We start from the raw sequence: 54,735 nt of genomic DNA on the forward strand, positions 1-54,735 counted from the left end.
CTGTTTTCGGGCAGATCGTTGGCGGACATGGGCGCGAACTCCGGTCGGGAAGGTGACGGAGTGATTGAACGTGGGATTTAGGAAAAGCGCACCTGTCAGATCTGACAGGTGCGGGCCGTTTTCCGACCAACGGTAGCAGGGTGAGCGCCGCTCATACCGGCTAGACTCAGTACGTCACAACCCTCTTGCGTTGAACGGAGAACTGCGATGATCGGAACACCACCAGGCCGACGCTCGCTATGGCTCCTGCCGACCCTGATCGCCATCAGCCTGACGCTGACCTCTGGCTGTTCAAACCGCAAACACTATCCACCCTCGGGCGTCGGCGACAGTTGCTACGCAAAAGCGCTGCCGACGGTCGGGGAGGGTGGTCTCGCCTGGGGTTCCAGCTTGAACGTGGCCCGGCAAAAATCCATGGCCAACTGCATGCGGTATGCCGGACGCTCCGGAGGTACGCCGGGTACGTGTCAGGTGGTGTTGGCCAAGTGCAAATGACTGGGGACGAGCAATGTGGTTTTCCAGAGCGGCTTGAGTTGGTTGGGGAGGCGCCGATACAGGGTTACGGCAGAAACGGGTCAGTCAGGCCCGGGTGCATGAGCCATCAGGAAGAGCCCCATTGAATCTGCAGCATGAAATAGAGCGAATTTTTTCAGGCAAGGCCTTTGCGCGACCGCTGTTTTATTCCGTTGCGCAGGGATTGCGTTTCGGACTCGCTGAATCGGGCGGGATGATTGAAAGGTTTCTAATGGCCCTGCGCAAGGCAGAGGCCGTCTGTGGTGATGTGTTCACCGGTCACTCCGAACTCGTTGTTTGTTTGCGAACTCACTCCGGGAGCAACCGGTTCGCCCATCGGCCTTCGTTGCAAACGCTACGAACACTGGGCATTGACATACCTGCAACGCGCTCGCTTTGGGATGAGCCGATTGATTCAGAGGATTGGTTCGACGAAAACCAGCCCGAGTATTGGCTCAACATCGCTTTCACGGTGCCTGCGGCCCAACTGCAGACTTTTCTCTGGTGTGCATTGGCCAGAGATTTTGGCGCGATTGAGCCCACACTGCACTGCGCCGTGTACCTCTTCAATCTGACAGATCGCGTCATGGTTTTCCCTTACGACGATCGAGGGATGGATGTTGTCGGGCCCAACAAGGCGCTGCTAAGTGATCTTTATCACCGGCACAATGCCTGGCTGCTGGATTACGACCGGGCTGCAATGGATAGCGCATTTGCGGGCGCTGCTGTCGTTTCGAGTAATCAAATGTCATGACCGATAAGACCATGCAAGCCTGTCTTCGCTGTAAATCCGCCGAACAGGTGAGGCCTAAAGCCATTCTGATCGGTGCAGCCAGCCCCGCAAAACGCTTCAACGGTGAGGAGAAAGCAGGCTATCAACGCCTCGATCAACTCGCCGTCGATGAGTGCAAGCCCGAGCGCCTGAAAGCCCCGCCCCTTGAGCAACTGGTCGAGGGTTTTTACTGCGACCTGTGCGGGCACGGCTTTGTCGCCTGTGAGTGGCTAAAAGCCGAAGGCAATAGACGCTCGCGGTAACAAGCCGGGTGACGGCGAGCGAGCGTCACCCGTCTTGTCACCGAATCAAGCAATACCCAACGCCTTGAGAATCACCAGTGATTTCTCGGCAAACACGTGAGCACGCGCAGTGAACTCAGCGATGTTTTCTTCGGCGGTCATCAGCGGCTTGCCATCCTTGACGAGGACTTCGCCTTGTTCGCCGACGATCGCCCACGCCAGTTGCGCCCATTCTGCCGGGTGCGTTTGACCTTGCTTGATCGAAATGAGGAAGAGTTGCTCGAAGCGGCTGACGGTGACGCCGCCGCCGGTGACCGGGCTGGCCAGCACCTGGATCTTGTCGCTCAACAACGAGCGCGAACAGAGCAGCAAGTTGAGATCGTTGCATCGCGCCCGCACCTGGTTTTCCGCCGCCACGCTTTGGCACGGTGCCACGGCACTCATACCGATCAACACGTTGAGGGCCTGCAATACGTCGTCATAAGGCAGCGCAGATGCCGCAGCAGCCAACTGGCGCAAGGTTTTCGGTGCGTAGTCGTTGGCTGCCAGCGCTAGCAGTACCGGGCCGTAGATTTCGCTCTGCAGCGAGGCTTCGCCCGCAGGGCCGCGGACATGTTGAGGGACGCTTTCTGCGGCTTGCAGCAAGATGAAACGAGTGTTGAACAAGCCTTGGCGCTGTTCGGCAGCGGACAGCCGGGTAGCGCCGCGTACGTAGAGATCACGACGGAAACTCTGATTGACGAAATAGTCGCGCGCCTGCTCACGCATGATCGGATGCTCGATCCCTTCCAGGAAGTCCATGCCATCGGCCCTGAGGTTGAGCGGGTCGACCGAGTCCAGCGGCACGGCGGTGGTGACATAGTCGAGTTTGGCCGGGGCCATGGCATCGACGACGTCGGTGAAATACATGCAGTCCCAGCTGCGATTGAAATACTCATGGGCGATGTACTGACGATTCTGCCCTTTGATGCTCTGCAGTTTTGCGTCGAGGTTCGGCACGCTGCTGGCGTAGTTGGGGTTGGCGGCCAGCAGTGCTTCGGAAAATTGCAGGGCAGCATCAATCCGTTGATCGGGGCCTGCAGAAGCAGACTTGGAAAAGCGGTCGTGCAGGCTGAACAGATTGCGCAGCGGCGCCGCAGGCGACCAGCCGGGGAAGCAGTTGTAGCTGACGTACAGCATCCCGCCAGGTTTGAGATGGCGACGGGCAAACTCGACGATCAGTTTCTGGTTGTCGCGACTGACCCAGGTCCAGATGCCATGCAGGCTGATGCTGTCGAATTGCGGCAGATCATCGCGGGCCAGCAGTTGCTCGAAACTGTCGTCATACAGTCGCGCGTCGCTGTTCCAGTCGCTGGCGAGGGTGCTGGCGTGGGCGGCCTGTGAGGGTGTGAAATCGGTGCCGACCCAGGAACCCGGGTTGGCTGCGGCATGGATATTGATCGAAACGCCTTGGCCAAAGCCCAACTCGCAGTGATAGGCCTGCGTGGATTCCAGAGTGGCAAAGCCGCGCAACAACAAGCAGTAGCGCTGGAAGACAGGATTGATTTCCCGGCTGTAGCTGTAGGTGTAGCCTTCGTCGGTGAAATACCCTTCGTTCCATGCGTCGCTCATGCTTTCGTATCCTTTTGTTTCGAGGCTGAAAAAGTTGCTCTTATAAGGGGTAGCGGTGACGTGCCACAAGGACAATATGCCGGTGAGTATGTCTTTTCGTTTCAGGTTTTCTGCCGCACACGTCTGAAGATCTTGAAAGTGTTCGATCACAGCCCGCCAAACTCAGGTCCAATTGCCCGTTTTGCCACTCGAGCGTGCAGCAAGCTTGATACCGCGCCGCCTGCGCCCCTCACCCTAGCCCTCTCCCGAGGGAGAGGGGACTGATCGGGTTGGTATAGCGAAGTGCACCAAGCTGCAACATCGCGTCGACCGCGGTTTCGCAAGCGATGAAGATCAGCTCCCTTTCCCCCTCGGCCCCTTGGGAGAGAGGGGACTGATCGAGTTGACCTTGCGAGCTACGCCGACCTGAACAGTCGAGTCGAGCCTGACTTTTGAAACCAATAGAGATCGGCTCCCTTTCCCCTCGCCCCCTTGGGGGAGAGGGCTGGGGTGAGGGGGCAGCGATCTACCTGACACTCCACAAGGCTGACAAAACACCAAAAAACCAAAAGAAATCCGACCTAAGCTAATGCAAAAAAGATATTTGTCCGGCGTTTTATATATCGTTTAGTTTTGATTCATCAACGAATCAGAGCATCAAACCGATAGACCCCCGATTGCCATGACGGCGCACGCTGAATCGATCAAAGGCTCTTCTGGTTTGGTTCACACGGGAGTGAATCATGCCGCATACCCTCGACATCACCGCATTACCGACGCTCGACCTTTCACAGTTCGAAGGCACAGCACAACAGCGTTATGAGTTTCTGGAAAACCTGCGCCACGCCGCTCGCGACGTCGGTTTTTTTTACCTGACCGGCCATGGCATCGACGGCGCTTTGCTCAAGCAAGTGCAGGACCTCGCCCGGCAATTCTTCGCCTTGCCCGACAGTGAAAAAACCGCCGTCGGCATGATCAACTCTGCGCATTTTCGTGGTTACAACCGCGCCGCTTCCGAAATCACCCGGGGCAAGCCAGATCAGCGCGAACAGTTCGATATCGGCGCCGAACGCGAAGCCTTGCCGTTGCAACCCGACAGCCCGTTCTGGGCGCGCCTTCAAGGCCCGAATCAATGGCCAGAGTCACTGCCCGAACTGAAACCGTTGCTGCTCGATTGGCAGCAAGCCATGACGCGCATGTCCCTGCGTCTGTTGCAAGCCTTCGCCCAGGCCCTGTCGCTGCGCTCGGATGCGTTTGATCAGCTGTACGGCGACAAACCCAATGAACACATCAAACTGATGCGCTATCCCGGTCAGCCGGTCGATGCGAGCAATCAGGGCGTCGGCGCGCACAAGGATTCGGGTTTCCTCAGCTTCCTGTTGCAAGACGAACAGGCGGGTCTGCAAGTGGAGATCGAAGAAGGGCGCTGGATCGATGCGCTGCCTCGCGAAAATACGTTGGTGGTGAACATCGGCGAACTGCTGGAACTGGCCACAAACGGCTATCTGCGTGCCACGGTGCACCGGGTGGTTTCGCCGCCGCCGGGCAGCGAGCGCCTGTCCATCGCCTTCTTCCTCGGCGCGCAACTTGACGCCACGGTGCCGCTGTATCACTTGCCGACCGCGTTGCTGCGCGAGGCACGCGGGCCGGCCAGTGACCCGCTCAATCCTCTATTTCGCGATGTCGGCTGGAACTACCTCAAGGGGCGTTTGCGCTCGCATCCCGATGTCGCGCAGCGCTTTTATGCCGATGCGCTATTGCCGCAAGCGCCGGTTCGCAAAACCGCCTGAATCATCATTCGCTCAAGGACACAAAACATGTTGAAAAAAGCAGGTTTGACCCTGGCCGTCCTCGGCGCACTGGTGACCTCGTTCGGCGCTCAGGCGCTGGAACCATTGCGTGTCGCCGCCGACCCGGTGCCCCACGCGCAGATTCTGGCCTACGTGCAAAAAATCGATCCGCAGCTGAACCTGAAAGTCATCGAAATCCCCAACGGCGTGAACTCCAACGAGCTGCTGGTGCATGGCGATGTCGATGCCAATTACTTCCAGCATCTGCCATACCTGAAATCCCAGGAGCAAGCCCTCGGCGAGAAACTAGCGGTGGCGGCCACGGTGCATATCGAGCCCTTGGGCATTTACTCGCACCGGCACAAAAGCTTCGCCGACGTGCCGGCAAAAGGCACCGTCGCCGTGCCCAACAACGTCACCAATCTGAGCCGCGCGCTGTACCTGTTGCAGGACAACGGCCTGATCAGACTCAAGCCCGGATTCAACGACCCTGCAACCGCTCAAGCGACGCCCAAGGACATCGCCGAAAACCCCAAACAGCTGAAGATCCTTGAGATCGAATCGCCACAGATTCCGCGTTCGCTGGATGATGTCGATCTGGCGGTGATCAACGGCAACTACGCGCTCGACGCCGGTCTGGTGCCGGCCAAGGATGCGCTGGGCCTGGAGAAGGCTGAGCACAACCCTTACGCCAACATTCTGGTGACCACGCCGAAATTGCAGAACGATCCACGCATCGCGCAACTGGCCAAGGATCTGACCTCGCAGCAAGTGGCCAAGTACATCACCGATAACTTCGCCGGTTCGGTGATCCCGGTGGCGGGCGGCAAACCATGATCGTCGTCGAGCAGTTGAGCAAGACTTACCTGTCGGCGTCGGCACCTGCGCTGGATCAGTTGTCGCTGAGCATTCCCGACGGTGCGGTCTACGGTATTCTCGGGCGCAGCGGCGCGGGTAAATCGACGCTGCTGCGCTGCCTCAATCTGCTCGAACGCCCGGATAACGGGCGCATTCTGCTGGACGGTGTCGATCTGACGACGCTGTCCGACCGCGACCTACGCCAGCAACGCCAGCGCATCGGCATGATTTTCCAAGGCTTCAATCTGCTGCACTCGCGTAATGTCTTCGACAACATCGCTGTGCCGCTGGAGATCGCCAAGGTCGCCAAACCGCAACGTCATGAACGAGTTCGTGAATTGCTCGATCTGGTCGGTTTGAGCGACAAGGCCGAGGCGTTTCCATCGCAATTGTCTGGCGGCCAAAAACAGCGCGTCGGCATCGCCCGCGCGCTGGCGGCGCGGCCGGCCTATCTGCTGTCGGACGAAGCCACCAGCGCCCTCGATCCGGAAACCACCGCATCGATTCTTGAACTGTTGCGCGACATCAACCGGCAACTGGGCCTGACCATCGTGTTGATCACCCACGAGCTGGACGTGGTCAAGTCGATCTGCGATCACGCCGCGTTCATGGCCAACGGGCGTCTGGTCGAGTCCGGACCAGTGCCGCGACTGCTCGCCGACCCACACTCGCATCTCGGCAGCTCGTTGCGTCCGACCTGCGGACTGCCGCTGGGCCATGACGCGCCCGCGCTGAGCTTTCTCAAGCAATACGGCGTACGGGCGGCGCACTCATGAACCGCTCGATCAATTGGGATGAAATCCTGCAACTGGTGCTGAACGCCACTGGCGAAACCCTGTACATGGTCCTCCTCGCCGGGTTGTTCACACTGCTGATCGGGCTGCCGTTGGGGGTGTTGCTGTTCATCAGTCGGCGCACCGGTCTGCTGCCAATGCCGCGCTTCAATGCGGCGTTGAGTGGCCTGGTCAATCTCGGGCGCTCACTGCCGTTCGTGGTGATGCTGATTGCTTTGATTCCGCTGACCCGGCTGGTGGTCGGCACGACGCTGGGCAGCACCGCCGCTGTGGTACCGATCACCATTGGCGCCTTTCCGTTCTTCGCCCGCATCGTCGAAAACGCCCTGGACGAAGTCGACAAAGGCCGCATCGAAGCGATCCTCGCCATGGGCGGCGATATTCGTCATGTGATTTGCAAAGTGCTGTTGCCCGAAGCGCTGCCGGCGTTGCTGGCGGGGATCACCCTGACGCTGGTGATGCTCATCGGTTTTTCCTCGATGGCGGGGGTGATTGGTGGCGGCGGGCTCGGCGATCTGGCGATCCGCTACGGCTATCAACGGTTCAACAATGAAGTGATGGTCGCCACCGTGGTGGTGCTGGTCATTCTCGTTCAAGGCGTGCAAAGCCTGGGCGATCGACTGGTGCGTGCGCTGGCACATCGACGTTAAGGACATTTATGAGTGCGCCTGTTTCTGTGGCGTCCACGCCGCTGATTCGTGTACGTGAAGTAAGCAAGCTATTCGGATCAAACCGCGCGCTGGACCGGGTCAGCCTGGAGATTCATCCCGCCGAAGTGGTGGCGTTGCTCGGGGCCAATGGCGCGGGCAAATCGACGTTGGTGAAGATTCTTGCCGGCAGTCAGACCGCTGACGGCGGCGAGATTCTGGTGGAGGGGCAGCCGCGGCATTTCAACTCGCCGCTGTCGGCGCGAAGGGTCGGGATTGTCGCCGTGCATCAGCAGATCAACGAAGGCATTGCGCCGGGTTTGAGCGTGGCCGAGAACCTGCTGCTCGATGAACTGTGCCGGCCCGACGCGGACTTCTGGCTTAATCGCAAACGTCTGCTCGAGCGTGCGGCGAGCATTGCCGCCGGGCTCGGATTGACGTTGCCGCTGGAGCAACCGATCGAACATCTGGGCCAGGCCGAACGGCAATTGGTGGTGTTGGCCCGGGCGTTGGCCTTGCAGCCGCGTTTGCTGATTCTCGATGAGCCGACGGCGGCGCTGTCCGATGCGGAAGCGCAGCGCTTGTTCGGTTTGATCGACACCTTGCGCAGCCGTGGCGTGGCGATTCTGTACATCTCGCATCGGTTGTCGGATCTGCAACGGGTGGCGGATCGCGCCATCGTCCTGCGCGACGGGCGACTGGCCGGGGAATTCACCGCGCAGCAATTGCCCGAAGCAGTGCAAGCCATGCTCGGGCAGGCGCTGGCCGCCCATGTCTATACCCCGCGAGCGGCGGGGCGCGTGGTGCTTGAAGTGAACGCGATGAAAGTCCTGCCGCGCTCGCAAGCCTTCGACCTGACCCTGCACGAAAACGAAGTGGTGGTGCTGACCGGGTTACTCGGCGCCGGCAAAAGCGAGATCGCCGAGGTGCTGTTCGGGCTGCGTAAAGCGTTGGCCGGCAGCGCACAACTCGACGGGGTTGGCTGGCTGCCGGGCTCACCCCGTGAGGCGATTCGCAGTGGGGTTTTCTTCGCCGCCGAGGATCGCGCCAGTCAATCGCTGGTACCGGATTTTTCCCTGCGTCGCACGCTGACCTTGCCGTTTCTCGAACGCTTCACTCGAGGCGGCTTTATCCGCAATCGCGCTGAAGCGGCGGCAGTCGAGGCGCAAGTGGCGGCGCTGGGGATCAAGACCGCCGGTATCGATGTGCCGATGAGCGCGTTGTCTGGCGGCAATCAGCAGAAAGTCGTGCTCGGCCGCTGGCTGCTCGGGGACGGGCGGGTGCTGATCCTCGATGAGCCGTTTCAAGGTGTCGACGTGCGTGCGCGCCGCGAGATCGGCCAACTGCTACGCGACAGCGCCAAGGGCCGCGCGACACTGGTGATTTGCGCCGATGTCGATGAGGCCCTGGAAATCGCCGACCGGATTTTGCTGGTGCGCGATCACGCGGTGGTCGCCGAATACCCGCGTGCCGGTCTCGAGCGCGCCACGCTGGTCGCCGCGCTGGCCGGCAGCGATGATGATTTTTCTTCCCTTCAAGCCACGCCAAGGAGCAGAGCGAGTGCCTGATTCGAGTTCACTGATATCGAGCGTACCGGCACCTGCCGAGCGCCTGCTGCAAGCATTGATTCGCTATGGCCTGTTGTGGCTGCTGGCGCTGATCGTGGTGTTTTTCAGTTTTGCCGAGCCGGCGTTTCTGCGCGTCGGCAACCTGTTCAGCATTTTGCAATCGGTGTCGATTGTGGCGCTGCTCGCGCTGGGCGTGACCCTGACCATGGCTGTCGGCGGCCTCGATCTGTCCATCGGCGCGGTGGCGGCGATGAGCCTGATGATCGCCAGTTACGTGATGGTCGTGCTCGGCTGGGGCGCAGTGCCGGCGGTGCTGATCAGTCTTGCGGGCGGCGCGCTGGTCGGGCTGCTCAACGGCTGGCTGATCGTCAAGCTGCGGGTGCCGGACATTCTGGCGACGCTGGGCAGCATGTTTCTGGTGATCGGTGTGCAACTGATTCCAACTGGCGGACGTTCGATTGCGGTGGGCATGACCTTGCCCAATGGCGTTGAAACCGAAGGCACTTTCAGTGCGGCGTTTCTGGCGCTGGGCCGTGGGCGACTGTGGGACGTGGTGCCGGTTCCGGTGCTGATCACAGCGCTGGTGGCGCTGGCGGTCTGGTTGTTTCTGGAGCGCACGCGCATTGGCCGTTTGTTCTATGCCATTGGTGGCAACGAGCAGGCCGCGCGCCTGGCCGGGGCGCCGGTGCAGCGCTTCAAACTGCTGGCCTACGTGCTCTCGGCATTGCTGGCCTCGCTGGGTGGATTGCTGCTCGCGGCGCGGCTGGGGCGCGGTGATGTCAGCTCGGGCAACGGTCTGGTGCTCGACGCGCTCGGCGCGGCGCTGATCGGTTTTGCCGTCCTTGGGGCGAAGAAGCCCAACGCCTTCGGCACCCTGGTCGGCGCGCTGCTGGTGGCTTCGTTGCTCAACGGTCTGACCATGCTCAACGCGCCGTATTACGCGCAGGATTTCGTCAAGGGACTGGTGCTGGTACTGGCCCTGATGTTCACGTTCGGCCTCGCGCATCGGGCGCGTTGAGCCGCTTTCAGTCAAGGAAGTTGTATGCACGGTTCAATCAAACAATTCGCCCGTCACTGCCTCGCTGGTGCCGTGTTCTCGGCACTGGCGTTTAGCGCGCAGGCCAAGGCCTTGCCCGGCGCACCGGCACCGTTCGACAAGGGCCAGGTGCAGATCGCGTTGGTCGGTTATCTGTTTTCCGGGGATTTCCCCGAGGCTTATCTGCGCGGTGTGGAGCAACAGACCGAAGCGCTTGGCGCCAATCTGCGCGTATTCGATGCACGGCAGCAGGCGGCGAGTCAGGGCGAGATGATCGATCAGGCGATTGATCTGGGTGTCGACGGGATCATCGTGCAGCTTGGTCTGGCGGAAACGCTCAAGGCGCCGATTGACCGGGCCATCGCCAAGGGCATCAAGGTTGTCGCGTTCGATGTCGATCTGAATTCGCCGCAGGTGACTCAGGTCGAGCAGGATCACCATGCGCTGGCGCGTTTGGCATTGGATCAAGCGGTGAAGGATAACGGCACCAAGTTCGATGCCGGGTACGTCTACATCAGCGGCTTTACGCCGATGGAGCGGCGCGACGAGATCTGGAGTCAGGTGAAAAAAGCCAGTCCGGGGATCGTCGAGAAGGCGCGTTTCGGCACGTTGAATCCACCGATTGCCAACTCGGTGGCGGATCAGGCCAGCGCCGTGCTGCGGGCGAATCCGGGGATCAGCGTGATATTTGCGCCGTTCGACGAGTTCGCCAAAGGCGCGAAAATCGCCGTCGACGAGGCGGGGCTGGCGAGCAAGGTGAAGATCTACAGCGCCGATATTTCCACCGCCGATATCCAGATCATGAAAGAGCCGGACAGCGCCTGGGCGGCGACGGCGGCGGTCAATCCGCAAGTGGCCGGGGCGATCAGTGTGCGCAGTCTGGCGATGTTGATTGCCGGGGAGAATCCGGGGCACCAGGTGCTGGTGCCGCCGACGTTGATTACCCGCCAGCAACTGCTCGATCTGGACGTGAAAAACGTACGCGACCTGGCGCAGAAGCTCCCGGCGTTTGGCGATACCGCCAATGTGGCGCGGACGGATTGGATACCCGTTCCGAACTGAAACCTCAAATACAACCATCAACCCTGTGGGAGCTGGCTTGCCAGCGATGAGGCCCATTCATTCGGTATTCGGTTGACTGACGCACCGCCATCGCTGGCAAGCCAGCTCCCACAGGTTGAGGTTCCAAGTCATGAGGTTGGGGTGAACATGCACAACAAAGCTGCGCGATTACGCAAAAGCCGCTCTCCGAAAGCAGATCCTGCATTCGGCGGGCGGTTGCCTGCGGGTCAGGTGCTGACCGAGCGCTTCCCGATCCTGCACGAAGGCGCGGTGCCGGAATATGATCTGGCGAACTGGTCGTTGCGCCTGTTCGGCTCGCTCACAAATCCTGTCGAGCTGCGCTACACCGACCTGCAAGCGCTGCCGCAACGCCAACTGCAATGCGACATCCACTGCGTCACGCGCTGGTCGAAATTCGATACGCAGTGGAGCGGGGTGCACCTGCAGGATCTGTTGCAAGCTTTCGATATCCAGCCGCAAACGAATTTCGTTATGGCCCACGCCGATCACGATTACCAGACCAACCTGCGGCTTGATGACTTGCTGCATCCGCACACCCTGCTGGCGACTCACTACGCAGGCCAACCGTTAACCGCGCAACATGGCTGGCCACTGCGCCTGGTGGTCGCGGGGCGGTATTTCTGGAAGAGCGCAAAGTGGCTGCGCGGGCTGGAATTTGTCGATCAGGAGCAACCGGGGTTCTGGGAGAGAAACGGCTTTCACCTGCATGCAGATCCGTTTGCCGAACAGCGCTTCAGCGCCGCAGCGCTGGATATCGCCGAAGATGCCTGGCTGGAAAAAGACTTCGACTAAGACACTTACCCTGTGGGAGCTGGCTTGCCAGCGATGAGGCCAGTGCAGTCACTATCTGCGTTGCCTGACACACCGCCATCGCTGGCAAGCCAGCTCCCACAGGGACTGTGTTTACAGGTTTGTTAGTTGTTTGTTAGTTGCTTGAAGTGTTGGCTCAGCAACACTTGTGCCGAACTAAGAACACTCCTTTATAGCGATCTAACCTAAGTGTTATTGGTTCTTTTGCGAAAGTCTTCCCCTCGTCTAGCATCGGGCTTCAAGGGGAAAACATTCACTCTGGGGATACTGCGCCTTACCGATACTTAACGTTTCAACAGCCTTCGCTGCCTTCCTGATTTCTAAAACTACAGCAGACATTGCCGTGCATTGATTGCCGACTTTCTTTTGTCGGTGACGACCGGGTATTAACTGCGATTCAAGGAGCTGTTATATGCATTACCGTTCCCGTTCATTACTGGCCGCCGCTGTTGTCAGTGCAATCTGGCAACTGCCTGCACGGGCCGAAGACACGTCCACCAGCGCTGAAAGCGAATCCCGCCTCGGCACCGTTTTGGTCACCGGCACACGCGGCACCTCTCGCACCGTGCTCGACTCGCCGGTTCCCGTGGATGTGTTGACCGCCGAAGACCTGAAAACCGCCGGCGCCGCTGACGGTGAATTGGGCGCGGCGTTGCAGACATTGCTGCCGTCCTTCAGCCTGCCGCGCCAGTCCAACTCCGGCGGCGCCGACCATATCCGCGCCGCACAATTGCGCGGCATGAGCCCGGATCAGGTGCTGGTGCTGGTCAATGGCAAGCGTCGCCATACGTCGGCAGTGGTCAACGATTCGTCGAAAATCGGTCGCGGCACCGCGCCGGTGGATTTCAACTCGATCCCCATCAGCGCGATCAAACGCATCGAAGTGCTGCGTGACGGCGCCGGTGCGCAATACGGCTCCGACGCAATCGCCGGGGTGATCAACATCATCCTCGACGACGCCCCCGAGGGCGGCGAAGTCTCCACCAGTTACGGCGCTTATCACACCCATCAGGACGCCATCGACAAGACCACCACCGACGGCCAGAACAGTGTGACCACCGCCAAGATCGGTACGCGTCTCGGCGAGGAGGGCGGCTTCATCCGGGGCGGTACCGAGTACAAGGATCGCAACCCGACCAACCGCGCAGGCTTCGACGGTTTCGCCGATACACCGGGCCAGCGCAACTACGTGATGGGTGACGGCCTCGCCCGCGACGTCAACCTCTGGTTCAACAGCGAACTGCCGCTGGCCGGCGGCAAGGCCTACAGCTTCGGTACCTACAACCAGCGCCACACCACGGGTGCGGAGTTCTATCGCTACCCGTACGAACAACCGCAGTTCTACCCCAACGGTTATTTGCCGCAGTCATTGGGCGACAACAAGGACGTCTCCGCCACCGCCGGTTTCAAAGGCATGATCGGCGACGACTGGGACTTCGACAGCAGCGTCACCCATGGCCGCAACCGCTTCGAATCATCGACCCGGCGCACCCTTAACGTCAGCCTTGGCGAAGATTCGCCGACGAAATTCGATACCGGCGATTACGAGTTGCGCCAGACCACCAGCAATCTCGATTTCAGCCGTGAATTGCGCCTCGGCGGCCGTTCGTTTGTCCTCGCCGTCGGCGGCGAATACCGCTACGAAAACTACCTGACCTACGCCGGTGACGAAGCTTCTTACATCGGCTCCGGAGCCGACGGCGCCAACGGCCTGCGGCCGAGTGAAGAGTCGGATCTGGACCGCAACGTGTTCGGCAGCTACGCCGAATTGTCCGGCGATCTCACGGATAACTTCTTCGTCGACGCGGCCACTCGCTGGGAGCATTACGATGATGCCGGCAGCAAGCTCACCGGCAAACTCAGCGGCCGCTACAAACTGACCGAGCAATGGGCACTGCGCGGCGCGGTGTCGAATAACTTCCGCGCACCGTCGCTGGCACAGAGCGGCTTTCAGAACACCACCAGCAACTTCGGCGACGGCGGCACGCTCACCGACATTCGTGTGCTCTCGGTCAACGACCCGATCGCCCGTGCACTCGGCGCCGAAAAACTCGATCCGGAAACCTCGAAAAACTTCAGCCTCGGCCTGACCTTCCAGTTGAACGAGCGCTTTGACGCATCGCTGGATGTGTTCCGTATCGACGTCAAGGACCGCATCACTCTGTCGCAACGCATTGGCAGCGACGCCCTGGAAACCTTCATCAACGACAACTACGGCGTGGCTGGCGTGCACGACGTCAACTTCTTCACCAACGCCGCCGACACCAGCACCCACGGCGCCGAACTGGTGCTCAATTACCATCAGCCGTTCTACGAGGGGCAACTGGGCCTGACCACCGCGTACACCTACAACCACACCAAAGTCACCAGCACCAAAGGCACGCCTTCGCAGCTGACTGCACTGGGGATCGGCAACGACGCACTGGTCGGCGTCGAGGAGACCAACACCCTGACCGACGCCGCACCGAAGGACCGTTTCATCTTTTCCGCGAACTGGGCGAGTGAACACTGGGGCCTGCTCGGCCGCTTGACCCGCCAAGGCGAGACCACCCGAGTGTTCGATTTCGGCGACTCGCAACCGGAACAGACTTACGGCGCGGTCTGGCAGCTGGATGCAGAGGTGACTTATAAATTCACGCCGAAATTCAACCTCGCCGTGGGCGGCAACAACCTCACCGACAACTACCCGGAACGCTCCGGTTCGGCGATCAACTATGGCGGTAACCTGCCTTACGACGTGCTCTCGCCGATCGGCACCAACGGCGCTTACTACTACGCCCGCGCCACTTATGGCTTCTGAGTCGGGGCAGGGGCCGGGTCGGCATCTGCCGGTGTTTCAGGCGCTGTTGATCACGCTGGGTATGGTGATCACCACCGACATCCTGAAAACCGCGCCGACCGTGGCACTCAACGTCGGGCCTGAGCACTTCTACCTGGTTTGGGTGCTCGGCGGCGTGGCGTCGATGATCGGTGCGCTGTGTTTTGCCGAGATGGCCACGGCGTTTCCGCATCCGGGTGGCGACTACCATTTTCTGCGCACGGCTTACGGCGAGCGCATGGGATTTCTGTTTGCCTGGTCGCGGTTTTCGGTGATGCACACCGGGTGGATTGCGTTGTCGGCGTTCATGTTTGCCGATTACGTCAACGCCGTGGTGCCGCTTGGGCAGTACGGCTCGGGGCTGTTTGCCGGCGTGGTGATTGCTGCGTTGGTGCTGCTCAATCTCATCGGCAAGCACATTGGCTTCCTTACCCAGACATTGCTTGTGGGACTGTTGGCGTTGGGTTTTTTGAGCATTGCCAGTGCGGGTGTTTTTCTCGCCTGGCAAGGTATCGAACCACCCGCACCAAGTGTGTCGGCAGTAGCGGAAAACACCGGTATGGCCGGTTTTTCGGCGGCGATGATTTTTGTTTTCCTGGCGTTCGGTGGCTGGAGTGATGCCGCGACATTGTCGGCAGAAGTGCGTGACGGTCGGCGCGGGATTTTCATCGCCATGCTGGGCGCATTGACCGTGTTGATGGTGATTTATCTGGCGCTCAACTGGGCATTTGTCCGGGGCCTGGGATTCGCCGGGCTGGCGGCGAGCAATGCGCCGGCGGTCGAGCTGTTGAACCGCGCATTCGGTGCACCCGGGGTGATGTTGATTTTGCTGATGGTCGGCATCGCCGCAATCGCGACCATCAATTCGACCCTGCTGGTCGGCGCCCGCACCACTTACTCCGCTGCTCGCGATGTGCCGCAGTTACGCAGCTTCGGAAGCTGGGATGATCGCCACGGCGTACCGCGCAAAGCGCTGCTCGCGGAAGGTGCTGTGGCGTTGCTGTTGGTGCTGTTTGGCAGCTTTACCCAGAGCGGGTTCAACACCATGGTCGAGTACCTGACGCCGGTGTACTGGTTGTTTTTGAGCTTGAGCAGTGTGGCGCTGATCATTCTGCGCCGGCGGTTTCCTCAGGTGCCACGGCCGGTGAAAGTGCCGCTGTATCCACTGTTGCCGCTGCTGTTTTTCGGCTTGTGTCTGTACATGCTGTATTCGAGCGTGACGGTGGTGGGCTGGGGAGCTTTTTTGGGGATTGGGGTGTTGCTGATTGGCGCAGTGTTTTTAGCCGTGTTGAGCCGCCTGACGCCATACCCTGATCCTCTCCCAGAGGAAAAGGGGGCCGACCGCAGAGTCTTGCGGGATACATCAACCTGAAAAACGGGTCGATTATGGATTCAGCGAAAAGCGCTCAAGTCGCTGTACTTCTCAAATATCCCCCAATCAGTCCCCTCTCCCTGCGGGAGAGGGCTAGGGTGAGGGGCTCTTAAAAAACGGCGCTTAAAAAGACACCGCCGCCAGCTGCGAAAGCCGCAACACAGAAAGATCCCCGGTAATTCGCTTATACGCCAGGCGAATCGCCTCAATACTCCCCTCATTCTTCGCACTGTTTTCATGCAACACCACAATCACCTTGGTGCTCAGCCGCTCAGGCTCTTTCGCCCCGTGATCCTTCCACTGCCCATACGCATCGAACACCGTGAATCCGTCGGGAAACCTCGGCGTCACTTCCTTATCCAGAAACTCGCGCCAGCGCGCCGGGCTGACCGCACCGTCCTTGCCATCCAGCGAGCCCACCGAAAAGTACAACTCGGTCCGCGTCCATTGCGCCTGCGCCGGGCGCGTTGCGTCCCCCTGCAAGGTCGAGCTGGCGGGATCTTTGGTATGCACGGAAACCGGAGGAGGGCTGGCACACCCTGCGACCGCCACAAACAGTGCCGCCAGTAAAAGACGTTGAGGCATGGAACTTCCTTATTGTTGACAGTAGTCGGCAATTATAAGGCGGCAGGTTAATAGCGATAAAAGATTAAAAAGTCGCGTGGGACGCTATTAATGGAATATGCGATGCGTTGAAATTAATACGAAGCGGTTAGATCAATAATTTCTTTCGGTTATTTAAATAGTGCTGCTTCGAATATCCATAGCTTGTAAAACGAAGCGCGTGCATTTGATATTTCTGCTATCGCGCCTACTCTGCTGTTCCAGCGCCTCAAGACGCATGGAACGCTGCGCTTGAGGCGTTTGAACAGCCGTTTTTGCTGTTTGATGGGCATCTTGTTCAGGAATCGTCAGTCCTTAGAATCGGCCCCCATCAACTTCTCATCCAGTTCTTAAATCCTCAGGGAGCTTCACCATGATGAACGCCATGCAGATGCAAATGCCGATGAACGCCAACATGCCAATGATGCCGATGATGGGCATGCCGATGATGATGGCGACCATGACCTGCGAAATGATGGACGACGGCATGATGTGCAAGATGATGCCGGCCGCTGGCATGGACATGGCCATGTTCAAGAACAGCGGCGAAATGATGCCGATGATGATGCACTGCGGCAACATGACCATGATGTGCATGTCCCAGGCAGCCATGGCCATGCCGATGATGAACATGATGATGCCAATGCCGATGATGGGCATGCCGATGCCATCGATGAAGTGCGTGATGGAATGCACCATGATGGCCGATTGCATGATGTGCAAGATCATGCCGATGGCGGGCATGAACATGGACATGATGAAGAACTGCTGCACCCTGATGATGAAAATGATGAACGACTGCAGCATGCCAATGATGATGAGCTGCAACGGCATGCCGATGATGTGCTGCACCTGCTGATCCCGGGCAGCATAAAAAAAGCCCCCGAGGCCTCAAGGCCCGGGGGCTTTTGCATTCCACAGACCACTGCAAACCTCTGTGGGAGCTGGCTTGCCAGCGATAGCGGTGGATCAGTCGATTTAAATGCTGGATGTGCCGACGTCATCGCTGGCAAGCCAGCTCCCACAGGGGATTGTGTTAAAGCAAAGAGAGGTAAGGATCAGTCGAGGCGTTCGGGGTAGGTGACGACCAGGTAGGCGACGGCTTCGCTGTCGGCCGGGTTGCGGTAGCGGTGGGGCTGGTCGGCGTAGAACAGGATCGAGTCGCCGGTCGAGAGCAGGTAGCGCTCGTCGTTGACGCTGATCTCCAGCACGCCTTGAGCCACCACCAGGTTTTCCTGCACGCCCGGGCCGTGGCCCTCGGATTGGTCTTCACCCAGCGGGCTCAGGCGCAATTCGTAAAACTCGGACTGACGCGCCACGTCGAACGGAAACAAGGCCCGACTGACAAACGCACCGCTGGCACTGACCAGCCGTTTGCTCTGGCTCGCCGACAACAGTGCCACACCTTCAAACGCTCGGTGCTCGAGAAACGCTGCCACCGACACCTTCAGACCCTTGGCGATTTTGCACAGCACCTTGATCGACGGCACGCTGCGCCCGGACTCGATCTGCGCCAACATCGCCCGGCTCACACCGCATTGGCGCGCCAGACCATCCAGCGACAAATGACGCTTGCTGCGCAGACGCTGCAGATTCTGTGCGACCCGTTCGCAGATCGGGTCTTCTTCCAGTGATTCGAGGTTTTTCAGGTCCAGCACAGGCTCATCCGCGCTCGCCAGAAAGCGCGAGGGGTCACGGGCGTTCACGCTTGGCGCGGCTCGTTGGAATGCGCAGCCTGCACCCACTGAAACGCCTGATAACCGGCATTGCGCGCATACATTTCCCACATCGCCCGCGCAAGCTTCTGGGCCTGGCGGCGTTTACGGTAAGCGGCGAAGTCGATCAGGTTGGCAGTTGGATTCATGGCGCACTTCACTGTGATCAATGACGGGATGAAAGTGAGCGTACGCCAATATTTTTATAACGATAAATACTGATTTTGTATTTGTTAATTCGTTTTGGTTCTTTGTGAGGGCAGCCCGTCAGGCCCCCTCATGCTGCTTGCGATAAGCCCCCGGTTGCACGCCCACCGACTTGGCAAATGCCCGGGTAAACGCCGCAATCGATTGATAGCCGACCGCAGCACACACCTGCTCGACCGTGTGATTGGCCCGCAATAACTGGCAAGCGTGGCGCATGCGCAGGGCCAGCAACACTTGCCCCGGCGACTGCCCGGCCAGTTCATTGAAGCGTTTGAAGAACGCCGAGCGCGAAACGCCGATGCACGCCGCCATGCTTTCCAGCGACCACGGCAACTGCGGCTGTTCGATCAACTGATCGAGCAGCGGCGCAAATTGCGTATTACGCGCCAGTGCGACTAATCCCCCGAGGTGCTGGTTGTCAGCCATCTGCTGGCGCAGGACATAAAGAAACAGCAGATGGCTCAAGCGTTCAAGCAGCGTCGAGGAGGGCGCTGGCAAGCGTTCGCATTCCTCCAGAATCAATTCGAACAAGGCTCGGGCCGCGCTAGAGGAAGGATCTCCGGCGCGCAGAATGATCCAGTCCGGCAAACCCTCAATGATCAGCGACGACAACCCGGACTTGAAATGAAAGAAGCCGCAGACCAGGCCCACACCATCCTCGGCCGCACGATCCAGCGCGGTCATCGCCATGCGCGGCAGCGTCTGCGCCAGCCGCGAGTCTTCAGCGCTGGACAGGCGATAATCGAGATCGCGCAACAGGAACACTGCATCCCCGGCATTCAGCCGCAGCGCCGGTTCATGCCCGGCGATATGCAACCAGCAATGCCCCTGCACGACCAGATGAAAGCTGGCCCGCGCCAGGCCATGAGTGCTGGCATGCCAGCCACCGCAATAGCGGCCGACGTGAAACAGATTCGCATCGAGTTCGAGGCTTTCTAATAACCAATCAACCAGTGGGCTGGACGAAATCATCTAATGGAAATACTCAGGAGCAAGTAATCGCTACTTTTGAATATGGATCGGAATTTTTATAACCAACAGACTGGCCGGACACTCATCAGCAGGAGTCCTCACCATGTCACGCGTCACTCTACACACCCTGCAAAGCGCACCCGAAGCAGCCCGGCCATTCCTCGAAAACGCGCAGAAGAACTCTGGATTCATCCCCAATCTGCTGGCGGTGCTGGCCAACGCCCCGGCCGCGCTGGAGACGTACGTTACGGTATCGGCGCTCAATGGCAAAGCCGAACTCAGTCTCGCCGAGCGCGAAGTGGTGCAACTGATAGCTGCAACCAATCACGGTTGCGATTTCTGTGTCGCAGGTCATACCGCCGTCGCGCTGAATAAGGCAAAACTGCCGGCGGAAGTGGTCAGTGCACTGCGCGAGAAAGCCACCGTGCCGGTGGAAAAACTCGAAACCCTGGCGGCGTTTGCCCGCGAAGTCATTGCGACTCGCGGCAAGGTCAGCGACCAGACCTATATCGCTTTCAAGGCTGCGGGTTACACCGAAGGCAACGCGCTGGAAGTGATTCTTGGCGTGAGTCTGGCGACCCTGTGCAACTTCGCCAACGTGTTCGCCGATACGCCGCTCAACCCTGAGCTGGCGGCGTATCGGGCGTAATCGGCCCATCGATTCAGGCAGCGTCGTCTATGGTTGAGGCTGCTGCGTAAAAGGAGAAACGACATGCTCAATCCGGCATTGATGCAATGGCTGGACAACAACGCCCAGGCATTGGATGCAGGCGACGGTGACCCGCAACACGTGCTCACGCAACTGGCGCAGGCCGAGGTATTGCGCGTCGGTATCAGCCCCGAGTTGGGGGGCAGTGGCGGCCATGTGGCCGACGCCGTGGAAGTGCTGGCCGCCGTCGCCAGCCATTCGCTGGCGGCTGCGTTTGTGTTCTGGGGCCAGCGCGCCTTCATCGAGTACCTGCTGCAAAGTCCCAACGTCGCGTTAAGAGAAAAACTCCTGCCGTCGCTGCTCAGCGGCGAACTGGCCGGCGCCACGGGTTTGTCCAACGCAATGAAATTCCTCTCAGGCATCGAAGCGCTGTCAGTGCGTGCCGCCACCGAGACCGATGGCTGGACATTGCACGGGCGCCTGCACTGGGTGACCAATCTGCGCAAAAGCGGTTTTGTCGTGGCCGCCGCCATCGAGCACGGGGAGGGCGGTTCGCCGTTCGTGCTGGCGATCCCGGATGACGCGACCGGCGTACAACGTTCTGCTGATCTGCAACTGATGGGCCTGCAATCGAGCAACACCGCCGCGATCGATTTTTCCCAAGTGGCGGTCGGTCGTGAATGGCTGCTGCATGACGACGCACGCAAGTTTCTGCCGGCGGTGCGGCCAGCCTTTCTCGGTTTGCAATGCGGTATGGCCATCGGTCTGGCGCGACGTGCGCTGGCGGAAGTCGAAGGGCATTTGCAGGACGGCCGCTCGATCTTGCTGGAACCGTTGCAGGAGCAACGCGAGCAGTTGGCGCACAGCGTCGATGTGCTGAAAAAAGGCCTGCACGACGGGCGTTTCCTGACGCAACCGGCAGCCTTGTTCCAGATCCGTATCGCCCTGGCCGAAGCCGCCGCGAACGCCGTGCAACTGGAATTGCAGGCCAGCGGTGGCAAGGCCTATCTCACCGAACACGGCAGTGGTTTTGCCCGGCGCTGGCGCGAATCGGCATTCGTGCCGATTGTCACGCCGAGCCTGGTGCAATTGCGCGCCGAACTGCAGCGACAAAAACGGGAAGCGGCGGCATGAGTGCGCCGCTGCTGCACGCGCAAGGCATCAGCCTCGGCTACCCACGGGAGCAGGGCTGGCACACCGTGCTGGAACACTTCGACCTGCAATTGCAGCCCGGTGAGGTGGTGACGATTCTAGGCCCGAGCGGCGTCGGCAAATCCAGCCTTTTGCGCGTACTGGCTGGTTTGCAACAACCGCAGCAGGGCCGCGTGAGCCTGCTCGGCGAACCGTTGACCGGCGCACATCCGCGAGTCGCGGTGGCGTTTCAGGACCCGAGTCTGTTGCCGTGGCTGACGCTGGAAAAGAACGTCGCGTTCGGCCTCGACTTCGCCCGCCAACCGCACTTGAGCGCGGAGCAACGCAAGGCGCGCATCGATCATGCGATTGCCGCCGTCGGCCTCGAACACGCTCGTCAGCAACATCCCGCGCAACTCTCCGGCGGCATGGCCCAGCGCACCGCGCTGGCCCGTTGTCTGGCGCGTCAGCCGCAAGTGCTGTTGCTCGACGAACCCTTCGGTGCTCTCGACGAAATCACCCGTGCCGACATGCAACAACTGCTGCTGCAATTGATCGCTGACCATCAAACGGCTGCCGTGTTGATCACCCACGACATCGACGAAGCCCTGCTGCTCTCCGAGCGGATTCTGCTACTGGGTGACAGCCCGGCGCACATCCTCGGCGAGTGGCGCATCGACCTGCCGCAGCCACGCGCCGAGTTGGTTGAAGAACTGGGCGCGCTGCGCATCGACATCCTCAAAACCCTTCGGCGGGCGAGCCGCAATCCTCACACCCATCCTTTGCCCGCAACGTCGGAGATTGACCATGTGCCTGGACGACTTCACTCACACACGTCGTGACTTCCTCAAACTCAGCGCGCTGCTGACCGCTGGCGGCGCGTTGCCGCTGCTCAACAGCCTGAACGCTCGCGCCGCGTCCGAGCCAAATGCCCCGGTGCGCATCGGTTATTTGCCGATCACCGACGCCACGCCGTTACTGGTCGCGCACAACAATGGTCTGTTCGAGGCCGAGGGCATTCAGGCCGAGCGCCCGGTGCTCCTGCGCAGTTGGGCACAGGTGATCGAGGCGTTCATTTCCGGGCAGGTCAACGTGATTCACTTGCTGTCGCCGATGACCGTGTGGGCGCGTTACGGAAGCAAAGTCCCGGCCAAGGTTGTCGCCTGGAACCACGTCGGCGGTTCCGGCCTGACCGTGGCGCCGGGCATCACCGAGGTCAAGCAATTGGGCGGGCAATCGGTGGCGATTCCGTTCTGGTATTCGATTCATAACGTGGTGGTGCAGCAGCTGTTTCGCGACAACGGACTCGTGCCGGTGAGCAAGTCCGCCAGTGCTGCGCTGGCGCCAAACGAAGTCAATCTGCTGGTGTTGCCACCGTCGGACATGCCGCCCGCGCTGGCGACCAAACGCATTGCCGGTTACATCGTCGCCGAGCCCTTCAACGCCTTGGCCGAAGACCTCAAGGTCGGCCGCGTGCAACGCTTTACCGGCGACGTCTGGCGCAACCACGCCTGCTGCGTGGTGTTCATGCACGAGCAGGATCTGAACAACCGCCCCGAGTGGTCGCAAAAAGTCGTCAACGCCATCGTCAAGGCGCAGGTGTGGACCCGCGACAACCGCGCCGAGGCCGCCAAACTGCTGTCCAAGGACGGCAGCAACCGCTACACGCCGCACGCGCAACCGGTGCTCGACCGGGTGCTGTCGCCCGCCGTCAGCGACCGCGAACAATACCTGGCCAGCGGCGCGATCCAGCACAGCCATTGGGACGAGCAGCGCATCGACTTCCAGCCGTACCCGTTCCCCAGCTACACCGAAGAACTGGTCAAACGCCTCAAGGACACCCTGATCGAAGGCGACAAGGGCTTCCTCGCCAACCTCGATCCGCAGCACACCGCGCGCGATCTGGTCGACGACCGTTTCGTGCGCAATGCCATCGCCGCTGTCGGCGGCATGCAGACCTTCGGCCTGCCGGACAGCTTCGAACGCAGCGAGGAGTTCAGCCTCTGATGCGCACGCAAACTTCATCGACACTCCACGGTGTGCTGGGCGTGGCCGGGCTGTTGTGCCTGTTGCTGCTGTGGTGGCTGGGCGTGCACGTGTTCGGCGGCAGCGACAGTCTGGCGCAGCGCTTTTCCCCCGAGGCAACGCTCGCAAGCCTCGGCGAACTGCTGTTGCGTCCGGAGTTGTACGAGCATGTGCTGGTCAGTCTGAAACGGATTCTGGTCGGCCTGCTACTGGCGTTGCTGATCGGCGTGCCGTTGGGCCTGATGATCGGCAGTTACCGCCATCTGGAAGCAGCGACCACGCCAGCGTTTCAGTTTCTGCGGATGATTTCGCCGCTGTCGTGGATGCCGGTGGTGGTGATGCTGATGGGCGTCGGTGATCAGCCGATCTACTTTCTGCTGACCTTCGCCGCGGTGTGGCCGATCCTGCTCAACACCGTCGCCGGCGTACGCCAACTCGATCCGCGCTGGCTGCAACTGAGCCGCAGCCTCAGCGCGACGCGCTGGGAAACGCTGCGCAAAGTGATTCTGCCCGGTGTGCTTGGCCATGTGCTGACCGGCGTGCGGCTGTCTATCGGCATCCTGTGGATCGTCCTGGTGCCGTGCGAAATGCTCGGGGTCAGCGCGGGGCTGGGCTATTTCATTCTCGATACGCGTGATCGCCTGGCGTACTCGGAGTTGATGGCGATGGTGCTGCTGATCGGTGTGCTGGGTTTTGCCCTTGATACGTTGGCGCGCTGGCTGCATCGGCGCTGGGCGCCGGCCTGAGGTCAGTGGAAGGCGTTGAGCAGGAAATCGCGCACGTGTAACAGGTCCTGCAGGATTGGTGGTGGGGCATGTCTGTTCAGGCGCTGGCTGGCGGCTTGGCCAACTCAATCCCCGCCGCCCCCAGCCGCTTGAGAATCTCGAACAACAAATCACTCTTGGTCACCCCGACAATCCTCGGGCTGCCCACATACCCCGTGATGGTCAGCGTAATGCCCTCCGGCGACAACTTGCTGAAACGCACGAACGCCGCCGGTTTGTCGAGGATGCTTTCGTTCTCCCGGTAAGTGCTCAGCAGCAGTTCCTTGACTTGCTCGGGATCGATATCCAGCGGAAACATCAGCTCCAGCGACGCCACACCCTGAGCACTGCCACCCAGGGTAACGTTGCGCAGGTTCTGCGAGATCAGTTGCGAATTGGGCACGATTACAATCGAACGGTCGCTCAACTGAATCTCCGTGGCGCGCACATTGATCCGGCGAATATCGCCCTCAACGCCACTGATGCTGATCAGATCCCCGACCTTCACCGGGCGCTCGGTCAGCAGAATCAGACCCGAAACAAAGTTCTTCACGATCTCCTGCAAACCGAAGCCGATACCCACCGACAGTGCACTGACGATCCACGCCAGATTGGTCCACTGCACCCCCAGCGACGACAGTGTCAGCAGGATCACCAGCGCATAACCGATATTGGAAAACAGCGTGCTCAACGACGCGCACATGCCCGGGTCCATATCGGTCTTGGGCAGGAACTCGTTGTCCAGCCAACGGCTCAAGGCACGGATCAGGTAGATGCCGATCAACAGCGCCAAAACCGCGTTGAGCAAATGCCCGGGCACGATGTTCAACTTGCGCAATCCAGCACCACCGAGGATCGCCATGATGTTGTGGAACAACTGCCCCAGCGTCGTGCCGATGCCGCCAACAAACAGCGCGATGACTGCTAGCAGTAACAGCCCGGCGCGGCTGACCCCGGAGAGCAGAATCGAAATCTGATCCAGCCGTCGATCGCCAATGCCCAGCAACTGCTTGAGCGCCTTGCCGCTTGAATGCTTGGGCGAGAACACGTACTCGCAACCGTCCTTGATGACCTGGATCAGCAAGTAAAAACCCGACAGCACGATATAAGCCCACACCACTTCATAGGTGATGAACCGCGCCAGCGACACGTAACCGGTGAGCAGGGCAACGGCCGAGACAAACATCGCCAGACTGACAGCGGTGTAGATCACCCCGGCAAAGGTGTTGCCCGTCGCCTGCGGATCATTGGCGGCAAGCAAGCCTTTGCGCACTTTGCTCACGCGCAGCAGCATCGTCACGACGATGACCATCACCACCATCGCAATCACGCCCCGTCCGGCAATCACGATCTGGCTGCTCATGCCGGTGGCGTTGCTGACCTGCACCAACGTCACCAGCACCAGCAAGGTGCCGGAAAGAATGCGCGGGTAGGGCTTCAACGCCAGCGCCACAGGATCGGCAATCGCTGGCAGCCGCCACGACGGATGCCTGGTCGACAACAGCGCGCGGCTCAGCCCGGTGATCAGCACGCAGGCATAGACAACCTTGGCAAACTCCTCGGAAAACGTCTCCAGCACCGGCGGCAAAGGCGCGTGCCGGGTGCAGGCGTAAAACAGGATCTGCAGGGCAATTCCCGTGGTGACGATGGTCGCCAGCGCCGAAGCAAACGCCAACGCACTGCGCCGCACACGCCCCTCCGGCATGCGATGAATACACAACCACGTCAGGCCCCGATCAGCCAGCCTGCGCCCGACTGTCCAGATCAGCAGTGCCAGCAACACCAGCACCGTCGTGTAAAACCGCTGCCCCGGCGCCCACACCGTGGCCCACGTATCGCCCACCTGGCCGACAAAAAAGCGCAAACGCTGCCGATCGTCATCACGAGGATTGACCAGCGGCGACCAGAAGTGCGGACTCAACACGCTGTCCGTGCCCAGCGTCAGCTCACTCTCCAGCAACGTGCGCCGGATCCCCGCAATCTGCGTAATCAGATCCGCCGCACTCTGCTTCAACGCCGCCAGGTTCTTCAGCGTCGCATCGACCTTGTTCTTCTGCTCCGCCAGCGACGCCCGCTGCGCGATGATATCCGCCTGCTCCGACGCCACCCCCGTATCCGGCGCCGCCCCCAACACCCCCAACTGCACCGCCAGTTGCGCCTGCTGCGGCAACAACGACGCCGACAACCGATCGACATCCAGAATAAACGCCTGCACCCGATCCTGCGGCCCTTCGAGCTGGTTGTAATTGTTCGCCGACGAAATCTGCTGCTTGAGCCCATCGAGCCGCTGTTGCAGCGCCTGCAAGTCACTTTGATTGATCACCGGCAACGGCGCGGCTGCGGTCTCGGAAGGCGCGGGCAGATCCGCCGCCCACGGTGAAGAGCCGCCCGAAACGAGCAGGATGAGTGCGATAAAAAACAGCGAGTTCAATGTGTTGCGCATGGAAAGGACGGACCCGAATTGATCACACAGTCTATGAGGGTAGGTGATCAGGCCGCGGTTCGAGGAAAAGTTTCAGGGGAGCAGGTGGATCAGCTCGGGTTGCAAGGCGTCTGGAGTGACGTCGAGCAAGGCCAGCGTGACCGGGAGTTTGAAACGACGGCGACCGGCGCTGCCGGGGTTGAGGTACAGGCGATTGCCGCGCCATTCGATCAAAGGCTTGTGGGAGTGGCCGGTGATGATGAGTTTGATGGTGGGGTCGAGGTCGCTGGGGACGTCGGCGATGTCGTGGGTCAGCAGGGTTTGCCAGCCGTTGAGGTTGAAGGTGAGGTGGTCGGGGAGGGCGGCGGCCCAGGGGAGGTTGATGTCGTTGTTGCCGCGTACGGCGTGGAGTGGGGCGATTTCGGCTAGTCGGTCCAGGATTTCAGGGCTGCCGATGTCGCCGGCGTGGATGATGAGGTCGACGCCTTGGAGGAAGGTAAGGGCTTCGGGGCGGAGGAGGCCGTGGGTGTCGGAGATGATGGCGGTTTTCATGAGGGGGAGATTAGCAGGGAATGGGGCTGCTTTCGGCCAGAAGCAGACGCCTATGAACGAAAGTGCTTAACTAATAACCAAGAACACACTGCTGATAAATTTCACTTGTGTTACCACCCTATAGTTAGGTGCTCAGTTAATGCGTATCCAGGATCATAAACTAGCGTGGCGCTGGATCGACCCAGCGTATGCGGTGTTGCCAGAGGAAATCCTCGTGCAGATGCAGGTAGTGCTGCCTGAGGAGGCGAGGGAGCTGCACAATCGAGCGCTAAAGTTTTTGGGCAATCATAGCTTGAGCATCGAGTTACGTCCTGAAATATCCAACGCAGAAGAGGCCGCGTCGGAGGTTTGCTCCAATTGGCTGAAACAACTCCAGCCACATCTAGAGCAGCCGGTATCACTTTCTTGGGATGCAGAGACAGCCTTGCGCACAACATGGGAGGTGTTCATATCTTTCTGGCCGGAGTTCTGCTATCCGTCCTCGGATGATCTAGTTGTATTTCCAGAATCAGAGGCGTGGGTGCTCTTATACCATCATGACCGAGAGTTTCACTTTGGTAGACGATCGGGCAAAGCTTAGCAAGCCGCTGCAACTCGGCGCTTATCCTTGCGACAACTTTAGACACATGGATGTCCGCTTTTGGCCGATAGCTGCCGTCCACAAATGACTGCTTTCGGCCATAGGCAGTATGACGGGACTCCAGTAGAGCGGTCTGTAGGGCACGGACGAAATCGCTAGGGTGCGGCGTCGTCTTGGCATCGCCCACGCCGTCGCCACGGGTGAACAATCAGGCTTGAAAATCGCAGCGTTCGATCTGGCCACCTGCGGTGTCGTGAACGTCCGTAAAAGGGCGGATTTCCAAAAGTCGAGAAAGCGAAGTCAGCCAGACGGCAACAATGTGATCCTGTTTTTTTTGTTGGATCTGAGCCTGTTTTTACCGGGGCAACGCTCTATAGAGTGTGTATCCGACGCACAAGTGGACAGTGATCGGCCCGCCACTGTTTCTGGCTCTCTGAAGACCGGACGAATCGAGAGTCTTCAGGAATTACCATGAATCCTCGTCCAAGCTTTCAGAGCAAGACCTTCCCCCAATCGCAACGTGACATTCTCGGCATGATTGCGACCGATCAGCATCTGGGCGATGTACTCTGCGCCATCTGCCAGATGCTCGACACACAGACTCCCGAAACCTACTGCTCTATCCTGTTGGCGGATGCCGAGGGCAAACACTTGCTCAACGGCGCGGCACCCGGCCTGCCGATCGAGTACAGCGAGGCGATAGATGGCATGGCCATTGGTCCGCAGGAAGGGACCTGCGGCACCGCAGCTTTCCGGCGCGAGCTTGTAGTCACCGAAGACATCGCCCTGGACCCGAACTGGGAACGCTTCCGCAGTCTGGCGCTGGGGCATAACCTGCGTTCCTGCTGGTCAGTTCCTTTGCTCTCCCATCAAGGAACTGTGTTGGGCACATTTGCCCTGTACCAAAAGAGTATCCATGCGCCGGACGAGGCACAGATTCAACAACTGGTCTTTGCCGCCCAGCTGGCAGTCATTGCGATCCGCCATGAGCGTGACGGTCGGCGACTGGAGGAAAGCGAACAACGGTTTCGTTCATTGTTCACCTATAACCCCAACCCGGTGTTCGCCCTCGATCTGGCCGGCAACATTCAGAGTGTGAATCCTGCAGGACTGAAGCTGAAACCACACACTGCAACCAACTTCATTGGTCATCACTTTTCCCATCTAGTGCTCGATGAGGATCTGCAACGGGTCAGTCAGCATTTTTGTGCAGCCCGTGCCGGAGCGACTCAGCGCTTCGAGGCACAGCTTCGCGACGAAAATCAGCAACTGTTGACTATGGATATCTCCAACCTGCCCATCATGGTCAACGGAGAAATTGTCGGAGTATTCGGCATTGCCCGGGATATCAGCGCGCAGAAACATTTCGAACGCGAATTGAGCTTCAACGCCAGCCATGATCGGCTGACCGGTTTGCTTAACCGTGTTTCGCTTGAAGAGCGACTGGTTCTGGATTGCCAAAAGAGTCGTCGGCGTAATCGGCGTCTGGCGGTGATGTGCATTGATCTGGATGGATTCAAATCCATCAACGATTCGATCGGGCATTTTTTTGGCGATCAGGTGCTGATCGAGGTGGCGCAACGTATGACCAAGCAAGTTCGTCTCGGTGACACCATCGTGCGCATGGGCGGTGACGAATTCATTGTGCTGCTGCCTGACCTACTTCGTGACGAGGACGCTGTACCCGTAGCCGAGCGCATGATGGCCAGCATTGCCAGACCCTACTGCATCCAGGGTATTGACCTGCATGTGAGTGCAAGCGTCGGCATCACCCTGAGCGATGGCCACATCGAGCAGCCGATGCAACTGATCCAGCAGGCGGACATGGCCATGTACAAAGCCAAGCAGAAAGGGCGCAACAACTTTCAGTGGTACACCAGCGACCTCAATCAACGTGTTTGCGAGCACGCGAGCCTGCGCAATGACCTGCAAAAGGCTATCGAAACTCAATCGTTCCAGTTGCATTACCAACCGCAGATAGACGCACGCACGGGCCGGGTGGTCGGGATCGAAGCGCTGCTGCGCTGGAATCATCTGGAAAAAGGATTTATCTCACCGGCGGTGTTTGTGCCGGTGGCAGAGGACAGTGGTCAGATCATCCCGCTGAGCCTTTGGGTACTCGATACCGCCTGCGCGCAGTTGCGGCAGCTGGGCGAGCAGGGCATCACAGGCATCTCGATGGCCGTGAATATTTCGCCGATACATTTCCAGCGTGGGCAGTTCGTCGAGTGTATCCAGGCAGTGCTGAACAGGTACGAACTTAGCGCAGGGCAGTTGGAACTGGAGATTACCGAGTCGCTCTTGTTGCATAACGTTGAGCAGGCGATCGACACGTTGCACCAGCTCAAGGCTCTAGGTGTACGCATTGCGCTCGATGATTTCGGCACCGGTTATTCCAGCCTCAGCTACCTCAAACGCTTACCCATCGACAAGATCAAGATTGACCGTTCTTTCATCAGAGATATCGCTACCGACCATCACGATGCAGCGATCACCCAAGGCATTATTTCCATGGCCCATCACCTCAGCCTGAGGGTGGTCGCCGAAGGTGTGGAAACCAAATCTCAAATCGATTTCCTGAAGGGCAGTCGCTGCGATATTTTTCAGGGGTATTACTTTGCCAAACCGATGCCCAGTGCAGACCTCGAGGCCTTCATTAGTCTACGCGAATCCCGGTCCCTGACGCCCGGTCTTGTCTGTTCGCAGGTTTGAACAGGCGAATTCGCAGATTTAAACGAGTCCGGTTGTCCTGAACTACACTTCAGTTGCCACTTCTGTCCTAGAGCGTTCCTGGTGAGCGCTTAGGATCTCTTGCTGGGTGCAGAAGCGTTTGGGAAACAGAGCGCTTTAGACCCAAGCTCTGCTCAACACGCCTGGCCGTGGACGCATTACCGGTCCTGATGTGGGATGAGGGTCAATGCCATGGTCGCTGAAGGCAATGCAGGACAATTGCTGAGTGTCGTGATTTTGCTTGCCGCCGCCGTGGTGGCAGTGCCGTTGCTCAAACGCATCGGGCTCGGCCAGTGGTCGGTTATCTGGCGGCGGGATTGATAATTGGTCCCTTCGGACTGCAACTGATCAATGATCCCCACACCATCGTTGATGTGGCCGAGCTGGGTGTGGCGATGTTTCTTTTTGTCATTGGCCTGGAGATGAAGCCCTCGCACCTATGGGAGCTGCGGAGGCAGATCTTTGGGCTGGGTAGCCGCAGGTGGTAGTCTGCGCTGTCCTGCTCACCTTTTGTCGGCATGGCCTTTAGTTTCTCGTGGCAGGTTTCATTTGTGAGCGCGGCGGGTTTTGTACTCTCCTCCACGGCCATCATTATGCAAGTTCTCTCGGAGCGCGGTGACATCTCCGAACCTCGGGGGCAACGCATCGTTTCCATTTTGCTGTTTGAAGATCTGATGATAGCGCCGCTACTGGCGCTGGTCGCATTTCTGGCGCCCACCGCGTTGGTGCATGAACTCATGTCTCCCCTTTGGCAGCGTATCGGTACCGCAGCGCTGTCGCTGGGGGCATTGCTGGCCATCGGACTGTGGCTGATCGATCCCCTGTTTCGAATATTGGCCCATACCAAAGCGCGCGAAGTCATGACTGCCGCCGCGCTGCTGGTGGTGTTGGGAGCGGCGCTGCTGATGGAACTCGGCGGTCTGTCAATGGCGATGGGTGCTTTTGTGGCCGGTGTGCTCCTGTCGGAATCAACATTCCGTCACCAGTTGGAAGCCGACATAGAGCCGTTTCGCGGCCTGCTGTTGGGACTGTTTTTCCTCGGCGTAGGCATGTCGCTGGATCTGCAGGCGGTGATCAACGGATGGAGGCTCATCGTCGCTGGTGTGCTGTCGCTGATGCTGGTCAAGGCGCTGTGTATTTATGGGGTCGCGCGCCTGGCGAAAAGCGGTCACGGCGATGTGATGGACCGAGCCGTGCTGATGGCGCAGGGCGGCGAATTTGCTTTTGTGCTGTTTGCCGAAGCGCTCAAGCTCGGGGTGATCAGTGCTGAAGTCAACGCCAATATGACGGCTATTGTGGTGCTCTCCATGGCGCTTACTCCGGTGAACTTGTTGCTCTACAAACGGTTTTGCTCGCGCGCAGACCGTTTCCATGGATGGCGTGGAAGTCGCACAGAATCTGCAAGGCAATGTACTTATCATCGGTTTCGGCCGGGTAGGGCAGATAGCCTGCCAGGTGCCGCTGGCTCAGGGGGCGAAAATTTCCATCATTGATATAGATCCGGAAGTCATCCGCGCCGTGACACCTTATTGTTTCAAGGTCTATTACGGCGATGGCGCCCGCCATGAAATATTGCAGGCGGCCGGCGCCCCCGCGATACCGCTGATCCGAGCAAGGCTGCCGTCGCTGCTCGCCACCAACAGGATCGGCTTCAGCGTGATGTGTACAGCCATGTCGCAGCTCAATCCGAGTCGACCAAAATGGCTGCGCCGCCGCCCGTTGATCCTGCGCAAGGGCAGACTCCGGACTTTCAGAAAGCACGAGCGCATCGAGAGCACTATCTGGCGCGGATGGCTGAGATGGAGTTTCGCAAGGCGCAGGGTGAACTGGTCGAGATCAGCTTCGTGCAGAAGGCCGCTTTTGAAACGGCACGTTCGCTCAATCATTCGCTGATGAGTATGTCGCCTCAATTGGCACCGCAACTCGCTGCCTTGTCGGATCCATGGGAAGTGGAGCGGCAGTTGACTGCCGCATTGCGCCAGCGGCTAGACGAAGCGTGTCAGGTGTCCAGCGACGACTTTGGATTTGCACTTGACGAGTGCTAACTGTACGCAATGAGAGCTCACCGGTTGACAACGTGATCCACATTGACCGCTAACGGCTAAAAGCGGTCAGTTCTTTCCTACAAAAACTGGAGCGATTCACTGCACCACATGTTGCGATTAGGTATAGATGAGAGCTGAACAGCGACTGGCAGCGGGTCATCCTCGCTCGGAATCTGCTGGGAAATCTGTCAATCGGAGGCTGATGTAGGCAGCCAGGGACATTGCCACCGAAACCGGCCTGGAGCACCGTCTGAAGTCGGATAGGCATCGCGTGGCCGGCATCTACTAGCGTAGCGTAATGCTCGCGATTAGTTGTGAGGTTCTCGCAGGTGGAGTGGAAGCCGGCGATCGAGCAACGGTTACCTGATATGCCCACATTGTTTAGCACCTGCCGAGCAAGCACTTTAAGATAGCCTCGCGCCATGAGCATCCATCCGTGCTGCTTCCCGTCGTCGGCCCTGCTTGCGATTCGATCCGAATGATTTAATGAAGGTTTATCGTGGACGCTGAAGTTCGTCTTCCCGGGAGCCGAGGCGTTTTTTGCCTGGGCATGCTGCAGATTCTGGCTTGGGGCGGTTCGTTCTTTCTGCTCGCCGTTATGGGGGAGCCGATCATTTGCGACACTGGCTGGGGCAGCCAGTGGGTCTATGGCGCATTGTCATTGAGCCTTATGATCTCAGCGCTGTTAGCGCCTCTCTCCAGTCGCCTGGTGGCGCGTTTCGATGGCCGTTTGCAGTTAGCCTGCAGTGGCCTGTTAGTCGCGCTAGGACTGTTGATCGCCGCTGCCTGTCATACCTTGCCGGTGTTCCTGCTGGCCTGGGCCGTTATTGGTATCGGCATGGCCGCGGGGCTTTACGAAGCGCTGTTTTCCACACTCGGGGCGCTGTATGCGGAGCGAGCTGGCAGGGCGATTACCGGTATCACGCTGATCTCCGGATTCGCAACCACCCTGACCTGGCCGCTAGTTGCATCGGCCATCGAGCACGTGGGCTGGCGAGGGACATGCGTTGGATACGCAGTACTACTTTTGCTCTCGACCCCCTTGTATTTGATCGTATTGCCAGGCGGCGGCAAGTTGCGTCGGATCAGGGGCACCAGCGAGCAAAACAACCCACCGGTAGACAAGCGCATATACCTGCTGTTGATTTGGATCTTCGCGCTGGGCGCGATAATTATGACCGCGATCTCTGTGCAATTGGTAACCGTGCTCCAAGGGCTTGGCTACTCATTGACAGCAGCGATCGCACTGTCGTCTCTGCTAGGCCCGAGCCAGGTGGCTTCACGTGTTCTACAAATGATTGCAGGCAAGCGTCATCCGATCTGGACGGCGCTGGTGTCGGCGATGCTGGTTGCACTCGGGGTAGTACTGGTTGCCTTCGCGCCGGGCGCTACGGCCGTCGGTTTAGTGTTGTACGGTCTCGGCAACGGATTGCGTGCGATCGTCCGAGGAATGCTGCCGCTGGTATTGATGCCCGCATCGCAGTACGTGGCGCTGATGGGCAAGATGTCGCGCCCTTCGTTGATTGGCCAAGCGTTGACCCCCTTGGCCGGAGGCTACTTGATGCAGCATTTCGGAGCGACGGGCGTCCTTGTCACGCTGTGCAGTCTGGCCGTGATAAACGTGGTTCTGGTGGGTCTGATATTAAGGTTTCTGCAACGTTCTAGCGCGGCGGATAAAGCAGCAGTAGAGGAAAGTCACGATGGCTGATGAAAAACGAAGAGAGCATTTGATTGAAGGTCCCGCGGGCCTGATCGAACTCATAATCGATGAGCCGAGCTGCCCCCCAAAGGGAATCGTACTCGTGAGTCATCCCCAACCGCTGCTGGGCGGTAGCCCGCATCATCTGGTGCCATTAACGCTGGCACGCAAACTCAATGCAGAAGGATGGCGAGTGGTACGCCCGAGCTTTCGTGGTGTAGGTAAATCCACCGGTGCGCATGACGAAGGCATCGGTGAAAGCGAAGATAGCATCATCGTCGTCAATCACCTTCAGCACTTATACCCACAGCTGCCCATCGCCCTGGTCGGATTTTCATTTGGCGCCCATGTGTATGCACGGGTGGCGTGTGCGCTCAACAACAGACTGCACGCGGTAGCTCTTTTGGGGTTGCCGGTTGGACTCGTACCTGGTGGAAGGCTGTACGAACCGCTGGCATTGCCTGCCGAGTGTCTCCTGCTGCATGGAGAACAGGACGAAATGGCCCCCTTGGCAAACCTATTTGACTGGGCGAGGCCGGAGCGTCGGACCGTGGTGGTGTTTCCAGGTAGCAATCACTTTTTTAAAGGTTGCCTGGCGCAAGTCGCCCAGCATGTGGCGACGCACCTGGACCACGCATTCTGATCAACGATGAGTATTGCCTAGAATCGTTGACATCACAGTGCGTTGCGTTCAGGAGCGTTGGGGCACGACAACAGTGCGATGCTCATCCGTACGATCCAAGCCTCTATCCATGCTTCATCAACCGGCATCGGTCGGTTGCGCATGCCATCGGTAGTGTCAATCAATGCGTAAATCGCCGCGATTGCGCTGGGGATATCCTGCACGTTGAAATGCCCGGTACTTATCCCTTGTTCTATCGCCTGATGCAACGGCGCCTGCAACCTATCAAGCGCCTGCGCTAACCAGATGCGGTGGCTTGCTCTGACATGTCTAGACTCATGGCGCAGCAGTAGCTCTTCGCAGGGATGAGAGCGTTGACGCGCCAGGAGAAAGCTCAGGTAACCCTGCAGGTCACGTGTATATGGGCCACTTTTCCAAGCCTCCAGCCGATGAGCAAGGGTGTTCAGCAGAACATCAAGCAGCAGGTCCTCTTTGCTCACGATATGGTGGTAGAGGCTGCCGGGTTGCAGGCCAACACGAGCGGCTAGTTGGCGCATGGTCATAGCGCCGTAGCCCTGTTCGGCCATTAGTTCGCGAGCCGCCTCCAACAGGAAGTCCGGGCAATTCTGCGTGCGCGCGCCTTCAGGCATAGGCTGGCATTCTGGAAAGGGCACGCAGTAACCAGCAGACAGCGCGGCGGCAGCGGTTACGTGAAGAGCTCTTTTTCATTATTTTACCTCCAAACTAGGAATAGCCTTGCAGGCTGCCGGGTTTCTCACATCCGCAGAAGTAGCCTGCCTGGGACAAACCGCTCTGCTCAGTCGTCTTGCGTGATGCGCGCAAGCGTTGCACGAGCACGCAGTATTACGGGCGCATCGACCATTTGCCCGTCAAGGGTAAACACCCCGGCACCACCTTCGGCGCCCGCTATAACTCGGCGTGCCCAGTGCTCCTCGGCTGACGTTGGCCGCAACGCTTGGTGAATTAACCTGACCTGGCTGGGATGGATGCACAGTGCGCCGCCAAATCCCATGTCGCGTACGAACTCGGTGTGCCGGCACAAGCCGTCGGTGTCGTGAATGGAGGGGTACACTCCGTCCAATGGTGCGGCAAGATTCGCTACTCGCGTGTGCAGCAAGATGGCGTAGCGCGCGTGCGCCAACACTTGCTCGGCGGCTTCACTACCGCTGCGCAGATTCAGATCGAGCCCTAGGTCAAGGCTGCCGAAAGACAATCGTTCAACGCCGGCGCTCGTCGCCAGTTGGGGCAATGCGGCGAGCCCACGCGCGCTTTCGATAATCGGCCACACAGGCTTGCCCGTCGAGTATGCTGAGCGAACCTGCTCGACTGTCTCGGCCTTAGGCAACAGAATGCCGCGCACTCCCGGATGACGCTTACATAGGTTCAGATCAGCCTCATGTGACCAGTGCTCAGGTGCGTTGACGCGGACTAGCACTTGGGCCTGCGGGTGCTCCGCCAGGAAGGTATCGAGGTTGTTCCGGGCCTGCTCCTTGGCGCTCTCCTCGACTGCGTCCTCAAGATCGACTATCACCCTATCTGCACCACTTGCCAGCGCTTTGGGGATGCGTTCCGGTCGGCTGGCAGGCACGAACAGGGCACTGCGTACGACTGACTGGCTCATAATGCAGCTCCTGTAGTGAACTCAACTTCGCCGGATTGCGCCATACCGGCCTCTGCGGTTGCCCAGATCTGCGCCTTGCCGGCGTCCGTCAGCCGGCCACCCACCTCGAATGCCTCGGGTGAAATCAGCGGGCGCAAGCCGCGGAAATTGAAGCTGCGAACTATCGCAGCCGGGTTGGCCTGCTGGAACGCGCGCAGGCTGAGCGTCGCGATCAGTGGGCCATGTACCACCAACCCTGGATAGCCTTCAGCCTCAGTGACATATGGCCAATCGTAGTGGATCCGGTGGCCATTGAAGGTGACTGCCGAATAGCGGAATAGAAGCGTCGCATCGGGAATGATTGCCTCCTGCCAAGCGCCTTCAGGGGCTGCCTCGGTGCCGGCGAGCTTGGGCGGAGATGGCTCGCGGTAGACGATATCCTGCTCCTCGACCAGCACTTCACGCCCCTCCTGAACATATTCGTGCTTTACCGTGACAAACAGCAGTGAGCCGGTTCTGCCGTGTTTGTCTTGTACATTGAGGATGGTCGAGCGCCGCGAAACTTCGGCGTCCACCCGCAACGGTGAAAGGAACTTCAGACGGCTGCCTGCCCACATGCGGTTGCGGTCGTCCGCAGGTGGCAAGAAGCCACCGCGTGCAGGATGGCCATCGCTACCCAGGCCTGCAGCGTCGACGGTGTCCTGGAAGAATGCCCAGTGCCAGAGCAAGGGCAGGGCATCGCCTGGGCCAGGTGCCGGTTCGCTCAAGGTCGCGGCGATGCGCTTGACCAAGTTATGTGTGATGCGATCCTGGCTGGTTTCAGTGCGACCGATCCAAGCGCTGAGGTCTTGTGTTGTCATTCTGCGTGTCCTCGTTCGTTCAAAGGTGGCTGGCAAGTGCCGGGACTGCTTCAAACAAGTCCGTCACCAAGCCGTAATCGGCCACCTGGAAGATCGGCGCTTCTTCGTCCTTGTTGATCGCAACGATCACTTTGGAGTCTTTCATACCGGCCAAATGCTGGATCGCGCCGGAGATACCGACGGCGATGTACAGCTGTGGCGCAACGATCTTGCCGGTCTGACCGACCTGCATGTCGTTCGGTACGAAACCTGCGTCGACTGCGGCGCGCGAAGCACCCACGGCAGCGCCCAGCTTGTCGGCCAGAGCGTACAGGTGTTTGAAGTTGTCGCCGTTCTGCATGCCACGGCCGCCGGAAACGACGATCTTGGTAGCGGTCAGCTCTGGACGATCGGATTTAGCCAGTTCTTCGCCGACGAAGCTGGAGATGCCAGCGTCGTGAGCAGCAGCGACTGCTTCAACGGCAGCCGAACCACCTTCAGCAGCCACCGGGTCGAAACCGGTGGCACGCACGGTGATCACTTTGATCGCAGCGGTCGATTGCACGGTAGCGATGGCGTTACCCGCGTAGATCGGGCGCTTGAACGTGTCAGCGCTTTCCACCGAAATGATCTCGGAGATCTGGTCAACGTCCAGCGCAGCAGCAACGCGCGGCAGGATGTTTTTGCCGTTGGAGGTGGCGGCAGCCAGGATGTGGCTGTAACCCTTGCCCAGCTCTGCAACCAGTGGCGCAACGTTTTCCGGCAGCTGATGCGCGTAAGCGGCGTTGTCAGCGTTCAGGACTTTGCTCACGCCAGCGATTTTCGCAGCGGCTTCTGCCACGGCGCCAGCGCCCTGACCTGCTACCAGTACGTGGATATCGCCGCCAATTTTGGCAGCAGCGGCCACGGTGTTCAGCGTGGCCGGGGCCAGCACTTTATTGTCGTGTTCAGCGATTACCAAGATAGTCATGGTCAGATTACCTTCGCTTCGTTTTTCAGTTTCTCGACCAGTTCAGCCACCGACTTGACCTTGATGCCCGCGCTGCGTGCAGCCGGCGCTTCGACTTTCAGGGTCTTGTTGGTGGAGGCGGTGGAAACGCCCAAAGCATCCGGAGTCAGCGTCTCGAGAGGCTTCTTCTTGGCTTTCATGATGTTTGGCAGGGACGCGTAGCGCGGCTCGTTCAAACGCAGGTCGGCGGTGACGATCGCTGGCAGTTTCAGGGAGACGGTCTGCGCGCCGCCGTCGATTTCGCGGGTCACGGCAACGCTGTCGCCGGAGACTTCGACTTTCGAGGCGAAAGTGCCCTGACCGTAGCCGCTCAGTGCAGCGAGCATCTGGCCGGTCTGGTTGTTGTCGCTGTCGATGGCCTGTTTGCCCAGGATCACCAACTGAGGCTGTTCCTTGTCGACCACGGCCTTGAGCAGCTTGGCCACGGCGAGCGAGGTCAGATCTTCAGCGGATTCGACGAGGATGGCACGGTCGGCACCCAGAGCCAGTGCGGTACGCAGCTGTTCCTGAGCGGTGGACGGGCCGATGGAGACGACGACGGTTTCAGTCGCAACGCCTTTTTCTTTCAGGCGTACGGCTTCTTCCACTGCGATTTCGCAGAACGGGTTCATCGACATCTTGACGTTGGCGAGGTCTACGCCGGAATTGTCCGCCTTGACGCGAACCTTGACGTTGTAATCGACTACACGCTTGATTGCGACCAGCACTTTCATGGGCAGTATGACTCACTCATTATTGTTCTAAGACTGAAAAAAAAGGGGTCAGATGACCCCGCACCTGCGCAGTTCCTCAATACGTTGGGCAGACAGGCCAAGCTGGGCGAGAATGCTCGCGCTGTGCTCACCCAGGTCAGGCACCGCATCCATGCGCGGGCTGAAGGCGTTGCTGCTGGCAGGAGGGAGTAGGCTGGGAATCTTGCCCTTGGGGGTCTCCACTTGGCGCCAGCGTTTGCGAGCCTGAAGTTGTGGATGCTGCCAAACTCCTTGCATATCATTTACGCGAGCATTGGCGATGCTGGCACCATCAAGGCGGGCAATCACGGTGTTTAAGTCGAGCTGGGCAAACGCTTCGACGATCAGCGTGCGTAAGCGGTCGCGGTTTTCCACCCGTTTGAAGTTCGCCGCGAACCGCTCATCGTCGGCGAGCTCGGGCTGCAGCAGGACCTGCTCGCAGAATAGCCGCCATTCGCGCTCGTTCTGCAGCCCTAGCATGATGGTGTTGCCATCGCCGGTAGGGAAGGGGCCGTAAGGGTAAATGGTGGCGTGCGCTGCCCCCGCGCGTGGCGGCGGCGTCGCACCCTCATAGGCGTAGTACAGTGGATAGTTCATCCATTCCACCAGACTTTCCAGCATGGATACGTCGACATGGCTGCCTTCACCTGTCTTGCTACGCAACAGCAGGGCAGAAAGTACGCCGGTATAGGCATACATGCCGGCGGCGATATCGGCAATCGAGTTACCTGCCTTTGCCATTTGATCGTCGTCAGGGCCGCCAGTGACCGAGAGGAACCCGCCTTCGCTCTGTATCAACAGGTCGTAGGCTTTCTTCTGCTCGTAGGGACCGCCGGCACCATACCCTGAAATGTCACACACGATCAGTTTCGGGAAGCGTGCATGTAACGTTTCGAACGACAGGCCCAAGCGTGCAGCGGCGCCCGGTGCGAGGTTCTGCACCAGCACATCGGCTTGCTCCAGAAGTTGGTCCAGAATGTCGCCGGCCACCTTCTGCTTGAGGTCGAGGGCGAGGCTTTCTTTTGAGCGATTGGTCCAGACGAAGTGGGAGGCCAGTCCGTTGACCCGCTGGTCATAACCGCGCGCAAAATCGCCGACACCTGGCCGTTCGATCTTGACCACCCGGGCGCCGAGGTCGGCCAGTTGGCGGGTGCAGAAGGGCGCGGCAATAGCGTGTTCGAGGCTGATGACGGTGATCCCGTCGAGTGGGCGGATGCCCGTGGGCTGGCTCATGGTTGTTATCTCTCTTGTCATGGCAGGCCCCAGCCGTTTGGGCGGCATGGGGCGACTTCAATCAGAACGAGCGGGGTAACTCCAGCAGGTGTTCAGCGACATACGACAAGATAAGGTTGGTCGAGATCGGCGCGACTTGGTACAGGCGGGTCTCGCGGAACTTGCGCTCTACGTCGTACTCGTTGGCGAAGCCGAAGCCACCGTGGGTTTGCAGGCATGCGTTAGCGGCTTCCCAGCTGGCCTTGGCTGCCAGATACTTAGCCATGTTGGCGGCGGCCCCGGCATTTTTGCCGCTGTCATACTCTTCACAGGCGCGCCAGCGCATCAGGTCGGCGGCTTCGATCTCGATATGCGCCTCTGCGATCGGGAACTGCACGCCCTGGTTCTGACCAATCGGTCGGCCGAACACTACGCGGTCACGGGCATACTGGCTGGACTTCTCGACGAACCAGCGACCATCACCAATACATTCCGCGGCGATCAGGGTACGCTCGGCGTTGAGGCCATCAAGTATGTAACGGAAACCCTTGCCTTCTTCGCCGATTAGGCTGCTGGAAGGGATCTCCAGGTTGTCGAAGAACAGCTCGTTGGTTTCGTGATTGACCATGTTGGCGATCGGCTGCACGGTCAGGCCGTTGCCGATGGCTTCGCGCAGGTCGACGAGGAAGATCGACATGCCTTCGGATTTTTTCTTCACGTCGGCGAGAGGTGTTGTACGGGCCAGCAGAATCATCAGGTCGGAATGCTGGATCCGTGAGATCCACACCTTCTGACCATTGATCACGTACTTTTCACCCTTGCGCACCGCCGTGGTTTTGATCTTGGTGGTGTCGGTCCCGGTGGTGGGTTCAGTAACCCCCATCGACTGCAGCCGTAGCTCGCCGCTTGCCAGCTTGGGCAGATAGTAGCTTTTCTGCTCTTCGCTACCGTTACGCAGCAGTGTGAACATGTTGTACATCTGGCCATGGATGGTGCCGGAGTTACCCCCGCAGCGGTTGACCTCTTCTAGGATCACCGAAGCCTCTGTCAGGCCCAGGCCCGATCCGCCATATTCTTCTGGAATCATCGCCGAGAGCCAGCCCGCTTCGGTCATGGCTTTGACAAAGGACTCCGGGAAACCCTTTTGCTCATCGATCTTGCGCCAATACTCGGCAGGGAATTCACCACACAGGGCGCGAACGCCTTCACGGATGGCATTGAGTTCTTCGTTATCGTAGTCGCTCATTATTGTTCTCCAGGCGAGATGGCTTGCAGCGTCATCGTGGTTCGGCCGCAAGCCTATCTCCAACACGGTCAGAGAGGCTGGAAGCCGAGGGCAGCGCGGAAACGGTTCTTGATGAAATGGCCATCACGCGGCGGCAGCACCCGTGGCGGGTTCTCAGCCTTAATCTTCACTGTGACCAGCTTCACCCCTTCACGCGTGGCAAAACGCTCGCGCAGGTCATGCACTCCTTCCATCTCACGAATTTCGGTAGTCCAACTGAAACCGCAGGTCTGTGCGACCTGGTCGAGCTTGATGCCGAATCCGGCATGGCTTACCTGCATGCCGGTCTCGCCGAAGTGGCCGTTGTCCAGCACGACGATGGTTAGGTTGGCGGGCTTTTGCAACGCAACCGTGGCCAGTGCGCCAAAGCCCATCAGCAACTCTCCGTCACCGGTGATTACCACTACTGATTTGTCCGGCTGAGCGTTGGCCAAGCCCAGGCCCACTGTGATCGCGCTGCCCATAGCCGCCCAGAGGTAGTAATTGCCGTCATGGTCACCTGCAGCCATTACATCGTAGGATGCAGAGCCCAATCCGGTGACGACCAACACGTCGTTACGATCGGCTAGCAGGGTGCGTACCACTTCACGACGGCACAGGGTGTGGTTAGCGCTTACTTGACCCATTTCTTTTCTCCGATCAGACGCTGACCAAGCAGCAGGGCAGTGGCGGAATCACCGTTGAAGGCCATAGTGGCTGCGCCATGCAGCAGTGGCGCGACGTCTTCGGGCACGTCTGCACGCCAGGTCATCACCTTCATCAACTGCAAGGATGCCTCAGTAGCCTGCCCCATCGGGTTTTGCCACGCATTGAACTCAGCCCAGTCGCCTCGCATGGTGACGACCATCAGCAGGGGGAAACCGGCGCAGTTCTGCAAGGCCAGGGTATTGATGCAGTTACCCACACCACTTGACTGCATCAGCAGTGCACCACGCTCACCGCCGAGCCAAGCGCCGGCCAGATAGCCAATGCCTTCTTCTTCGGTGGTCAGGACGACTGCCTTGATATCAGGATCCTCGTAGGACATGCGAATGGCGGCCGAGTGGCCGGCGTCCGGGACGAACACTACGTGCTTGACGTCGTGAGCTTTGAGGACGCGAAAAACATCTTCTTGCCAGCTTTGTTCAGCTTCTTGCGATGACATGGTTGTCTCCAGTGCTGCTCTTGTTTTGCCTCATCATGAAGTCAAAGGAAGGTACAGACGACTACCATTTTTCTCTTTGAGATATGCCCGTTCGGCATAGCTTTCACTGCGCTGCGAGGAGCTTTTTGCTATCTCCAGGATGGATAGCTGTTAGGCCGAGAATGGCCTTAGTCGGCGTGGAGAACTTGGTTAGGGTGAGAGACTGGTGTCCCTTCGGACATCATCCATGACCCACAAAAATAAAATCCGAGGGTACAACCATGTTCGAACGCTTCCTGCACTGGCTCACGCCTGCTCAACTTTCCGCAGACCCGCAGCACTCCTCGGCATGTCCTACAGGACATCTTGCAACTGCCTACCTCATTCCGTAATGCGCCGCATGTGCGGCGATACTTTCATTACTCGATAACAGGTGGTCTATGAAATACCGTCTACCTCTGGCAGGTTGGATCCTGCTTGCGATGCTCACCGGCGTGCTGATCGGTTACACCATCTTTCTCAACGCCCCTGCCAAAGCCAGTGCAATTGAGATCGCCGGGTATATTTCGATTATCTCGGATGTATTTCTGCGCCTGATCAAAATGCTGATCGGGCCACTGGTGTTTTCTACCCTAGTGGTCGGCATCGCTCACATGGGCGATGCCGGTGCGGTTGGCCGTGTGTTCAGCAAGGCAATGCTGTGGTTCATAACCGCTTCGCTGCTTTCGCTGGCAGTGGGGCTGATGATGGCCAGTATTCTCCAGCCAGGTCAGCATCTGGCGTTGCCACTGCCTGACGTCAATGCAATTACATCATTACAGACATCGGCGTTTACCTTGAAAGGCTTCGTCACTCACCTGGTGCCAAGGTCGTTTGCGGAAGCGCTCGCGACCAATGAAATCCTACAGATTGTGGTGTTTTCACTGTTCTTTGGCGTGGCCTTGGCCGCACTTGGCGAGAAGGCCAAAGGTCTGGTTCGCCTGACTGACGAACTGGCGCAAGCCATGCTGCTGATAACTGGCTATGTGATGAGGCTTGCGCCCTTGGCTGTTATGGCGGCGATGGCCTCCACCGTAGCGATTAACGGGCTGTCGATTTTGGCTACCTTTGCCGTGTTCATGCGTGATTTTTACGTCGGCTTATCACTGCTTTGGTGTTTGTTGGTCCTGGCGGGAGCGTTGTTCCTTGGGCGCAGGGTGTTCAGCCTGCTGAGTCTGATCAAGGAAGCATTCCTGCTGGCGTTCGCTACAGCCAGCTCCGAGTCGGCCTACCCGAAGCTGTTGGCGGCGCTTGACCGGTTTGGCGTTTCGCGCAAGATCTCCAGTTTCGTGATGCCGATGGGGTATTCCTTCAACCTTGATGGTTCGATGATGTACTGCACGTTTGCCGTGTTGTTCATTGCCCAGGCCTATGGCATCGAGATGACCCTCGGCACTCAGATTCTTATGCTACTGACGCTGATGTTGACCTCGAAGGGTCTTGCGGGTGTGCCTCGCGCCTCTTTGGTGGTTATCGCAGCCACCCTGGTACAGTTCGATATTCCTGAGGCTGGGTTGCTGCTGATTTTGGGCATCGATACGTTTCTCGACATGGGCCGTTCGGCGACCAATGCAGTCGGTAACTCGATCGCAACGGCGGTGGTGGCTAAGTGGGAGGGAGAACTGCTTGACGAGCCTGAGGCGCAGGCGCGGGCAATGGCGATGGAGCGTCAAACCAGTAACGTCGTTGCCGACTTGCAGCTTGCGCCATAGTTGAGCCCAAACATGTTTAAGGCTGCCTCGATTCAACTGCTTTGCTGAATTTTAGGTAGAGCAGGTCCATCGGTTTGGATGGACCTGCCAAATCTTCCAGCAATGGTGTTAATACTCTCACTCGCCAGATTAGGCTCCTCTCAATCTTGTGCTGCCAGCATTTGGCAAAGACAGCTGTCGCATCCTCTGTCTCCAAGACTTTGACAACCCCGTCCTTCGCTCTCGACAGGCTATCCTTGTGTACTCGAGCAATGCACGCCGGTGCATGTGGATGCAGGACTGCAACTGATGCTCGACCAATCTTTAGGTCCTCATTATGTGCACACACACACACACACACACACGCCAACCTCTTCGAAGTATGCCAAGTAGCGCTTGAGCGGGGTATGGTCAGGCATTAGAAATAACACGGGCGCGAAAAAGGGCTCAGATTCGTAACCGCCAATGGCGCGAATCTAAGCCCTCGAGATGCTGAAGCGTTAGCGATTAAAGTCGTGCTGTCTGCATCCTGCTTACGGGCATGCCTGTATTTTCTTCCACGTTGCCATCACCACTTATATAACCATGACGGCTCAGGTTAGGCATCATCATCGAGGCAACGAAGGTCACGCAGAGCACTGCGGCGACGTAGAAGAAAAAGTAGTCCTCGACACCTTCAGCGCGGAACGACAGGGCGACATACTCGGCGGTACCGCCAAACGCAGCATTCCCGATGGCATAAGGAAAGCCCACTCCCAAAGCTCTCACTGCAGGCGGGAACAGCTCGGCTTTGACGATGCCCGCAATTGGCGTATACAGAGACGCGACTACCAGCCCGCCAAACACCAGCAAAAAGGCTACGAATGGGCTTTGTGTGCCCTTGATGGCGAACAGCAGCGGAATAACCAATAGAAGAGCCAGCCCCGAGAACATCAGCATGTGAGTCTTGATGCCCAGTCGATCAGCCATTAGTCCGAACAACGGCTGACAGAGCATGAATCCGATCAGGGCCGAGGTCATGATGAAGCTGACCATCTGAGCATCGAATCCGGCCGAGATCACCAGGAATTTTTGCATGTAGGTGGTGAAGGTGTAGAAGTACAGCGAGCCTCCGATGGTAAAGGCGATGACGAGGGCCACCGCGCGTTTGTGCTTGAACATGCCGCGTAGCGATCCGGCGCCCTCGCGGTTCATGTCTTTTTTCGACGCAGTTTCGTGCATCGAACGGCGCAGATAAACCACTACCACAGCACTCACTGCACCGATGAAGAATGGAATACGCCAGCCCCATTCACGCATCTGTTCGTCAGTCAGGGTCTGCTGCAGGATCACCACGGTGAACAACGCCATCAATTGCCCGGCGATGATGGTGAAGTATTGGAACGAGCCATAGAAACAGCGTCGTCCAGGCGTTGCGATTTCGCTGATATAGGTCGCGCCGGTACCGTACTCGGCACCCACCGAGAGACCTTGGATCAAGCGCGCAACAACCAAAATGATGGGTGCCGCGATGCCTATGGTTTCATAGGTCGGTATCACTGCGATCAGCAGTGAGCCGCCGCACATCATGAACACCGAGATAATCATCGAGACCTTGCGGCCCTTAGTGTCAGCAAGCCAGCCGAAGATCCAACCGCCCAACGGACGCATGAAGAAGCCGACAGCAAATACGCCCGCAGTGGCTAGCAGTTGAGTGGTGGTATCACCTTTGGGAAAGAACGACGCAGCGAAGTAGATCGCTGTGTAGGCGTAGATAAAAAAATCATACCATTCGACGAGGTTGCCCGAGCAGGCGCCCATGATCGCGCGGACACGATTGGGTTTGCGGACGCGAGCATCATCGACATCGGTATTGATTGGCAGTGGAGTGGACATGGTGGTCAACCTCTGGCAAGGCACGAGACATAACGAAGCGAAAACAGGCGCTCCGTGATCGGCTTGGGCATTTGTGTGAATCAGAGCAGGCGTTGTGTTTGCAAACAAATAGGGCGCTGGGGTAGCGGTCCTGCCAGAGGGGGGGAGGAGTGGGTGGGTAGCATGATCAAGACCTCTAGTTTTATTGTTGTGAGGCATCGCGTATCGAGTCGCGACTTGCTTGCAAGCTACTCCACAGTGCATGCATGAATAAGGGCACCAGACGACTATCTGATATGCTCAGATTCTATAGCTGCTAATAGTCGGGGTGATTAGACTGCCACTCACCCCTCTATCCTAAGTTGGTCTACCCATGGACGTCGTTCAGCTCAAAACACTTATTCATGTTGCTGAGCTAGGCAGTCTCAGCAAGGCGTCCGATCGACTGCACATCGCTCAACCAGCACTGAGTCGTCAAATTCGGCAGTTGGAAAAAGAGCTCGGGGTGTACCTTTTTGAGCGCCACGGTCGCGGCATGATCATTACCGAGGCTGGGAATGAAGTTCTGCAACATGCCACTCGCATCATGGATGAACTGGAGGCCATTCGCAGTTCGGTCGCGGGAGGTCAGGGGGCCTTCCGTGGTGCCGTTGCTATCGGTACTACACCGACCATCGCTGAAATAATGACGGTGCGCTTGGTAAAACGCATTCGCGAGGAAAACCCGGATTTGTCTATCCGTTTCTCCTCGGCCTTTAGTGGCTATTTACTGGACTGGATTCAACGCGGCGAATTGGAACTGGTGATCTCCTATGATCTGGAGCCATTGCACACGCTGCGTATCGTCCCTGTGATGATGGAAAATCTGGTTTTGGTAGGACCACCCAGTGCGGGTTTGAAGTTGGACGAAGCCGTTCACTTCTCTAGCCTTGCCCACGAGCGATTGGTACTGCCCAGCCCGCGACATGGCTTGCGCAAGATCATGGACCGTTGCGCTGCAGGCGTCGGTTTTAAGATAGTTGCAAACGTTGAGGCGGATTCATTTGGTGCGATGATCGACCTAGTCCGTAATGGTTTCGGGCTGACCGCATTGCCATTGGCTTCGATATACGGGCATCTGCAAAGCGGCACCCTGTGTGCCGCGCCTCTGGTAGAACCCACGCCAATGCGCAAACTAGTGATGGTGTCGCCCGCTGATAGAAAAGTCAGCCAGGCCACGCGCTATGTCGGCGAGACATTTGTCGAGTTGGCGTCGGAATTGGTGAAACAGGGAATCTGGGCCGGTCACATGCTCTGAGCGCCCCGACAGAACTGCTTGATGATTCATATGACTGATTTAGGCGTCGTCCAACGTTTAAGCGGATACGTCAATGGCAGCTAATGGCCAAAAGTATTCGTTCGTGAGCGGCCGCTTTCGGCCAAAAGCGGTCAGTGACAATATTCGCAAAGGCTACCGCTCAGCTTCCCGAAGACCGATCTCGACTATTCGTTAGGTACAGCACCATCGCTGCGCGAGCCGCATCTTTGACTGCTGCTCCGCGCAGTGCTGCAATGGGGTTACGTTATCCGTATAGGATGTTGATCCATGCGAGTGAATCTCCAAACACTCCCGACGCGATACCTTCAGCGTCAACCAAGGTGATATTCGCGCCTTTATCAGCCAGGTGATACGCCAGCGAAGCGCCCACGATGTCGGCACTAATGACAACGACTCGTTTGCCCAGAGCATTTCCCATATCAATCTTCATTCTGTCGACCTGAAGGCGGTTCATTGTCTGCCTCTGGTCGATTTCTGCTTGTCGTAACGGGCAGCAGTTGTCGTCCAGAAAGCAGATGTAGATTTGTCTGAAGTGGCGAAATAGCTGACAAAATCATCGTGTTAAAACGCCGCCTGAAATGGTAGCAAGATAAGCGCGTGAGTGTTGTTGGCACTGGAGGGTACCGAAAATTCGTTCAGCTACTACGGTAAGCGTCATCAACGACTATAGTCATTGGTGAGCCAGAGCGAATCTGACCATTCCCCTGCCAACTGGCCTAATCCAATTCCGCGATTACACGGCGGATCTTCTTGTGTTCCTTGATGCGGAACGTGAATGTTTCGCTGCCGAAATCACTCAGGCTCAGGCTGAGATCGAGGCAGCGTTGTCTTTTTTTGAACCCCTTGATGGTGGATGGAGTTATCCCGCCGGGCACGTCGTATCCCACTGAGCACGTCCCAACCACCCATCTATCAAGGTTCAAGCAATGAATACTTCAGAGTTAGATGATGCACAAAAAACCAATGGCGACCTGGTTCAGGGTCCGCTGCCGGCCGGCACTGTCGCGCCCGACTTCACTCTTCACGCAACCCCTGATCAACAGTTGTCGCTGCGTGAGCTAAAGGGAAATCCCGTGATACTGGCGTTTTATCCCGCTGACTGGACTTCGGTGTGTGGTGACCAACTGACCTTGTACAACCAGTTGTTACCCACCTTCAGAGAATATGGTGCGGTGCTATTGGGTATCTCGGTTGACAGCGCCTGGTGTCATCAGGCCTTTGCCAAAGATCGAAATTTCCACTTCAGCCTGCTGGCCGATTTCGAGCCCAAAGGGGCGGTGGCACGACAGTATGGAGCGTACGAGTCCCAGCTCGGAGTTTGTAAGAGGGCACTGTTCGTGATTGACAAGGAGGGGGTGGTCGCCTGGAGCTACGTCTCACCAATGGCAATCAACCCTGGGGCGGACGGCATTCTGGATGCGCTGGATGCTCTGGTGAATTCGCCACAAAGCACGCCAACCAAAAATTAACAGGTGATTACATGGCTACTCTCAAAGTCCCGGTAAGTGCCAACGACCATCGCCAGGGAAGTGCGCATGCCAAGGTCACCTTGGTGGAATTTGGCGACTATGAATGTCCCTATTGCGGTGAAGCTTATTGGATGGTCAAGAATCTGCAACAGCATTTTCGCGATGACTTGCTGTTTGTGTTCCGTAACTTCCCTCTGACCACCGCTCACCCCCATGCATTGGGTGCAGCGGTCACCGCTGAGTATGCCGGGAGTCGAGGATTCTTCTGGGAGGCCCACGACGAATTGTACGAAAATCAGGATCGATTGGGCCTGCCGCTGTATCGCGCCATCGTTCTCAAACACGGCCTTTCCAGGGAGGAATTCGATCTTGCAATGCAAGAGGATACTTACATTCCCAAAATACAAGCCGATTTTAATGGCGGTGTACGCAGCGGCGTGAATGGCACCCCAGCGTTTTACATTGACGGGCTTCGCTATGACGGAGTTCCAGAGTTCATCGGGATGAGTCAGATGATTGAGCTTTTGTTAGTGCGTGGACGAAATCGCTAGAGAGCCAAATCGGCTTGGCATCACCCACATCGGAGCCGAGGAAAAACCAACGTTAGCTCCCTTTTACATTAAAGAGGTGGACACGGAGCCGGCAACTAATGAAATCTTTGAAGTATTATGAAGAAAATCGACACGCCACATGGTTGGAGTTGTTTTTTGACCTGACTTTCGTTGTTACGATAGGCCAGGTTACGCACACTCTCGGACATGTTCATGACGGCCACTTTGAACATAAGCAATTATGGACATTCTTACTGCTTTTTGTACCGTTGTGGTGGATCTGGTCCAGTCACACGATTTACTCCAACAGGTTCGATACAGACAGTAATCTTCACCGTTTGGCAACATTATTCATAATGCTCCTGCTCATTGTGCTATCGGCACGGATTGGCGAAGACCTGGAAGTGAACTACCCGCTTATTATTGCCTGCTATTTTGGTATACGAGCGATCATCAGTGTTATGTACATTTCATCCATTAGTAAACTCGATTCTCGCGGCGAACTTTCCTCAAGGCTTGGTTTTGCCCTATTAGTTAGCGCAGTTATTAGTCTTTCATCCGTTATTTTTGACCCGCCCTTGCGTTACCTTGTTGCTTATATTGGGATTGTTCTTGATATTCTGTTTCCTGTATTTTTCTGGACTAAACTAAAACCGTTGCCAGCACACACGGAACACTTGGTTGAGCGCATAGGCCTACTCACCCTAATCTTATTGGGGGAGTCAATTATTAGCCTTTCCGGAGGCCTGTCTAACATTCAATGGGGTTATTATAATGTGATGGCGGCCATCACCGGATTTATCATGATTTGCAGTATCTGGTGGATCTATTTTGATAGTTTTTACTTACTGAACAAACATCAAAGCAGTATGAGTGGGCACGCCTTAATCTACTCGCACCTTTTTCTTTTTATGGGGCTGGCACTTCTGGCAAATTTGATCAGGCATGCGATCCTGAACGACATTGCGATGCGCGATTTCCAGATTATGTCGATCACCGGCATGGTCTTGTTTTTCCTGGGGAAGCAATATGGCTATTTCATAGCTGTGAGTCGAATAAGGAAATACATACTGCAAAACACCTTGATCGTGTTTTCTTTAGGTGGGTTAGTTATATTTCTACCACGTGTCGAGTACATATTGGTCGGCTTGACAGTCACCATGATTTGTTATGTTCTCCTGAATTTCAGATATCGTTGAGTCTTGATTATCAGGCCACAGCTCGGGAAAAGTGATCACGCGGCTGGTCTGCGGTTTGCGCGCTGCCTACTACGTCATTCTCAGTGTCCGAGCGACATGCGACGCTACCCTTGGTCTCTTTGGGTTTGTAATCCTGGTGTCGTCGACCATAGTTAATAGTCGGATGCCCCTTTTAGCTATTGCGACCAGATAGCACCAGCCGCATCGTTACAACAGGAGCCACGTCATGGTCAAAGTAGCGTTGTTCGTTCGTCTGGAAGCAAAACCTGGGAAAGAGAAAGAGGTGGAGCGCTTTCTCTTGAGCGGCCTTCCTTTAGTGGAGGAGGAGCCAGCCACTACAGCCTGGTTTGGAATCCGCTTGGGGCCGTCTACCTTTGGCATCTTTGACGCATTCCCGGATGAAGCGGGCCGGCAGGCTCATCTTTCGGGCAAGGTCGCGGCGGCGCTTATGGCAAACGCTGCCGAGCTGTTTGCCGAACCGCCATCAATCGAGAAGGTTGACGTCCTTGCGGCCAAGGTACCCGGCTAAGCAAACCCAATAGGAAGCTCCAGTCAGTACTGGGAGGCCCACGATGTATTTTGTGAAAATCAGGATAGCCTGGGCCTGCTGCTGTTCCGGGCGGTGATCAATCAAAACACCTGTATTGAAGATAAATGTCATGGCTAAAGTGCCGTGTCCAGGATTCATGCCATGCTCGCGCGCTCGGTATAAGTGAAAGGATACGCGCGCAAATCGTGTCCATGGACGGCGTGGAAGCCGCACAGAATCTGCAAGGCAATGTGCTCATCACGGGTTTAGGCTGGGTAGGGTAGATTGCTTGCCGGGCACCGGTCGCTCATGGCGCGAAGATCTCCATCATTGATATAGAACCGGAGTTCATCCGCGCCGTGACACCTTATGGTTTCGTCAAGTGAGCATTCGTCGGCGTAGCAGTGACCGATGTTCAATGAGCTGCCTGACGCGGCTGCACTCCGAACTGCGCAACGATGTGCGTACCCAATTCCTCGATAACCTCCGCCGCAGGGCGCTTGCCATATTTGAGATTGAGAATGACGTGGTCCACGCCGATTTCCTCAAGCGACTCCAGCAAAAACCGTAGATGGTAACGTCCCAGTCTGAAACCCAAATGGATACGTGTGGGTGGCGTGGACGGATTCTCATCGAGATCGATGTACAGCGACTGAGTAAAGGGCTTATACACAGAACCACATTGTTTCGTGACCTCCAGTCGCCAATCTTCCACGACCAGCCGCTGCATGTTCGGAATGCGTGGATAGTTGATCCATCCGTTGCTCTCACGCGCGATCCAATCCAGTGACTGGCGACTGTTGCCGGTCACGAGCATTGGAATGAATTGGGTGGTAGGTTTCGGAATCAGGTCTGCGCCATGCATTTCACCAGTGCTCCAGTGGATGGGCTCAAAACTGGTGCTGTGGGCGCGGCGAATCACTTCGTAGTGTTCTCGAAAGATCTCTCCACGCCTTTCGGGATCGACGCCAAACGCCGAAAACTCCACTGGCCGATCTCCCGAAGCAACCCCCAGAATCAAGCGACCAGTGCTCAGCTGATCGACGCTGGCTGACGCCTTGGCCGTGTGCAGGGGATGGTGCAGCGGGATGGCGATGGAGGCGGTGCCAAGTGCAATCTCCGAGGTATGGGCGGCCATATAACCCAGGTAAACCCAAGGGTCGAAGACTTGGCCGACATCCCCGAAGCCAGGGTCGCGAAGCGGCACGTCGCGAAACCAGAGCGCGCAGAAGCCCAGCGCCTCGGCTTGTTTAGCCAGTGTGACCTGGTTGTGCATGCTCGGAGTGTCCCCGTCGAAGGCCTCCATGGGAAAGAACAATCCAAGGCTCAAATGCCCCTGAGTGAAGGTTCGGCTGAACCCTCGATGCTGCTGGTAAGGAATCGTGCTCGGCCGATACATACGGATTGACCTCATGGCAGAACGTGAACAGCGCCCCCGTTTCCAGAGGTGCTGCGGCATCGGTCGCTTTTGAACGGCAGGTGGGGGGACTGGGTCTGGCTTTTACCCGTTGCGCCGTACTGCTGGTCGTGTGGACCGGACTCAGGGGCCAGTTGCTGGCGATAGGCGAGGGTTGGTCCGGGTGGGTGTTAAGCGGACGGTCAATGGAAGTCAGATCTCTCGGCTCTATACCACCAGATGGGCAAGGCGTTCGAGGAATCATTCTATAAGCGTAGGCGGTTTTGCAGCTCTCCGCCATATTCTTACAATCGAGCCGCTGACGGGCGAAAGTCGCGTATCGAAGGCAGTTATCGGTCGTTTCCTGCCATTCCAGAACGGCCGCTATTGGCCGATAGTGGACATTTTGGCGTTTCAGGTAAATCCGGCAAGGAGAAAGGGCCAATGGACTTCATTATCGATTTGATAGCTCATCGCATCGGCGTGTTTGTGCTGGGTTTGCTGAGTGGCGGCCGTTTCAAGGGTGAGAGTGGTTTTGCCTGGGGCTGGGCAGTTGTCGTCGGTGGACTGATTCTGCTATCTCCGTTTGCAGCAGTCATAGCTGTGCTCGTCTATACCAGTGCCCCCTGATTTCATGTCTGTAATGGGTCAGAAGCTGCATTTCTCGAACGGTAGCTTTTGGCCGAAAGCAGTCACTTGCAAAGTTCACAGACGTGGCGTTGTTCTGTGGCGACGGATAAACCAGTCGCCACAGAATGACCGCAACTACCCAGCTACATCAACCTTATCCAAAGCACGATTCACCGCCAACTCCCCAAGCATCACCACCTGCGCAATGCCCAGCAAAGTCTTGCGTATCGGCCCATCCACAAGCCCGGCAACATCACCGAGCATGACACTTGCCGAGGCCAACGATTCGCAGGCATTTGCCAGCAACGACTCGGCATCGGCCTGCGGATCAACCAGAAACATCGTGCTGGGTTTATAAGGCGCAGCCATGATCGCCGCGGCAGGTTTGAGGTAGTGGTCGAGCGCGCGTTCTGCCGCGTCGTGGAATTTCTTGGAATCGGGGGATTCGTAAGGGGAGGCCGGGTCGGTTTCTGGTGGGTTTGGCGTTGGTTTGAACATAGATGAAACTCCATATGTGGTTAAAGGAGCCATCCACTCTCGCTACCAAACGAGGGGTGGCGGCCATACGAAGGTTGGTAGACCGGCCCACATGGAAAAACCGGCGCGCCCGAAGACGCCCTGCGCATGGCCACCATCAAGCGGATGCCAGAAAGCATCTGCGATAGGTGACGCGATACGCCATGTGGAAGACGGGCTACCAAACCCGATCACTGCTTTTCCAGTGACCGATGAACGATAGGGCTCACCCTCCAGGCGCACAAGCCGGCGGATTCTGGCGTAGTCGTAGGCAACGACGCAAGGTGTTGTAGCCTTTTGGGCGTAACGCGGCGTGTCATTTAAACGTTCCCAGGAATCCCTTAAACAAGCACTGAATATCGCTGCCAAAAGCACACTGTTAAAGTGCATTCCCGCCGCCAAGGTCGGTGTGTTGGGTGAACGGTTTTCCGGAGTCGGGTGATGGGTTTTTCTGCAACGATGTGGGAGTGGTTTGGCCAGGATGAGTACGGCCGAGTCTTTGCCGTGTGCGAGGGGCTTCTGGCTCTGCATTTTCTTGCCATGACGCCGGAAGAGCAGCGGGGGGCGATTCCGTACTGCCCGGCCTGTGAGACATGGTCGGAAGTGATGCTGCCGCTGGAAAGAACGCTGACAGCGTGCGCCGGTGCGTTGCCGATGGACATCAGAACCCGGCTGCAAAGTCTGTGGGAGCAATGTAATGGTCTGACGGAAGCGGCTTTTCACTGTGATGACTGGTTCATGTTTGATCATGCGCAATGGCAGCCGCTCAGAGTCGCGGCTGAAGAGTTGAAGCAACTGATGGAGTGGCAGGACATCGAGCCGTTTCGGGAGGAGTTGCTGGAGGATTGCCGCAATGCCATTCGCGGCATCAAGCGTCCAGTGACCGAGTAAGCCTCAGCAGAAAGAGGCGCACGGATGGTGGCGTGCTTGAACTGCGCATTCCTCATGGGAATGCACCACATAAAATCAATGCATTTTTCTTATCCCGCCCCTCGGCGTACCTTGCTGCAAAGCCAAGGAGAATCGCCCATTGAACGCATCCACCCCGACACCTGCCGATAAATTCGACGCCTCCCGCGCCAACGAATACGCCAGACAAAGCCGCATCGCCCTG

General features: G+C 58.1%; 55 protein-coding genes and 4 pseudogenes (1 of these 59 only partly in view). 37 read left to right on the plus strand and 22 right to left on the minus strand.

Annotation, left to right across the window (positions count from 1 at the left end; all coding sequences use genetic code 11):
* Positions 1-207: 207 nt before the first annotated feature.
* From AC3WMT_RS25955 to AC3WMT_RS25965, 3 genes are all read left to right on the plus strand, one after another.
* The gene (locus tag AC3WMT_RS25955; RefSeq protein WP_103306956.1) at positions 208-495 is read left to right on the plus strand and encodes a hypothetical protein; all 288 of its coding nucleotides are present in this window, start codon (positions 208-210) and stop codon (positions 493-495) included.
* Positions 496-616: 121 nt separating this feature from the next.
* Entirely contained in the window at positions 617-1,267 is a 651-nt protein-coding gene (locus AC3WMT_RS25960) for a DUF3885 domain-containing protein (protein WP_103306957.1), read from the plus strand.
* Between the two features lie 11 nt (positions 1,268-1,278).
* Entirely contained in the window at positions 1,279-1,548 is a 270-nt protein-coding gene (locus tag AC3WMT_RS25965; protein ID WP_146041289.1) for a hypothetical protein, read from the plus strand.
* Positions 1,549-1,593: 45 nt separating this feature from the next.
* Here AC3WMT_RS25965 and AC3WMT_RS25970 read toward each other — a convergent pair whose 3' ends face one another.
* Positions 1,594-3,138, minus strand: a complete 1,545-nt coding sequence (locus AC3WMT_RS25970) for a methyltransferase regulatory domain-containing protein (protein WP_103306959.1) — start codon at positions 3,136-3,138, stop codon at positions 1,594-1,596.
* 722 nt (positions 3,139-3,860) lie between these two features.
* On the opposite strand from AC3WMT_RS25970, the gene AC3WMT_RS25975 reads away from it, so the two are divergent.
* From AC3WMT_RS25975 to AC3WMT_RS26020, 10 genes are all read left to right on the plus strand, one after another.
* Positions 3,861-4,907 carry an isopenicillin N synthase family dioxygenase gene (locus AC3WMT_RS25975; protein ID WP_103306960.1) on the plus strand — a complete coding sequence of 349 codons (1,047 nt, stop codon included), beginning with the start codon at positions 3,861-3,863 and terminating at the stop codon, positions 4,905-4,907.
* Positions 4,908-4,934: 27 nt separating this feature from the next.
* Positions 4,935-5,744 carry a MetQ/NlpA family ABC transporter substrate-binding protein gene (locus AC3WMT_RS25980; protein ID WP_103306961.1) on the plus strand — a complete coding sequence of 270 codons (810 nt, stop codon included), beginning with the start codon at positions 4,935-4,937 and terminating at the stop codon, positions 5,742-5,744.
* Positions 5,741-6,541, plus strand: coding sequence for a methionine ABC transporter ATP-binding protein (locus AC3WMT_RS25985; RefSeq protein WP_103306962.1), 801 nt, complete (start codon positions 5,741-5,743; stop codon positions 6,539-6,541). The genes AC3WMT_RS25980 and AC3WMT_RS25985 overlap by 4 nt, the downstream gene beginning before the upstream one ends.
* Positions 6,538-7,209 (plus strand): methionine ABC transporter permease, encoded by a 672-nt coding sequence (locus AC3WMT_RS25990; RefSeq protein WP_103306963.1) that lies wholly within the window; start codon positions 6,538-6,540, stop codon positions 7,207-7,209. Before AC3WMT_RS25985 ends, AC3WMT_RS25990 begins: the two co-directional genes overlap by 4 nt.
* 8 nt (positions 7,210-7,217) lie before the next feature.
* Positions 7,218-8,774 carry a sugar ABC transporter ATP-binding protein gene (locus tag AC3WMT_RS25995; protein ID WP_103306964.1) on the plus strand — a complete coding sequence of 519 codons (1,557 nt, stop codon included), beginning with the start codon at positions 7,218-7,220 and terminating at the stop codon, positions 8,772-8,774.
* Entirely contained in the window at positions 8,767-9,792 is a 1,026-nt protein-coding gene (locus tag AC3WMT_RS26000; RefSeq protein WP_103306965.1) for an ABC transporter permease, read from the plus strand. The genes AC3WMT_RS25995 and AC3WMT_RS26000 overlap by 8 nt, the downstream gene beginning before the upstream one ends.
* Before the next feature lie 24 nt (positions 9,793-9,816).
* The gene (locus AC3WMT_RS26005; protein ID WP_103306966.1) at positions 9,817-10,872 is read left to right on the plus strand and encodes a substrate-binding domain-containing protein; all 1,056 of its coding nucleotides are present in this window, start codon (positions 9,817-9,819) and stop codon (positions 10,870-10,872) included.
* 147 nt (positions 10,873-11,019) lie between these two features.
* Complete coding sequence (locus tag AC3WMT_RS26010; protein ID WP_103306996.1) at positions 11,020-11,685, plus strand: sulfite oxidase-like oxidoreductase; 666 nt, start codon at positions 11,020-11,022, stop codon at positions 11,683-11,685.
* A gap of 430 nt (positions 11,686-12,115) precedes the next feature.
* A complete protein-coding gene (locus tag AC3WMT_RS26015; RefSeq protein WP_103306967.1) occupies positions 12,116-14,503 on the plus strand; it encodes a TonB-dependent receptor plug domain-containing protein in 2,388 nt (795 codons plus the stop codon).
* A complete protein-coding gene (locus AC3WMT_RS26020) occupies positions 14,493-15,893 on the plus strand; it encodes an APC family permease (RefSeq protein ID WP_103306968.1) in 1,401 nt (466 codons plus the stop codon). The genes AC3WMT_RS26015 and AC3WMT_RS26020 overlap by 11 nt, the downstream gene beginning before the upstream one ends.
* Before the next feature lie 123 nt (positions 15,894-16,016).
* Here the strand turns inward: AC3WMT_RS26020 and AC3WMT_RS26025 are convergent, their stop codons facing one another.
* Positions 16,017-16,478 carry a DUF3574 domain-containing protein gene (locus AC3WMT_RS26025; protein ID WP_103306970.1) on the minus strand — a complete coding sequence of 154 codons (462 nt, stop codon included), beginning with the start codon at positions 16,476-16,478 and terminating at the stop codon, positions 16,017-16,019.
* 391 nt (positions 16,479-16,869) lie between these two features.
* Between AC3WMT_RS26025 and AC3WMT_RS26030 the strand changes: the two genes are divergently transcribed.
* Positions 16,870-17,355: a hypothetical protein gene (locus AC3WMT_RS26030; RefSeq protein ID WP_177431464.1), complete on the plus strand. Its 486-nt coding sequence runs from the start codon at positions 16,870-16,872 to the stop codon at positions 17,353-17,355.
* 199 nt (positions 17,356-17,554) lie between these two features.
* On the opposite strand, the gene AC3WMT_RS26035 is transcribed toward AC3WMT_RS26030, so the two are convergent.
* The 3 genes from AC3WMT_RS26035 to AC3WMT_RS26045 form a co-directional block, all read right to left on the minus strand.
* A complete protein-coding gene (locus tag AC3WMT_RS26035; RefSeq protein ID WP_177431466.1) occupies positions 17,555-18,145 on the minus strand; it encodes a helix-turn-helix domain-containing protein in 591 nt (196 codons plus the stop codon).
* 53 nt (positions 18,146-18,198) lie between these two features.
* Positions 18,199-18,360 (minus strand): hypothetical protein, encoded by a 162-nt coding sequence (locus AC3WMT_RS26040; protein WP_177431465.1) that lies wholly within the window; start codon positions 18,358-18,360, stop codon positions 18,199-18,201.
* Positions 18,361-18,478: 118 nt separating this feature from the next.
* Entirely contained in the window at positions 18,479-19,390 is a 912-nt protein-coding gene (locus tag AC3WMT_RS26045; protein WP_103306972.1) for an AraC family transcriptional regulator, read from the minus strand.
* Between the two features lie 103 nt (positions 19,391-19,493).
* On the opposite strand from AC3WMT_RS26045, the gene AC3WMT_RS26050 reads away from it, so the two are divergent.
* The 5 genes from AC3WMT_RS26050 to AC3WMT_RS26070 all read left to right on the plus strand — a co-directional run bounded on the left by AC3WMT_RS26050 (position 19,494) and on the right by AC3WMT_RS26070 (position 23,941).
* The gene (locus tag AC3WMT_RS26050) at positions 19,494-20,039 is read left to right on the plus strand and encodes a carboxymuconolactone decarboxylase family protein (protein ID WP_103306973.1); all 546 of its coding nucleotides are present in this window, start codon (positions 19,494-19,496) and stop codon (positions 20,037-20,039) included.
* Positions 20,040-20,102: 63 nt separating this feature from the next.
* On the plus strand, positions 20,103-21,173 hold the full coding sequence (locus AC3WMT_RS26055; protein ID WP_103306974.1) for an acyl-CoA dehydrogenase family protein: 1,071 nt from the start codon (positions 20,103-20,105) through the stop codon (positions 21,171-21,173).
* Positions 21,170-22,012, plus strand: coding sequence for an ABC transporter ATP-binding protein (locus AC3WMT_RS26060; RefSeq protein ID WP_103306975.1), 843 nt, complete (start codon positions 21,170-21,172; stop codon positions 22,010-22,012). Before AC3WMT_RS26055 ends, AC3WMT_RS26060 begins: the two co-directional genes overlap by 4 nt.
* Entirely contained in the window at positions 21,978-23,177 is a 1,200-nt protein-coding gene (locus AC3WMT_RS26065; RefSeq protein ID WP_103306977.1) for an ABC transporter substrate-binding protein, read from the plus strand. Before AC3WMT_RS26060 ends, AC3WMT_RS26065 begins: the two co-directional genes overlap by 35 nt.
* Positions 23,177-23,941, plus strand: coding sequence for an ABC transporter permease (locus AC3WMT_RS26070; RefSeq protein WP_103306979.1), 765 nt, complete (start codon positions 23,177-23,179; stop codon positions 23,939-23,941). Before AC3WMT_RS26065 ends, AC3WMT_RS26070 begins: the two co-directional genes overlap by 1 nt.
* Before the next feature lie 76 nt (positions 23,942-24,017).
* Here AC3WMT_RS26070 and AC3WMT_RS26075 read toward each other — a convergent pair whose 3' ends face one another.
* Together AC3WMT_RS26075 and AC3WMT_RS26080 are read right to left on the minus strand one after the other, a co-directional pair.
* Positions 24,018-26,402, minus strand: a complete 2,385-nt coding sequence (locus tag AC3WMT_RS26075) for a DUF3772 domain-containing protein (protein WP_103306980.1) — start codon at positions 26,400-26,402, stop codon at positions 24,018-24,020.
* A 72-nt stretch (positions 26,403-26,474) separates the two neighbouring features.
* On the minus strand, positions 26,475-26,933 hold the full coding sequence (locus AC3WMT_RS26080) for a metallophosphoesterase family protein (RefSeq protein WP_103306982.1): 459 nt from the start codon (positions 26,931-26,933) through the stop codon (positions 26,475-26,477).
* A 740-nt stretch (positions 26,934-27,673) separates the two neighbouring features.
* On the opposite strand from AC3WMT_RS26080, the gene AC3WMT_RS26085 reads away from it, so the two are divergent.
* The 5 genes and pseudogenes from AC3WMT_RS26085 to AC3WMT_RS26105 form a co-directional block, all read left to right on the plus strand.
* Positions 27,674-27,988, plus strand: a complete 315-nt coding sequence (locus AC3WMT_RS26085; protein ID WP_146041290.1) for a hypothetical protein — start codon at positions 27,674-27,676, stop codon at positions 27,986-27,988.
* A complete protein-coding gene (locus tag AC3WMT_RS26090) occupies positions 27,985-30,225 on the plus strand; it encodes a putative bifunctional diguanylate cyclase/phosphodiesterase (RefSeq protein WP_103306985.1) in 2,241 nt (746 codons plus the stop codon). The genes AC3WMT_RS26085 and AC3WMT_RS26090 overlap by 4 nt, the downstream gene beginning before the upstream one ends.
* Positions 30,226-30,420: 195 nt before the next feature.
* Positions 30,421-30,564, plus strand: coding sequence for a hypothetical protein (locus AC3WMT_RS26095; protein WP_371919338.1), 144 nt, complete (start codon positions 30,421-30,423; stop codon positions 30,562-30,564).
* Positions 30,537-31,736 (plus strand): annotated as a pseudogene (locus AC3WMT_RS26100) (cation:proton antiporter domain-containing protein). The gene AC3WMT_RS26095 and the pseudogene AC3WMT_RS26100 overlap by 28 nt, the downstream one beginning before the upstream one ends.
* A pseudogene (locus AC3WMT_RS26105) lies at positions 31,699-31,806 on the plus strand (hypothetical protein); the annotation flags it as partial. The pseudogenes AC3WMT_RS26100 and AC3WMT_RS26105, both read left to right, overlap by 38 nt.
* Here AC3WMT_RS26105 and AC3WMT_RS26110 read toward each other — a convergent pair.
* Positions 31,788-31,916, minus strand: a complete 129-nt coding sequence (locus AC3WMT_RS26110) for a hypothetical protein (protein ID WP_256583598.1) — start codon at positions 31,914-31,916, stop codon at positions 31,788-31,790. The pseudogene AC3WMT_RS26105 and the gene AC3WMT_RS26110 sit on opposite strands and share 19 nt — an antisense overlap.
* A gap of 27 nt (positions 31,917-31,943) precedes the next feature.
* Between AC3WMT_RS26110 and AC3WMT_RS26115 the strand changes: the two genes are divergently transcribed.
* The 4 genes and pseudogenes from AC3WMT_RS26115 to AC3WMT_RS26130 all read left to right on the plus strand — a co-directional run bounded on the left by AC3WMT_RS26115 (position 31,944) and on the right by AC3WMT_RS26130 (position 34,630).
* On the plus strand, positions 31,944-32,288 hold the full coding sequence (locus AC3WMT_RS26115) for a hypothetical protein (RefSeq protein WP_256583599.1): 345 nt from the start codon (positions 31,944-31,946) through the stop codon (positions 32,286-32,288).
* 149 nt (positions 32,289-32,437) lie between these two features.
* Positions 32,438-32,650, plus strand: a pseudogene (locus AC3WMT_RS26120) (DUF3363 domain-containing protein); the annotation flags it as partial.
* Between the two features lie 188 nt (positions 32,651-32,838).
* Positions 32,839-33,996, plus strand: a complete 1,158-nt coding sequence (locus AC3WMT_RS26125; RefSeq protein WP_103306987.1) for an MFS transporter — start codon at positions 32,839-32,841, stop codon at positions 33,994-33,996.
* Positions 33,989-34,630: an alpha/beta hydrolase gene (locus AC3WMT_RS26130; RefSeq protein ID WP_103306989.1), complete on the plus strand. Its 642-nt coding sequence runs from the start codon at positions 33,989-33,991 to the stop codon at positions 34,628-34,630. The genes AC3WMT_RS26125 and AC3WMT_RS26130 overlap by 8 nt, the downstream gene beginning before the upstream one ends.
* Before the next feature lie 32 nt (positions 34,631-34,662).
* On the opposite strand, the gene AC3WMT_RS26135 is transcribed toward AC3WMT_RS26130, so the two are convergent.
* The 9 genes from AC3WMT_RS26135 to AC3WMT_RS26175 form a co-directional block, all read right to left on the minus strand.
* A complete protein-coding gene (locus AC3WMT_RS26135; protein WP_103306991.1) occupies positions 34,663-35,259 on the minus strand; it encodes a TetR/AcrR family transcriptional regulator in 597 nt (198 codons plus the stop codon).
* 167 nt (positions 35,260-35,426) lie between these two features.
* Positions 35,427-36,251 (minus strand): HpcH/HpaI aldolase/citrate lyase family protein, encoded by an 825-nt coding sequence (locus AC3WMT_RS26140; RefSeq protein WP_103306993.1) that lies wholly within the window; start codon positions 36,249-36,251, stop codon positions 35,427-35,429.
* Complete coding sequence (locus AC3WMT_RS26145) at positions 36,248-37,090, minus strand: HTD2 family dehydratase (protein WP_103306994.1); 843 nt, start codon at positions 37,088-37,090, stop codon at positions 36,248-36,250. Before AC3WMT_RS26145 ends, AC3WMT_RS26140 begins: the two co-directional genes overlap by 4 nt.
* A gap of 19 nt (positions 37,091-37,109) precedes the next feature.
* Positions 37,110-38,039 carry an electron transfer flavoprotein subunit alpha/FixB family protein gene (locus AC3WMT_RS26150; RefSeq protein ID WP_492578005.1) on the minus strand — a complete coding sequence of 310 codons (930 nt, stop codon included), beginning with the start codon at positions 38,037-38,039 and terminating at the stop codon, positions 37,110-37,112.
* A 2-nt stretch (positions 38,040-38,041) separates the two neighbouring features.
* Complete coding sequence (locus tag AC3WMT_RS26155; RefSeq protein ID WP_103307106.1) at positions 38,042-38,791, minus strand: electron transfer flavoprotein subunit beta/FixA family protein; 750 nt, start codon at positions 38,789-38,791, stop codon at positions 38,042-38,044.
* 48 nt (positions 38,792-38,839) lie between these two features.
* Positions 38,840-40,042, minus strand: coding sequence for a CaiB/BaiF CoA transferase family protein (locus tag AC3WMT_RS26160; RefSeq protein ID WP_177431469.1), 1,203 nt, complete (start codon positions 40,040-40,042; stop codon positions 38,840-38,842).
* 61 nt (positions 40,043-40,103) lie between these two features.
* Complete coding sequence (locus AC3WMT_RS26165; protein WP_103307107.1) at positions 40,104-41,267, minus strand: acyl-CoA dehydrogenase family protein; 1,164 nt, start codon at positions 41,265-41,267, stop codon at positions 40,104-40,106.
* Between the two features lie 68 nt (positions 41,268-41,335).
* Positions 41,336-41,932, minus strand: a complete 597-nt coding sequence (locus AC3WMT_RS26170) for a thiamine pyrophosphate-dependent enzyme (protein WP_103307108.1) — start codon at positions 41,930-41,932, stop codon at positions 41,336-41,338.
* A complete protein-coding gene (locus AC3WMT_RS26175; RefSeq protein WP_041481079.1) occupies positions 41,920-42,450 on the minus strand; it encodes a thiamine pyrophosphate-binding protein in 531 nt (176 codons plus the stop codon). The genes AC3WMT_RS26170 and AC3WMT_RS26175 overlap by 13 nt, the downstream gene beginning before the upstream one ends.
* Before the next feature lie 419 nt (positions 42,451-42,869).
* On the opposite strand from AC3WMT_RS26175, the gene AC3WMT_RS26180 reads away from it, so the two are divergent.
* Positions 42,870-44,180: a dicarboxylate/amino acid:cation symporter gene (locus tag AC3WMT_RS26180; RefSeq protein ID WP_103307109.1), complete on the plus strand. Its 1,311-nt coding sequence runs from the start codon at positions 42,870-42,872 to the stop codon at positions 44,178-44,180.
* 486 nt (positions 44,181-44,666) lie between these two features.
* Here the strand turns inward: AC3WMT_RS26180 and AC3WMT_RS26185 are convergent, their stop codons facing one another.
* Positions 44,667-46,034: an MFS family transporter gene (locus AC3WMT_RS26185; protein WP_103307110.1), complete on the minus strand. Its 1,368-nt coding sequence runs from the start codon at positions 46,032-46,034 to the stop codon at positions 44,667-44,669.
* 352 nt (positions 46,035-46,386) lie between these two features.
* Here AC3WMT_RS26185 and AC3WMT_RS26190 point away from each other — a divergent pair, with 352 nt between their 5' ends.
* Positions 46,387-47,310 (plus strand): LysR family transcriptional regulator, encoded by a 924-nt coding sequence (locus AC3WMT_RS26190; protein ID WP_103307111.1) that lies wholly within the window; start codon positions 46,387-46,389, stop codon positions 47,308-47,310.
* Positions 47,311-47,578: 268 nt separating this feature from the next.
* Here the strand turns inward: AC3WMT_RS26190 and AC3WMT_RS26195 are convergent.
* Positions 47,579-47,749: pseudogene (locus tag AC3WMT_RS26195) on the minus strand (FAD-binding oxidoreductase); the annotation flags it as partial.
* A 298-nt stretch (positions 47,750-48,047) separates the two neighbouring features.
* Entirely contained in the window at positions 48,048-48,218 is a 171-nt protein-coding gene (locus AC3WMT_RS26200; protein WP_158249187.1) for a hypothetical protein, read from the minus strand.
* A 39-nt stretch (positions 48,219-48,257) separates the two neighbouring features.
* On the opposite strand from AC3WMT_RS26200, the gene AC3WMT_RS26205 reads away from it, so the two are divergent.
* The 4 genes from AC3WMT_RS26205 to AC3WMT_RS26220 all read left to right on the plus strand — a co-directional run bounded on the left by AC3WMT_RS26205 (position 48,258) and on the right by AC3WMT_RS26220 (position 51,079).
* Positions 48,258-48,800, plus strand: coding sequence for a redoxin domain-containing protein (locus AC3WMT_RS26205; protein WP_078047885.1), 543 nt, complete (start codon positions 48,258-48,260; stop codon positions 48,798-48,800).
* An 11-nt stretch (positions 48,801-48,811) separates the two neighbouring features.
* On the plus strand, positions 48,812-49,351 hold the full coding sequence (locus tag AC3WMT_RS26210; RefSeq protein WP_070086726.1) for a DsbA family protein: 540 nt from the start codon (positions 48,812-48,814) through the stop codon (positions 49,349-49,351).
* Between the two features lie 98 nt (positions 49,352-49,449).
* Entirely contained in the window at positions 49,450-50,550 is a 1,101-nt protein-coding gene (locus AC3WMT_RS26215) for a low temperature requirement protein A (RefSeq protein WP_103307113.1), read from the plus strand.
* Between the two features lie 226 nt (positions 50,551-50,776).
* On the plus strand, positions 50,777-51,079 hold the full coding sequence (locus AC3WMT_RS26220) for a putative quinol monooxygenase (protein WP_071495702.1): 303 nt from the start codon (positions 50,777-50,779) through the stop codon (positions 51,077-51,079).
* A gap of 415 nt (positions 51,080-51,494) precedes the next feature.
* Here the strand turns inward: AC3WMT_RS26220 and AC3WMT_RS26225 are convergent, their stop codons facing one another.
* Positions 51,495-52,478 carry an LLM class oxidoreductase gene (locus AC3WMT_RS26225; RefSeq protein WP_103307114.1) on the minus strand — a complete coding sequence of 328 codons (984 nt, stop codon included), beginning with the start codon at positions 52,476-52,478 and terminating at the stop codon, positions 51,495-51,497.
* 441 nt (positions 52,479-52,919) lie between these two features.
* On the opposite strand from AC3WMT_RS26225, the gene AC3WMT_RS26230 reads away from it, so the two are divergent.
* Complete coding sequence (locus AC3WMT_RS26230; protein ID WP_103301939.1) at positions 52,920-53,105, plus strand: hypothetical protein; 186 nt, start codon at positions 52,920-52,922, stop codon at positions 53,103-53,105.
* A gap of 135 nt (positions 53,106-53,240) precedes the next feature.
* Here the strand turns inward: AC3WMT_RS26230 and AC3WMT_RS26235 are convergent, their stop codons facing one another.
* The gene (locus tag AC3WMT_RS26235; protein WP_103307115.1) at positions 53,241-53,603 is read right to left on the minus strand and encodes a DUF6124 family protein; all 363 of its coding nucleotides are present in this window, start codon (positions 53,601-53,603) and stop codon (positions 53,241-53,243) included.
* Positions 53,604-54,062: 459 nt separating this feature from the next.
* Between AC3WMT_RS26235 and AC3WMT_RS26240 the strand changes: the two genes are divergently transcribed.
* Positions 54,063-54,512: a hypothetical protein gene (locus AC3WMT_RS26240; RefSeq protein WP_103307116.1), complete on the plus strand. Its 450-nt coding sequence runs from the start codon at positions 54,063-54,065 to the stop codon at positions 54,510-54,512.
* 139 nt (positions 54,513-54,651) lie between these two features.
* Positions 54,652-54,735: the beginning of an SAM-dependent methyltransferase gene (locus AC3WMT_RS26245; protein WP_103307117.1), read on the plus strand. Its footprint extends 633 nt past the window's final position; 84 of the gene's 717 nt are visible here — the first part of the coding sequence; its start codon is at positions 54,652-54,654; its stop codon lies off the right edge, out of view.

The organism is Pseudomonas sp. FW305-7, assembly GCF_058786735.1.

Bases quoted from the DNA above. Each gene is read 5' to 3' on its own strand.
- AC3WMT_RS25955 (WP_103306956.1), top strand. From the start codon at position 208: ATGATCGGAACACCACCAGGCCGACGCTCGCTATGGCTCCTGCCGACC.
- AC3WMT_RS25965 (WP_146041289.1), top strand. From the start codon at position 1,279: ATGCAAGCCTGTCTTCGCTGTAAATCCGCCGAACAGGTGAGGCCTAAA.
- AC3WMT_RS25970 (WP_103306959.1), bottom strand. From the start codon at position 3,138: ATGAGCGACGCATGGAACGAAGGGTATTTCACCGACGAAGGCTACACC.
- AC3WMT_RS25975 (WP_103306960.1), top strand. From the start codon at position 3,861: ATGCCGCATACCCTCGACATCACCGCATTACCGACGCTCGACCTTTCA.
- AC3WMT_RS25980 (WP_103306961.1), top strand. From the start codon at position 4,935: ATGTTGAAAAAAGCAGGTTTGACCCTGGCCGTCCTCGGCGCACTGGTG.
- AC3WMT_RS25985 (WP_103306962.1), top strand. From the start codon at position 5,741: ATGATCGTCGTCGAGCAGTTGAGCAAGACTTACCTGTCGGCGTCGGCA.
- AC3WMT_RS25990 (WP_103306963.1), top strand. From the start codon at position 6,538: ATGAACCGCTCGATCAATTGGGATGAAATCCTGCAACTGGTGCTGAAC.
- AC3WMT_RS25995 (WP_103306964.1), top strand. From the start codon at position 7,218: ATGAGTGCGCCTGTTTCTGTGGCGTCCACGCCGCTGATTCGTGTACGT.
- AC3WMT_RS26005 (WP_103306966.1), top strand. From the start codon at position 9,817: ATGCACGGTTCAATCAAACAATTCGCCCGTCACTGCCTCGCTGGTGCC.
- AC3WMT_RS26010 (WP_103306996.1), top strand. From the start codon at position 11,020: ATGCACAACAAAGCTGCGCGATTACGCAAAAGCCGCTCTCCGAAAGCA.
- AC3WMT_RS26015 (WP_103306967.1), top strand. From the start codon at position 12,116: ATGCATTACCGTTCCCGTTCATTACTGGCCGCCGCTGTTGTCAGTGCA.
- AC3WMT_RS26020 (WP_103306968.1), top strand. From the start codon at position 14,493: ATGGCTTCTGAGTCGGGGCAGGGGCCGGGTCGGCATCTGCCGGTGTTT.
- AC3WMT_RS26025 (WP_103306970.1), bottom strand. From the start codon at position 16,478: ATGCCTCAACGTCTTTTACTGGCGGCACTGTTTGTGGCGGTCGCAGGG.
- AC3WMT_RS26030 (WP_177431464.1), top strand. From the start codon at position 16,870: ATGATGAACGCCATGCAGATGCAAATGCCGATGAACGCCAACATGCCA.
- AC3WMT_RS26040 (WP_177431465.1), bottom strand. From the start codon at position 18,360: ATGAATCCAACTGCCAACCTGATCGACTTCGCCGCTTACCGTAAACGC.
- AC3WMT_RS26045 (WP_103306972.1), bottom strand. From the start codon at position 19,390: ATGATTTCGTCCAGCCCACTGGTTGATTGGTTATTAGAAAGCCTCGAA.
- AC3WMT_RS26050 (WP_103306973.1), top strand. From the start codon at position 19,494: ATGTCACGCGTCACTCTACACACCCTGCAAAGCGCACCCGAAGCAGCC.
- AC3WMT_RS26055 (WP_103306974.1), top strand. From the start codon at position 20,103: ATGCTCAATCCGGCATTGATGCAATGGCTGGACAACAACGCCCAGGCA.
- AC3WMT_RS26060 (WP_103306975.1), top strand. From the start codon at position 21,170: ATGAGTGCGCCGCTGCTGCACGCGCAAGGCATCAGCCTCGGCTACCCA.
- AC3WMT_RS26065 (WP_103306977.1), top strand. From the start codon at position 21,978: ATGTGCCTGGACGACTTCACTCACACACGTCGTGACTTCCTCAAACTC.
- AC3WMT_RS26070 (WP_103306979.1), top strand. From the start codon at position 23,177: ATGCGCACGCAAACTTCATCGACACTCCACGGTGTGCTGGGCGTGGCC.
- AC3WMT_RS26075 (WP_103306980.1), bottom strand. From the start codon at position 26,402: ATGCGCAACACATTGAACTCGCTGTTTTTTATCGCACTCATCCTGCTC.
- AC3WMT_RS26080 (WP_103306982.1), bottom strand. From the start codon at position 26,933: ATGAAAACCGCCATCATCTCCGACACCCACGGCCTCCTCCGCCCCGAA.
- AC3WMT_RS26090 (WP_103306985.1), top strand. From the start codon at position 27,985: ATGAATCCTCGTCCAAGCTTTCAGAGCAAGACCTTCCCCCAATCGCAA.
- AC3WMT_RS26095 (WP_371919338.1), top strand. From the start codon at position 30,421: ATGAGGGTCAATGCCATGGTCGCTGAAGGCAATGCAGGACAATTGCTG.
- AC3WMT_RS26110 (WP_256583598.1), bottom strand. From the start codon at position 31,916: ATGGCTGTACACATCACGCTGAAGCCGATCCTGTTGGTGGCGAGCAGC.
- AC3WMT_RS26115 (WP_256583599.1), top strand. From the start codon at position 31,944: ATGGCTGCGCCGCCGCCCGTTGATCCTGCGCAAGGGCAGACTCCGGAC.
- AC3WMT_RS26125 (WP_103306987.1), top strand. From the start codon at position 32,839: ATGCTGCAGATTCTGGCTTGGGGCGGTTCGTTCTTTCTGCTCGCCGTT.
- AC3WMT_RS26130 (WP_103306989.1), top strand. From the start codon at position 33,989: ATGGCTGATGAAAAACGAAGAGAGCATTTGATTGAAGGTCCCGCGGGC.
- AC3WMT_RS26135 (WP_103306991.1), bottom strand. From the start codon at position 35,259: ATGCCTGAAGGCGCGCGCACGCAGAATTGCCCGGACTTCCTGTTGGAG.
- AC3WMT_RS26140 (WP_103306993.1), bottom strand. From the start codon at position 36,251: ATGAGCCAGTCAGTCGTACGCAGTGCCCTGTTCGTGCCTGCCAGCCGA.
- AC3WMT_RS26145 (WP_103306994.1), bottom strand. From the start codon at position 37,090: ATGACAACACAAGACCTCAGCGCTTGGATCGGTCGCACTGAAACCAGC.
- AC3WMT_RS26150 (WP_492578005.1), bottom strand. From the start codon at position 38,039: ATGACTATCTTGGTAATCGCTGAACACGACAATAAAGTGCTGGCCCCG.
- AC3WMT_RS26155 (WP_103307106.1), bottom strand. From the start codon at position 38,791: ATGAAAGTGCTGGTCGCAATCAAGCGTGTAGTCGATTACAACGTCAAG.
- AC3WMT_RS26160 (WP_177431469.1), bottom strand. From the start codon at position 40,042: ATGAGCCAGCCCACGGGCATCCGCCCACTCGACGGGATCACCGTCATC.
- AC3WMT_RS26165 (WP_103307107.1), bottom strand. From the start codon at position 41,267: ATGAGCGACTACGATAACGAAGAACTCAATGCCATCCGTGAAGGCGTT.
- AC3WMT_RS26170 (WP_103307108.1), bottom strand. From the start codon at position 41,932: ATGGGTCAAGTAAGCGCTAACCACACCCTGTGCCGTCGTGAAGTGGTA.
- AC3WMT_RS26175 (WP_041481079.1), bottom strand. From the start codon at position 42,450: ATGTCATCGCAAGAAGCTGAACAAAGCTGGCAAGAAGATGTTTTTCGC.
- AC3WMT_RS26180 (WP_103307109.1), top strand. From the start codon at position 42,870: ATGAAATACCGTCTACCTCTGGCAGGTTGGATCCTGCTTGCGATGCTC.
- AC3WMT_RS26185 (WP_103307110.1), bottom strand. From the start codon at position 46,034: ATGTCCACTCCACTGCCAATCAATACCGATGTCGATGATGCTCGCGTC.
- AC3WMT_RS26190 (WP_103307111.1), top strand. From the start codon at position 46,387: ATGGACGTCGTTCAGCTCAAAACACTTATTCATGTTGCTGAGCTAGGC.
- AC3WMT_RS26205 (WP_078047885.1), top strand. From the start codon at position 48,258: ATGAATACTTCAGAGTTAGATGATGCACAAAAAACCAATGGCGACCTG.
- AC3WMT_RS26210 (WP_070086726.1), top strand. From the start codon at position 48,812: ATGGCTACTCTCAAAGTCCCGGTAAGTGCCAACGACCATCGCCAGGGA.
- AC3WMT_RS26215 (WP_103307113.1), top strand. From the start codon at position 49,450: ATGAAATCTTTGAAGTATTATGAAGAAAATCGACACGCCACATGGTTG.
- AC3WMT_RS26220 (WP_071495702.1), top strand. From the start codon at position 50,777: ATGGTCAAAGTAGCGTTGTTCGTTCGTCTGGAAGCAAAACCTGGGAAA.
- AC3WMT_RS26225 (WP_103307114.1), bottom strand. From the start codon at position 52,478: ATGTATCGGCCGAGCACGATTCCTTACCAGCAGCATCGAGGGTTCAGC.
- AC3WMT_RS26230 (WP_103301939.1), top strand. From the start codon at position 52,920: ATGGACTTCATTATCGATTTGATAGCTCATCGCATCGGCGTGTTTGTG.
- AC3WMT_RS26235 (WP_103307115.1), bottom strand. From the start codon at position 53,603: ATGTTCAAACCAACGCCAAACCCACCAGAAACCGACCCGGCCTCCCCT.
- AC3WMT_RS26240 (WP_103307116.1), top strand. From the start codon at position 54,063: ATGGGTTTTTCTGCAACGATGTGGGAGTGGTTTGGCCAGGATGAGTAC.